The sequence below is a fragment of the Thermus thalpophilus genome, assembly GCF_022760915.1.
GTDB lineage: Bacteria > Deinococcota > Deinococci > Deinococcales > Thermaceae > Thermus > Thermus thalpophilus.
The window spans coordinates 1-54137 of record NZ_JAKTNS010000002.1; the positions used below are offsets into that span (position 1 = coordinate 1).

General features: G+C 66.3%; 54 protein-coding genes, 2 tRNA genes and 1 pseudogene (1 of these 57 running past the window's edge). 10 read left to right on the forward strand and 47 right to left on the reverse strand.

Annotated elements, in window-relative coordinates; genetic code table 11:
• Positions 1–71: 71 nt before the first annotated feature.
• A complete protein-coding gene (gene der, locus L0D17_RS00985) occupies positions 72–1373 on the reverse strand; it encodes a ribosome biogenesis GTPase Der (RefSeq protein WP_243093566.1) in 1302 nt (433 codons plus the stop codon).
• Between the two features lie 77 nt (positions 1374–1450).
• On the opposite strand from der, the gene L0D17_RS00990 reads away from it, so the two are divergent.
• Positions 1451–2023: a lysophospholipid acyltransferase family protein gene (locus L0D17_RS00990; protein WP_243093568.1), complete on the forward strand. Its 573-nt coding sequence runs from the start codon at positions 1451–1453 to the stop codon at positions 2021–2023.
• Here the strand turns inward: L0D17_RS00990 and acpS are convergent.
• The gene (gene acpS, locus L0D17_RS00995) at positions 2013–2378 is read right to left on the reverse strand and encodes a holo-ACP synthase (protein ID WP_243093570.1); all 366 of its coding nucleotides are present in this window, start codon (positions 2376–2378) and stop codon (positions 2013–2015) included. The genes L0D17_RS00990 and acpS overlap by 11 nt on opposite strands.
• A 53-nt stretch (positions 2379–2431) precedes the next feature.
• Between acpS and rsmF the strand changes: the two genes are divergently transcribed.
• Complete coding sequence (rsmF, locus tag L0D17_RS01000) at positions 2432–3799, forward strand: 16S rRNA (cytosine(1407)-C(5))-methyltransferase RsmF (RefSeq protein ID WP_243093572.1); 1368 nt, start codon at positions 2432–2434, stop codon at positions 3797–3799.
• On the opposite strand, the gene L0D17_RS01005 is transcribed toward rsmF, so the two are convergent.
• The 13 genes from L0D17_RS01005 to L0D17_RS01065 form a co-directional block, all read right to left on the reverse strand.
• Entirely contained in the window at positions 3773–4834 is a 1062-nt protein-coding gene (locus L0D17_RS01005; RefSeq protein ID WP_243093573.1) for a 3-dehydroquinate synthase, read from the reverse strand. The two genes, rsmF and L0D17_RS01005, sit on opposite strands and share 27 nt — an antisense overlap.
• Positions 4812–5366: a shikimate kinase gene (locus tag L0D17_RS01010; RefSeq protein WP_243093574.1), complete on the reverse strand. Its 555-nt coding sequence runs from the start codon at positions 5364–5366 to the stop codon at positions 4812–4814. The genes L0D17_RS01005 and L0D17_RS01010 overlap by 23 nt, the downstream gene beginning before the upstream one ends.
• 19 nt (positions 5367–5385) lie before the next feature.
• Complete coding sequence (gene aroC / locus L0D17_RS01015; protein WP_243093575.1) at positions 5386–6537, reverse strand: chorismate synthase; 1152 nt, start codon at positions 6535–6537, stop codon at positions 5386–5388.
• A 52-nt stretch (positions 6538–6589) separates the two neighbouring features.
• Complete coding sequence (locus tag L0D17_RS01020; protein ID WP_243093576.1) at positions 6590–8830, reverse strand: secretin N-terminal domain-containing protein; 2241 nt, start codon at positions 8828–8830, stop codon at positions 6590–6592.
• Between the two features lie 35 nt (positions 8831–8865).
• A complete protein-coding gene (locus tag L0D17_RS01025; protein WP_243093577.1) occupies positions 8866–9801 on the reverse strand; it encodes a competence protein in 936 nt (311 codons plus the stop codon).
• On the reverse strand, positions 9798–10400 hold the full coding sequence (locus tag L0D17_RS01030) for a type IV pilus inner membrane component PilO (protein WP_039455466.1): 603 nt from the start codon (positions 10398–10400) through the stop codon (positions 9798–9800). Before L0D17_RS01030 ends, L0D17_RS01025 begins: the two co-directional genes overlap by 4 nt.
• Entirely contained in the window at positions 10390–11013 is a 624-nt protein-coding gene (locus L0D17_RS01035) for a competence protein (protein ID WP_039455023.1), read from the reverse strand. Before L0D17_RS01035 ends, L0D17_RS01030 begins: the two co-directional genes overlap by 11 nt.
• Positions 11006–12139, reverse strand: coding sequence for a type IV pilus assembly protein PilM (pilM, locus tag L0D17_RS01040; protein WP_243093578.1), 1134 nt, complete (start codon positions 12137–12139; stop codon positions 11006–11008). The genes L0D17_RS01035 and pilM overlap by 8 nt, the downstream gene beginning before the upstream one ends.
• A 185-nt stretch (positions 12140–12324) precedes the next feature.
• Positions 12325–13329 carry a homoisocitrate dehydrogenase gene (locus L0D17_RS01045; protein ID WP_243093579.1) on the reverse strand — a complete coding sequence of 335 codons (1005 nt, stop codon included), beginning with the start codon at positions 13327–13329 and terminating at the stop codon, positions 12325–12327.
• Positions 13330–13398: 69 nt separating this feature from the next.
• On the reverse strand, positions 13399–13908 hold the full coding sequence (locus tag L0D17_RS01050) for a DUF5317 domain-containing protein (RefSeq protein WP_071677091.1): 510 nt from the start codon (positions 13906–13908) through the stop codon (positions 13399–13401).
• 35 nt (positions 13909–13943) lie between these two features.
• The gene (locus L0D17_RS01055) at positions 13944–15317 is read right to left on the reverse strand and encodes an HD-GYP domain-containing protein (RefSeq protein ID WP_420855815.1); all 1374 of its coding nucleotides are present in this window, start codon (positions 15315–15317) and stop codon (positions 13944–13946) included.
• A 692-nt stretch (positions 15318–16009) separates the two neighbouring features.
• Positions 16010–16085, reverse strand: a tRNA-Phe gene (locus L0D17_RS01060).
• 1 nt (position 16086) lies between these two features.
• A tRNA-Asp gene (locus L0D17_RS01065) sits at positions 16087–16163 on the reverse strand.
• A gap of 65 nt (positions 16164–16228) precedes the next feature.
• Between L0D17_RS01065 and L0D17_RS01070 the strand changes: the two genes are divergently transcribed.
• On the forward strand, positions 16229–16594 hold the full coding sequence (locus L0D17_RS01070) for an SRA domain-containing endonuclease (protein WP_071677093.1): 366 nt from the start codon (positions 16229–16231) through the stop codon (positions 16592–16594).
• On the opposite strand, the gene L0D17_RS01075 is transcribed toward L0D17_RS01070, so the two are convergent.
• On the reverse strand, positions 16557–17315 hold the full coding sequence (locus tag L0D17_RS01075; protein WP_243093580.1) for a type III pantothenate kinase: 759 nt from the start codon (positions 17313–17315) through the stop codon (positions 16557–16559). The genes L0D17_RS01070 and L0D17_RS01075 overlap by 38 nt on opposite strands.
• Positions 17316–17738, reverse strand: a complete 423-nt coding sequence (locus L0D17_RS01080) for an OsmC family protein (RefSeq protein WP_243093581.1) — start codon at positions 17736–17738, stop codon at positions 17316–17318. It lies immediately after the preceding gene.
• Positions 17739–17786: 48 nt separating this feature from the next.
• On the opposite strand from L0D17_RS01080, the gene L0D17_RS01085 reads away from it, so the two are divergent.
• Positions 17787–18884 carry an N-acetylmuramoyl-L-alanine amidase gene (locus L0D17_RS01085; protein WP_243093582.1) on the forward strand — a complete coding sequence of 366 codons (1098 nt, stop codon included), beginning with the start codon at positions 17787–17789 and terminating at the stop codon, positions 18882–18884.
• Here the strand turns inward: L0D17_RS01085 and L0D17_RS01090 are convergent.
• Positions 18881–19654 carry a serine/threonine-protein kinase gene (locus tag L0D17_RS01090; RefSeq protein ID WP_243093583.1) on the reverse strand — a complete coding sequence of 258 codons (774 nt, stop codon included), beginning with the start codon at positions 19652–19654 and terminating at the stop codon, positions 18881–18883. The two genes, L0D17_RS01085 and L0D17_RS01090, sit on opposite strands and share 4 nt — an antisense overlap.
• Before the next feature lie 49 nt (positions 19655–19703).
• On the opposite strand from L0D17_RS01090, the gene L0D17_RS01095 reads away from it, so the two are divergent.
• Together L0D17_RS01095 and lepB are read left to right on the forward strand one after the other, a co-directional pair.
• Positions 19704–20459, forward strand: coding sequence for a patatin-like phospholipase family protein (locus tag L0D17_RS01095; protein ID WP_243093584.1), 756 nt, complete (start codon positions 19704–19706; stop codon positions 20457–20459).
• Positions 20456–21262 carry a signal peptidase I gene (gene lepB, locus L0D17_RS01100; RefSeq protein ID WP_243093585.1) on the forward strand — a complete coding sequence of 269 codons (807 nt, stop codon included), beginning with the start codon at positions 20456–20458 and terminating at the stop codon, positions 21260–21262. Before L0D17_RS01095 ends, lepB begins: the two co-directional genes overlap by 4 nt.
• Here lepB and L0D17_RS01105 read toward each other — a convergent pair.
• From L0D17_RS01105 to L0D17_RS01150, 10 genes and pseudogenes are all read right to left on the reverse strand, one after another.
• Positions 21255–21818: a LutC/YkgG family protein gene (locus L0D17_RS01105; protein ID WP_243093586.1), complete on the reverse strand. Its 564-nt coding sequence runs from the start codon at positions 21816–21818 to the stop codon at positions 21255–21257. The two genes, lepB and L0D17_RS01105, sit on opposite strands and share 8 nt — an antisense overlap.
• Positions 21808–23202 (reverse strand): LutB/LldF family L-lactate oxidation iron-sulfur protein, encoded by a 1395-nt coding sequence (locus L0D17_RS01110; RefSeq protein ID WP_243093587.1) that lies wholly within the window; start codon positions 23200–23202, stop codon positions 21808–21810. Before L0D17_RS01110 ends, L0D17_RS01105 begins: the two co-directional genes overlap by 11 nt.
• Positions 23192–23902 (reverse strand): (Fe-S)-binding protein, encoded by a 711-nt coding sequence (locus L0D17_RS01115; RefSeq protein ID WP_243093588.1) that lies wholly within the window; start codon positions 23900–23902, stop codon positions 23192–23194. The genes L0D17_RS01110 and L0D17_RS01115 overlap by 11 nt, the downstream gene beginning before the upstream one ends.
• A 22-nt stretch (positions 23903–23924) precedes the next feature.
• On the reverse strand, positions 23925–26366 hold the full coding sequence (locus L0D17_RS01120) for a cation-translocating P-type ATPase (protein ID WP_243093589.1): 2442 nt from the start codon (positions 26364–26366) through the stop codon (positions 23925–23927).
• Between the two features lie 2 nt (positions 26367–26368).
• Positions 26369–27583, reverse strand: coding sequence for an aminotransferase class V-fold PLP-dependent enzyme (locus L0D17_RS01125; protein WP_243093590.1), 1215 nt, complete (start codon positions 27581–27583; stop codon positions 26369–26371).
• Between the two features lie 9 nt (positions 27584–27592).
• The gene (locus L0D17_RS01130) at positions 27593–29662 is read right to left on the reverse strand and encodes a heavy metal translocating P-type ATPase (protein ID WP_243093591.1); all 2070 of its coding nucleotides are present in this window, start codon (positions 29660–29662) and stop codon (positions 27593–27595) included.
• A gap of 262 nt (positions 29663–29924) precedes the next feature.
• Entirely contained in the window at positions 29925–31328 is a 1404-nt protein-coding gene (locus tag L0D17_RS01135) for a multicopper oxidase family protein (protein ID WP_243093592.1), read from the reverse strand.
• A 58-nt stretch (positions 31329–31386) separates the two neighbouring features.
• Positions 31387–31720: pseudogene (locus L0D17_RS01140) on the reverse strand (DUF302 domain-containing protein).
• A 139-nt stretch (positions 31721–31859) separates the two neighbouring features.
• Entirely contained in the window at positions 31860–32513 is a 654-nt protein-coding gene (locus L0D17_RS01145) for a hypothetical protein (protein WP_018111091.1), read from the reverse strand.
• Entirely contained in the window at positions 32510–32746 is a 237-nt protein-coding gene (locus tag L0D17_RS01150; RefSeq protein WP_243093594.1) for an SHOCT domain-containing protein, read from the reverse strand. Before L0D17_RS01150 ends, L0D17_RS01145 begins: the two co-directional genes overlap by 4 nt.
• Positions 32747–32839: 93 nt before the next feature.
• Between L0D17_RS01150 and L0D17_RS01155 the strand changes: the two genes are divergently transcribed.
• Positions 32840–33670, forward strand: a complete 831-nt coding sequence (locus tag L0D17_RS01155) for an urease accessory protein UreH domain-containing protein (RefSeq protein WP_014629035.1) — start codon at positions 32840–32842, stop codon at positions 33668–33670.
• A gap of 1 nt (position 33671) precedes the next feature.
• Positions 33672–34307, forward strand: a complete 636-nt coding sequence (locus L0D17_RS01160) for a class I SAM-dependent methyltransferase (protein ID WP_243093595.1) — start codon at positions 33672–33674, stop codon at positions 34305–34307.
• Positions 34308–34310: 3 nt separating this feature from the next.
• Here L0D17_RS01160 and L0D17_RS01165 read toward each other — a convergent pair whose 3' ends face one another.
• From L0D17_RS01165 to L0D17_RS01235, 15 genes are all read right to left on the reverse strand, one after another.
• Positions 34311–35066, reverse strand: coding sequence for a beta propeller repeat protein (locus L0D17_RS01165; protein ID WP_243093596.1), 756 nt, complete (start codon positions 35064–35066; stop codon positions 34311–34313).
• A gap of 6 nt (positions 35067–35072) precedes the next feature.
• The gene (locus tag L0D17_RS01170; protein WP_243093597.1) at positions 35073–35591 is read right to left on the reverse strand and encodes a CueP family metal-binding protein; all 519 of its coding nucleotides are present in this window, start codon (positions 35589–35591) and stop codon (positions 35073–35075) included.
• Positions 35592–35601: 10 nt separating this feature from the next.
• The gene (locus tag L0D17_RS01175) at positions 35602–36723 is read right to left on the reverse strand and encodes a sensor histidine kinase (protein ID WP_243093598.1); all 1122 of its coding nucleotides are present in this window, start codon (positions 36721–36723) and stop codon (positions 35602–35604) included.
• Positions 36707–37384, reverse strand: coding sequence for a response regulator transcription factor (locus tag L0D17_RS01180; RefSeq protein ID WP_008633472.1), 678 nt, complete (start codon positions 37382–37384; stop codon positions 36707–36709). Before L0D17_RS01180 ends, L0D17_RS01175 begins: the two co-directional genes overlap by 17 nt.
• Positions 37381–37593: an SHOCT domain-containing protein gene (locus tag L0D17_RS01185; protein ID WP_019551341.1), complete on the reverse strand. Its 213-nt coding sequence runs from the start codon at positions 37591–37593 to the stop codon at positions 37381–37383. The genes L0D17_RS01180 and L0D17_RS01185 overlap by 4 nt, the downstream gene beginning before the upstream one ends.
• Positions 37594–37630: 37 nt before the next feature.
• Positions 37631–40006 carry a heavy metal translocating P-type ATPase gene (locus L0D17_RS01190; protein WP_243093599.1) on the reverse strand — a complete coding sequence of 792 codons (2376 nt, stop codon included), beginning with the start codon at positions 40004–40006 and terminating at the stop codon, positions 37631–37633.
• Between the two features lie 86 nt (positions 40007–40092).
• Positions 40093–40377, reverse strand: a complete 285-nt coding sequence (locus tag L0D17_RS01195) for a metal-sensitive transcriptional regulator (protein ID WP_015716307.1) — start codon at positions 40375–40377, stop codon at positions 40093–40095.
• Between the two features lie 9 nt (positions 40378–40386).
• Positions 40387–40587, reverse strand: a complete 201-nt coding sequence (locus tag L0D17_RS01200; protein WP_008633461.1) for a CopZ family metallochaperone — start codon at positions 40585–40587, stop codon at positions 40387–40389.
• Between the two features lie 117 nt (positions 40588–40704).
• Positions 40705–41007, reverse strand: a complete 303-nt coding sequence (locus L0D17_RS01205; RefSeq protein ID WP_243093600.1) for a Rieske (2Fe-2S) protein — start codon at positions 41005–41007, stop codon at positions 40705–40707.
• Between the two features lie 3 nt (positions 41008–41010).
• Positions 41011–42306 (reverse strand): Fe-S cluster assembly protein SufD, encoded by a 1296-nt coding sequence (sufD, locus tag L0D17_RS01210; RefSeq protein WP_243093601.1) that lies wholly within the window; start codon positions 42304–42306, stop codon positions 41011–41013.
• 58 nt (positions 42307–42364) lie between these two features.
• Entirely contained in the window at positions 42365–43771 is a 1407-nt protein-coding gene (sufB, locus tag L0D17_RS01215; RefSeq protein WP_243093602.1) for a Fe-S cluster assembly protein SufB, read from the reverse strand.
• On the reverse strand, positions 43768–44520 hold the full coding sequence (gene sufC / locus L0D17_RS01220) for a Fe-S cluster assembly ATPase SufC (RefSeq protein ID WP_243093603.1): 753 nt from the start codon (positions 44518–44520) through the stop codon (positions 43768–43770). The genes sufB and sufC overlap by 4 nt, the downstream gene beginning before the upstream one ends.
• Positions 44521–44608: 88 nt before the next feature.
• Positions 44609–47371 (reverse strand): hypothetical protein, encoded by a 2763-nt coding sequence (locus L0D17_RS01225; RefSeq protein WP_243093604.1) that lies wholly within the window; start codon positions 47369–47371, stop codon positions 44609–44611.
• An 85-nt stretch (positions 47372–47456) separates the two neighbouring features.
• Positions 47457–48773, reverse strand: a complete 1317-nt coding sequence (gene aceA / locus L0D17_RS01230) for an isocitrate lyase (RefSeq protein WP_039455130.1) — start codon at positions 48771–48773, stop codon at positions 47457–47459.
• Between the two features lie 107 nt (positions 48774–48880).
• Positions 48881–50212, reverse strand: coding sequence for an FAD-dependent oxidoreductase (locus L0D17_RS01235; protein ID WP_243093605.1), 1332 nt, complete (start codon positions 50210–50212; stop codon positions 48881–48883).
• A gap of 70 nt (positions 50213–50282) precedes the next feature.
• On the opposite strand from L0D17_RS01235, the gene L0D17_RS01240 reads away from it, so the two are divergent.
• The gene (locus tag L0D17_RS01240) at positions 50283–50693 is read left to right on the forward strand and encodes a PD-(D/E)XK nuclease superfamily protein (RefSeq protein ID WP_243093606.1); all 411 of its coding nucleotides are present in this window, start codon (positions 50283–50285) and stop codon (positions 50691–50693) included.
• Positions 50690–51511, forward strand: coding sequence for a DNA adenine methylase (locus tag L0D17_RS01245; protein ID WP_243093607.1), 822 nt, complete (start codon positions 50690–50692; stop codon positions 51509–51511). Before L0D17_RS01240 ends, L0D17_RS01245 begins: the two co-directional genes overlap by 4 nt.
• Here L0D17_RS01245 and L0D17_RS01250 read toward each other — a convergent pair.
• The 4 genes in view from L0D17_RS01250 to L0D17_RS01265 are tightly spaced (at most 44 nt apart) and all read right to left on the reverse strand, a layout consistent with a single transcriptional unit that may run on beyond the window.
• On the reverse strand, positions 51491–52174 hold the full coding sequence (locus L0D17_RS01250) for an ABC transporter ATP-binding protein (RefSeq protein WP_243093608.1): 684 nt from the start codon (positions 52172–52174) through the stop codon (positions 51491–51493). The two genes, L0D17_RS01245 and L0D17_RS01250, sit on opposite strands and share 21 nt — an antisense overlap.
• Positions 52175–53317: an ABC transporter permease gene (locus tag L0D17_RS01255; RefSeq protein ID WP_243093609.1), complete on the reverse strand. Its 1143-nt coding sequence runs from the start codon at positions 53315–53317 to the stop codon at positions 52175–52177. It lies immediately after the preceding gene.
• A gap of 44 nt (positions 53318–53361) precedes the next feature.
• Positions 53362–53634, reverse strand: coding sequence for an NIPSNAP family containing protein (locus L0D17_RS01260; protein WP_243093610.1), 273 nt, complete (start codon positions 53632–53634; stop codon positions 53362–53364).
• Between the two features lie 9 nt (positions 53635–53643).
• Positions 53644–54137, reverse strand: the final stretch of a protein-coding gene (locus tag L0D17_RS01265; protein ID WP_243093611.1) for an FAD-binding oxidoreductase. It continues 856 nt past the right edge of the window; 494 of the gene's 1350 nt are visible here — the last part of the coding sequence; its start codon lies off the right edge, out of view; it ends in the stop codon at positions 53644–53646.

The window sequence follows — 54137 nt, forward strand, 5'->3', positions numbered from 1 at the left end:
CCCAGCTTTCAAGATCCCCCGCCGCCCACCAGGCAGCGCAAAGAAAAGAGTACCAAAGGCCAAAACGTGTGTCAAGGGGTCTCTTGCCGCCGACCGCGGAAGAGGAGGCGGAAGGGGATTTCCTTAAGCCCGAGGTCCTCGCCGATGCGGTTTTTTAGGTAGTTCTCAAAGGCGCGGGTGACGAACTCGGGATGGTTTACAAAGAAGACGAAGGTGGGGGGGGCGACTTCCGGCTGAGTGGCGTAGAGAATCTTTAGGGGCTTGCCCTTGAAGTTGGGCATCTGCACCTTGGTGGTCCAGACGCTGACGAAGCGGTTGAGCTCCGCCGTGGGGATACGGGTGTGGTTGAGTTCGTGAAGGCGCGCCGCCTCGCGGAAGATCTTGTCCAGGTTTTGCCGGGTGAAGGCGGAGGTGAAGACCCGGGGCAGGTGCTCCAGGTGGGCGAGCTTTTCCTTAAGCTCCCGGCGGACCTTGGGCGCATCCTCCTTGGTCACCAGGTCCCACTTGGTGATGACCAGAAGGGTGGGTTTGCCCTTTTCCATGGCGTGGTTGGCGAGCTTCAGCTCCCGGTCGCCCACCTGGAAGGGGTCAATCACCAAAAGGGCCACATCCGCCTCCTCAAGGGCCCGAAGGCTCCGCTGGATGGCGAGCTCCTCCACCAGGCTTTCCGGGCGCTTGCGGATGCCGGCGGTGTCCACCAGGATGAAGCGCTGGCCGCCGAAAAAGAACTCCACGTCTATGGCGTCCCGGGTGGTGCCGGGCTCCTCGGAAACGATCACCCGCTCTTCCCCCAGGATGGCGTTGAGCAGGCTACTCTTGCCGGCATTGGGGCGGCCCACGATGGCCAAGCGGATGGCCGCCACCTCGGGCTCGGTGTCAATCTGCTTTACGGGGAGTTTCTGCCAGATGGCTTCCAGAAGGTCGTCCAACCCCCGGGCGTGTTCGCTGGAGGTGGGGATGGGGTCGCCAAACCCCAGGGCATAAAGGGAGCCCAGGTAGGCCTCGTGCTTGGGGTCGTCCACCTTGGTGGCCACCAGGATCACGGGCTTTCCCTTTTTGCGCAGGTATTCCGCCACCTCGTAGTCCGCCGGGGTTAGCTCGGCGCGGCCGTCCACGGCGAAGAGGACCACCTCGGCGTCCTGAAGGGCTTTGTCCACTTTTTCTTGGATTTTTTTCTCCCACCGGTCTCCCGACCAAAGCCCCCCGGTGTCCACCAAGAGAAAGCGCCCTTTTTCCGTTTCCACCACGCCCTCTTTGAGGTCGCGGGTGACCCCGGGCACGTCGGCCACCACCGCGCTCCGCTTGCCCAGGAGGCGGTTGAAAAGGCTGGATTTGCCCACGTTGGGCCGGCCTACGATGACGACTTTGTGCATCTTTACCCCACGAAAGAGGGGTGGGAAGCCCCCACCCCGCCTTTTGGCAGTTTACCATAGGGGGTATACTTCTTGGGATGCAGAGGATAGCGGGTTGGGTACTCCGGCGGCTTGGGTGGCGCTACCACATGCCTCCGCCCCCAGAGGGAAGCTACGTGCTCATTGGGGCGCCGCACACCTCCAACTGGGACTTTTTCATCGGGATCCTGGCCCTTTGGGCCTTGGGGATCCGTGCCCGGTGGCTCGGCAAGAAGGAGCTTTTTCGCCCTCCCCTGGGGTGGTTTTTGCGTTTTCTGGGGGGCATACCCGTGGACCGATCCAAGCGGAGCAACCTGGTGGACCAGGTGGCGGAGATCCTGAAGCGGGAAAAGCTGGCCGTTCTCATCACCCCCGAGGGCACCCGGGGGGAGGCCCCTTACTGGCGCACGGGCTTTTACTATATGGCCCTAAAGGCGGGGGTGCCCATCGCCTTGGGGTACGCCGACTTCCGCCGGAAGGAGGTGGGCATCGGGGGGTATCTTTACCCCACGGGGGACTTGAGGCGGGATTTTGCGGAGATCCGCGCCTTTTACCAGGACAAGGTGGGCCTGAGGCCGGAGAAGCAGGGACCCATCCGCATCCGGGAAGAGGCGGGGGAACTCAGCGCCTGACCTCCAGGACCACCACTGCCAGGGCCATGCCCCGCTCGTGGCTGAGGGTGAGGTGGGCGCGGAGGCCCTCGTTCTGGAGTTCGGTCTGTAGCCCTGGCGCAAACCGTAGCACGGGCCGCTTTCCCTCTAGCCCCACCCAGACGTCCCGCCAGGAAAGAGGCCTGGGCCAACACTTCTGAAAGGCCTCCTTGGCGGCCAAGCGGGCGGCGAGGCTTGGGGCGGGGTCCCGGTGGGCCAGGGCGTAGGCTAGCTCTTCCTCGGTGAAGAGCCGCTTTAGGATCCTTTCCCCGTGGCGTTCCAGGAGCTTTCGCACCCGCGCGATTTCCACCAGATCGGCGCCCACGGCTTGGATCACGGGACCAGTCTACCGCCTTGAGGGGAAGGGCTTGCCCGTGCTAGGGTACACGGGTGTTGCCGAGGGCTTTCCTCTCCCGCATGGCCGAGCTTTTGGGGGAGGAGTTTCCCGCCTTCCTCCGGGCCCTCACCCAAGGGGAGAGGACCTACGGGCTTCGGGTGAACACGCTGAGGCTTTCCCCAGCGGACTTCCTAAGGATTTCCCCCTGGCCTTTGGCCCCCATTCCCTGGTGCCCCGAGGGGTTCTACTACCCCGAGGAGGCCCGGCCTGGCCCTCACCCTTTTTTCTACGCCGGGCTTTACTACATCCAGGAGCCGAGCGCCCAGGCGGTGGGGGTGCTCTTGGACCCGAAGCCGGGGGAGCGGGTCTTGGACCTGGCGGCAGCCCCGGGGGGGAAGACCACGCACCTGGCGGCGAGGATGCGGGGGGAGGGGCTTCTCCTGGCCAACGAGGTGGACGGGAAGCGGGTGTGGGGGCTCCTGGAAAACGTGGAGCGTTGGGGGGCACGCCTGGGGGTGACCCAGGCCCCACCACGGGCCCTGGCGGAGGCCTTCGGCGCTTACTTCCACCGGGTGCTTTTGGACGCCCCGTGCTCGGGGGAAGGCATGTTCCGCAAGGACCCAGAGGCCATCCGCTACTGGGGACCCTCCGCTCCCAAGCGGGCGAGCGAGGTGCAGAAGGCCCTTCTGGCCCAGGCTGCCCGGCTGGTGGGACCGGAGGGGGTCTTGGTTTACTCCACCTGCACCTTCGCCCCCGAGGAAAACGAGGGGGTGGTGGCCCACTTCCTGAGGGCGCATCCCGACTTCCTTCTGGAGGATGCCCGCTTCCATCCCCTTTTTTCCCCCGGGGTGCCGGACTGGGGGGACGGCAACCCCGGGCTGGCCAAGACCGCCCGGCTCTGGCCCCACCGCCTTCAGGGCGAGGGCCACTTCCTCGCCCGCTTCCGGCGGCGAGAAGGCGCTTGGGCCACCCCCAGGCTGGAGCGGGTTCCACCCCTTTCCCAAGAGGCCAAGCGGGTGCTTTCCGCTTTTTTGCAGGAGGCGGAGCTATCCCTGGAGGGGCCTATCCTGGAGCGGGCCGGGCACCTCTACCTCCTGCCCGAGGGGCTTCCATCCCTGGCGGGGCTTAAGGCCCCGGCCCCAGGGCTTTACCTGGGCCTGGCGCAAAAGGGGCGTTTCCGCCCCGCCAAGGCCCTGGCCCTGGCCTTCGGGGCCACCTTGCCTTGGCCGAGGCTTCCCCGGCTGGCCCTAGCGCCGGAAGATCCCAGGGCCCTTGCCTTCGCCACGGGGGAAGAGGTGGGGTGGGAGGGGGGAGACGTGGCCTTGGCCTTGGTGGTGCTGCGGACGGGGGTGGGGGAGTTCCCTTTGGACTTCGGCAAGGCCAAGGGAGGGGTGCTACGGCCCGTGGGGTTGGGGCTTTAATAACCCTTGCCCTTCCAGGGCTTCCTGCCAGGCCCCGTACGCTTCCCGGACCACCGCTTCCGGGACGGGCCGCACGGCGAGTTGGCCCAAGGCCATGGGCACCACCCAGTGGAGGCTTTCCGAGCGTTTTTTCTTGTCCCGTTCCAGGTAGGGGAGGAGAGCCTCCAGGGGGATGGGGGGCAGGGGAGGAGGGGAGAGCCAGCGGAGAAGGCGCAGGGTCAAGGGGGTGAGGTCCTCGCCCCCGAGGAGCCTGCCCAGAAAAGTGGCGAAGAGGAGGCCGTAGGCCACCGCCGCCCCGTGGGGTAGGGCGTGGCGGGTGTGGGCCTCGAGGGCGTGTCCCAGGGTGTGGCCCAGGTTCAAAAGCCTCCTCTCCCCCTTCTCCAAGGGGTCCTTTTCCGTGATGGCCACCTTCACCGCCACCGCCCGGGCTAAATAGCCCTCTAGGCGGGGGCTTTCCGGGGTTAAGTCCTCCACCGCAAAAAGGGCCTCATCCCCCTGAATGATCCCGTGCTTGAAGGCCTCCACCAGCCCTTCTTTGAAGGTGGCGGGAGGGAGGGTCCTGAGCGTTTTGAGCTCGGCGTAGACCCCCAAGGGGAAGTGGAAGGCCCCCACCAGGTTCTTCCCCTCGGGGAGGTTTAAGCCCGTCTTGCCCCCCACGCTGGCGTCCACCACCGCCAAGGTGGTGGTGGGAAAGGCCAGGTAGGGTATCCCCCTCAGGTAGGTGGCGGCCACGAACCCCCCCAGGTCCGTGAGGGTGCCCCCGCCCACCACCAGGAGGGTGGTGTTCCGGGGCAGGCCCCGCGCCGCCAGGAAGGAAAGGACCTCTCCGTAGACCGCAAGGGTCTTCGCCCCTTCCCCCCCTTCCAGGCCCAGGCGGTGGACCACGCCCAAAGCCTCCGCCACCTCCAGGGCGAAGGCCTCCACCTTGCGGTCGTAGAGGAGGGCCAGGGGGCCTTCCACCCGCACCTCGGCCAAGACGCCCTCCCCGATGAGGATGGGGTAGGGAACAGGATTACGCACGCTTAGCCCTTGCATACGCCCAAAGCTTCTCCACGATCTCCTCCACCACCTCTTCCACCTTGCGGTGGTCGGTGGACACGTGCACGTGGGCCTCTCGGTAGATGGGGGTGCGGGCCTCGAGGAGGGCGCGGATGCGCTCCAGAGGGTTTTCCACCTGCAGAAGGGGCCTTTCCCCCGGTTTTCTCGTGGCCCGCTCCAGAATGGTTTCCGGGCTGGCCCAGAGGGCCACCACCGGGCCCCGGGCGAGGAGGAGGGAGCGGCTTTCCGGGTCCACGAAGGTCCCCCCGCCCAAGGAGAGGACCAGGAAGTCCTTGGCCAAAAGCTCCCGCACCGCCTCCTTCTCCATGCGGCGGAAGGCCTCCTCTCCCAGGTGGCGGAAGATGTCGGGGATGGAAAGGCCGGTTCGCCGTTCAATGTAGCGGTCCAGGTCTATGAAGTGAAGCATTAGGGCGCGGGCCAACTCCCGCCCGATGCGGCTTTTCCCCACCCCCATGAAGCCGGTGAGGCTGATGAAGGTGGCGGGGCGGGGGACCTCGAGGCGGGCCATGGACCTATCCTACGCCCCGCTAGTATTGGAGAGCTCGCTCCCGGTAGCGGGCCACCCGCTCCTGGATCTCTTCCAGGGTGTCCCCGCCAAACTTCTCCAGGTAGGCCTGGGCCAAGACGATGGCGGAAAGGGCGCAAAGGATCACGCTGGCGGCGGGCACGGCGGTGGTGTCCGAGCGCTCCCGGGCGGCGTCCTTGGGCTCGTGGGTCACCACGTCCACCGTGGGCAGGGGGCGCATGAGGGTGGCGATGGGTTTGAGGGCGGCCCGCACCACCAGCTCCTCCCCCGTGGTCATGCCCCCTTCCAGCCCCCCAGCCCGGTTGGTCTTGCGGTAAAACCCCCGCTCCGGGCTCCAGTAGATGGCGTCGTGCACCTCCGAGCCCCGCTTCATGGCGTTCTCAAAGGCGGGGCCGATCTCCACCCCCTTGACCGCCGGGATGGAGAGGGCCATCTGGGCCAGGCGGCCGTCCAGCTTCCGGTCCCAGTGGACGTGGCTGCCGAGGCCGGGCACCAGGCCGCGGAAGCGGGCTTCAATGACCCCGCCCAGGGTGTCCCCTTCCGCCTTGGCCTGGTCAACGCGGCGGATCACCTCGGCCTCCGCCTCGGGGTCGGTCATGCGCACCGGGCTTTCCTCTATGCGGGGCACGAGCTCCCAGGCGAAGGGGACCTGGCTCCACACCCCCGCCATCCCCGCCACGTACCCCACCCCTTCCACCCCCAGGAGGGAGAGGAGCTTCATGGCCACCGCCCCCACCGCCACCCGCATGGCGGTTTCCCGGGCGCTGGCCCTTTCCAACACGTCCCGCAGGTCCTTGTGCCCGTACTTGATGCCCCCCGCCAGATCGGCGTGGCCGGGACGGGCGGCGGTGAGGGCCTTTTTGCGGGGCTCGTTGCCGGGGGCGGGGTCCATGATCTCCAGCCAGTTGCGGTGGTCGGCGTTCCGGATGGCCAAGGCCACGGGGGCCCCGGTGGTGCGCCCGGCCCGCACCCCGGCCCGGAACTCCACGCGGTCCGTTTCAATGGCCATGCGCCGCCCCCGGCCGTAGCCCTTTTGCCGCTTTTCCAGCCAGGGGTTGATGTCCGCCTCCGTGAGGGGTAGCCCGGCGGGAAGCCCCTCAATGATGGCCAAAAGCTCGGGGCCGTGGGACTCGCCTGCCGTGAGGAACCTCATGGGGACATTGTAAAGGGGGCGGGAACTTCCCGCCCCCTCGGCCAAGGGCCCTTCACCGGGTTTGCGCCGTTTCCTTAAGGATGTCGGCGGTGATGACCACCAAAAGTTCCCGGTCGGTGTTTTCCCCCGTGCGTTGCTTGAAGAGTTCCCCGATGAGGGGGATGTCCATGAGGAGGGGCACGCCCTGCTCCGTCTGGTTGGTTTCCTGGGAGGTGAGGCCCCCCAGGACCACGGTCTGCCCGTCCCGCACCCGGAGGGTGGTGGTCACCACCTGCTTGGTGAAGCGGTCCACGTCCCCGTCCACGGGGTTGCGCTGGACGTTGCCGGAAACCTCGGCCTTGATGTTCAGGAGGATCTGCCCGTCGGCGGTGATCTGGGGGGTGACCTCCACGATGATGCCGATGTCAAAGGGCACCCGCTCCACCCGGTCCCCCACCACCCGGCGGATGAGGAAGGTTTCCCCGGACTGCAGGCGGGCGGTCTGGTTGTTCAGGACGGTCTGGTTCACGTCCCTAAGGGCCCGGGAGAGGCCTTGGCGCTGGAGGGCCTCGAGGGTGGCGAGGATGTTCAAGGCGGCGAGGCTTCGGGTGGAGTCAAAGATGAGGGAAAGCCCAGAGTCCAGGATGCTGGCCACCACGTTCCCCCCGGCCACCGTGTTCCACTTGACGCCCAGGTTGCGGCTCAGGTTGGACTGCACCTCCTGGATGCGCACCCTAAGGTTCACCTGGGGCACCGCCTGGTCCAGCCGGGGGATGAGCCCCTCCACCAGGGCCAAGTCCTCCTGGGTCCCGGTGACGATGAGGGTGTTGGTGCGCTCGTCCGCCACCACCGTGGCCGGGCGGCGGGCGGGCTGGGCCGCTTGCTGGCCTTGCTCTTGGGGCTGCCTTGCCTGCAGCGCCTCCTGGAGGACCTTGGCCAGCTCGGCGGCCTTGGCGTTGGAAAGCTGGTAAGCCCGCTGGAAGACCGGGGGGCCCTGCTCGGGGGCCCGGTCAATCTGCGTGAGGAGGTTTTCCACCTCGCTGAGCTGCTTCTCCGTGCCCCGCACGGAGAGGACGGGCTGGCCCGGCACGGTCTGGACCACGATCCCCGGCACCTCCCGGGCCAGGAAGGGGGCCACCTTCTCGGCGTCGGCGAAGCGCAAGGGGTAGAGGCGCCTTACCGTGGCCTCTTGGGCGGGCGCGGGGACCTGTGCAGGCACGTCCGCCGCCTTGAGAAGTTCGGCGAAGAGGGCTTGGTCGGCCTCCGTGGCCTCCAGGAGGAGGGCCTTGGGGTTCCCGGGGATGCTCTCCAGGCGGGCCTGGGGGACCTCCTTCTCCAGGAGGGGCTTTAGGCGCTCTTGCGCTTCGGGGAAGGTGAGGTTTTGCAAGGTGTAGACACGGCGCACCTTGGCCGGGGGCTTGGGGACGTCGGCGGCCTTGAGGAGCTCGCTCAAGCGGGCGTGGTCCTCCTCTGTGGCCAGGACGAGGGCCCGCTTGGGGTTCGTGGGCACCACGCTGATTTGGGCCCCTGGCACCTGGCCTTGGAGGAAGGCGAGGAGTTCGGGGAAGGTGGCGTGTTCCAGGGTGTAAGCCCGCTCCAAGCGGGGCTTGGGCTGGGCCAGGGCTGGAAGGGGCCTAAAGTCAATCCCCGCCCGTTGCAGGATGTCGGAGAAGCGGGCGTGTTGCTCCGGGGTGGCCAGGACGGAGAGGATGGCCTTGAGGCGGCCCCCTTCCTCCACCACGATCCAGTTCACGTTGAGCCCGGCGGCTTCCCGGGAGAGGAAGGGGAGAAGGTCGTTCTGCACCCAGGTTTTGGCCCCGTCAATGTTGACCACGGTGCGCACCTGGCCCTGGGCGTCCACCTCGGTTCGTCGGTAGGCCACCTCGGGAATGCCCACCACGTAGGGCCTCCGCTCCGCCGCTCCGGCGCGGCTTGGGGCGTCCACCAAGGCGGTGATCACCTGGGTGGGGGCCACCACCACCACATCCGGGGGCAGGAAGAGGTAATCCAGGTTGAACTGGGCCCCGTAGGTGGCGAAGAGGAGGTCCCAGACCTCGCGGAAGGGCTTTCCTTGGAAGTCCAGCTTCACGTTGGGCAAGGGGGGTTGGGCCTTGGCCGGATCCCCCGAGGCGTCGTAAGCCCGGTAGATGAGGGGCTGAAGGCCCACGCTCTTGGCCAGGGCTTCCAGGACCACGTCCAGGGGCAAGGTGGCCCCAGCCCGCACCTGGCTTTCCGAAACCTTCAAGTCCACCTTGGCGGCGAAGCGGGGCTCGTCCGGAAGGCTTCCCGCCAGGGCCACGAGGCTTAAGGCCAAGGGAACTAGGGTAAATGCCTTAATAAGCGATTTTCTCACTGACCACCTCCCGCTTGCGTTTGTAAAATCGCCAGGTCTAACGTTTCTTCTTTTAAAGCCAAGGTGATGCGGTCGCCCTCTATGCGCCGCACCACCGCCTCGGTGCCGGGGATTTGGCTACCCACGGGCAACACCAGGTAGCCCTCCTTGCTTTCCAAAATGGCCACGCTCACCGGGCCCAAGAGGGTGCCGGAAAGCTTCAGGCCCTTTTCCGCCACCAGGGCCTCGAGGGGGGTCTTGGCCCCAGGAGTTTGCGGCGCTTCCCGGGTCCCTTGGGTGGCCTCCTCTTGGGCTAAGGGGGCTTCCACCAATGTTGCCGGCGGGGTCAAGGCCACGCCCGCTTCCACTTGGGCGGCCGGGACCGCCGCCTTGGGGGTGGGGGTGAGGACCTTGGGGGCGGGAAGGGCGCCCTGGGTGCCCGGAAGGGGCCTGGGAGCGGTGGCCACCTGGGGCGTGGGCAAGGGGGTGCCCTGGCTTACCCGCACCGGGGCCCCCGTGGGAACGGGCTGGGGCCGGATGGATGGGGTGGGCGTGGGCGAGGGAGCTGGGGGCGGGGCCTCCACCACCAGGGGCACGAAGGGGTTCGGGGGCGGGGCCTCCTGCTTGGCCTGGGGCAGCACCGGGAGGGGAGTGGCCTTGGCGGCCTCCGCCTGGGACGTGGGGGTTTGGGGGGCTGCGGCCTGGGAAGGAGCGGCGGGCCGGCTCGGGGTGGGCTCGGCGAGCGGGGGGATGGGGGGAGCCTCGAGGGTCTTGGGCGTTTCCCCCGTGGGGGCTTGGGGCGCTTCCACCGTCACCGGTGTTTGGGCCGGCAGGTAAAAGCCCACGTACCACAAGCTGATGGCGCTCACCAGGAGTAGCCCTGCGAGGAGGATTTTGGTGGACTGGGGCAGGTTCCGCCAGGCCTGGGCGAGGCGCGCGAGGGCTTCCTTCACCGCTCACCTCCTTGGCCTTGCTGGCCGGAAGGCGTGCCGGCGCTCTCCAGATCCTTGGCCAGCATGTAAAGGGTCAGGGTCAGGCTGGTGCTCAAGAGGGGGTTCAGGTCCTGGCCCTGGACGCTCAGGTTGATCCCGGAAAGGGAGCTAAAGCGGGAGAGGCTTTCCAGGCGCCTTAGGTAAGCGTAGGTTTCCGGGAAAGGCCCCTCCAGGGATAGGGCCAGGTTCACCGCCCGCACCTCGGGCACGGGGGCCGAGGTGGGGGAGCGGGTGAAGGACCGCACCGTCACCCCGCTGCGCAGGGCTTCGCCCAGGATCTCGTTCAGCACCTGGGCTAGCCGCTCCTCCCGGGGAAGCGCCCTGAGGAAGGCTTGGCGCTCCGCTTGGAGCTGGGCGATGGCTGCCCGGAGCTCGGGGAGGGCCCGTTGCGCCTGGCGGCCCCGGTCCCGCTCGGGGATGAGGGTTTGGATCTCCTGACGCACGGCCTCGGTTTCCTGCCGGAGGGGAACGATAAGGAGGAAGTACCAGAGGAGGGCCACCACCACCGTGAGGAAGATGGTGATGAGGGCCCACTCCCGCTGCCCCAGCCTAGCGAGCACCTTGCTCACCCCCCACCGCACCCACCCGGGCGCTAAAGGTGTAAATGCCCCGGTTCTGGTCCAAGGAAGCCCCCTGAAACTCTATGCCGAAGCGGGGCGAGGTTTCAAAGGCCTGGATGAAGCGCACCAAGGCGTTTTGGTTCAGGGCTTCCCCCTGGAGGGTGAACTCCACCCGCACCTTCTTGCCGTCAAAGGCCCCGTTTTGCGCTTGTTGCGCCGCTTCCTCCTCCGTGAGGGCCCGGGTGCCCACGGAGCGAAGCGCCACGGGGAAGCGCCCCCCTTCCCGGGGGATTTGGTTGATGAAGGCCGCCAGGTACTCGGACCAGGGGACGAAGTTCTTGCGCAAGCCCTCCCGGATGGAGAGGAGGGCCTCGAGGGCCTTCCTCTCCTGCTGCAGACGATTTTGCTCCTGGATGAAGGGCTTTAGCGCCTCCACCTCGGCCCTTAGGGCGTCCCGCTCCTCCTTGGCCAGGGAAAGCTCGGTGTAGGCGGTGTAGTGCAGGAAGCCCAGGGTGAGGAGGACCACCAGGGCGAATAGCGCCGCCGCCAGCCGCCACCAGCCGGGCTCCACCCGGCGGCGCAGGTTCTTGGGCAGGAGGTTTAGCCTAATCAAGGGGACTCACCCCCCTCAGGGCCAGGCCCATGGGCACCATGAGCTCGGGCCCCGCTTCCCGTAGCTTCTCCAGGTCAAAGCGCTTGGGGTCCACCTGGATGCTCGCCCAGGGGTCGGGCACCTGGAAGTTGACCCCCAGGGTGTCGGTGAGCAAGGTGGCGAGCCCTCTCAAGCGGCTTCCGCCCCCGTAGAGGTAGCCCACCTCGGGTTGGATGTCCCCGAGCTGGACTCGGAAGAACTCAAGGCTGCGGCGGATTTCCTGCGTCAAGTCTACGAGGATGGGCCGGATGGCGTCGTAGATGCGGGCGGGGCTATACCGTTCCCGCTCGGCGTCAAAGTCCAAGAGGAGCTCCTCGTCCTCGGTGGGGATGGTGGCGAGGCCGTAGGTGCGCTTGACGTCCTCGGCGGTGAGGAAGTCCAGGCCGAAGGTCTTGGCGATGGCCTCGGTGAAGTCCTTGCCCGAAAGGGTGAGGACGCGCACCGCCAGGGGGCGGTCCCCCCGGGTGAGGACCAGGCTGGTGCTTTCCGCCCCAATCTCCACCGCCACCGTGACCCGGTCCGGCTCCTTGGTGAGCTCTTCCTCCAAGGGGTAAAGCCCGGCGAAGGGCTTGACGTCCAGGACCACCGGGGTAAGCCCCGCCCCCCGCAGGGCCTCAATGAGGCCGGCCACGGCCTCCTGGCGGGCCGCCGCCACCATGACCTCCATCTGCTCCCCTTCCGCCACCTCGGCCAAGGGGTCCAGGGGGGCGAAGTCCAGGATGACCTCGTCTATGGGGAAGGGAATGTAGCGCTCCGCCTCCCAACGCACCGCCTCCTCCATCTCCTTGGGGGGCATCTTGGGCACTTGGAGGGTGCGTAGGATGACGGCGGGGTTGGGCACGGCGCTCACCACGTACCGCTTCTTCGTCCGGGCCTCGCCGAGAAGCTCGCGGATTTCCTGGGATAAGGCCCCGGGCTCCGTCACCATCCCGTCCACCACGGTGCCGGGAGGGAGGGGGCGGGTGGCGTAGGCCCGGAGGACGGGCGGGTGGCCGGAAAGCTCCACCAGCTTCAGGCTGGAGGCGCCCACCTCGAGGCCCAAGGCCTCCACCCTGGGTCTAAATAGCTTGCTCAAACCCGAGAACACGGCACCTCCTTATCAAGCTGCGTGGACAACCGAGTCCGAAGTCATAGGCGAACCTAGCTGTAGTGTATACCACTTAGGGCGGTTGGGAAAGGGGCCCTAAGGGTAGATGGTCTCAGTTTACCGAAGGAGCCTTAAAGGGCACTTAACCCTCCCCGTTCAGGCGGGGAGGGTCCTGGCGCCAGGGGTTAGAGGGTTTTGAGGGCTTCCACCACCGCTTGGGTGAAGGCTTCCGTGGTGGCGGTGCCTCCCAAATCGGGGGTGCGGGGGCCCTTTTCCAGGACGAGGTCCACCGCCCTTTCCACCTTTTTGGCCGCTTCCTTCTCCCCCAGGTAGTCCAGCATCATGGCGGCGGAAAGGATGGTGGCGGTGGGGTTGGCGATGCCTTTGCCGGCGATATCCGGGGCGGAGCCGTGGACAGGTTCAAACACCGCCGTGGTGTCCCCGATGTTGGCGGAAGGCGCAAGCCCCAGGCCGCCTACAAGCCCGGCGGTGAGGTCCGAGAGAATGTCCCCCAGGAGGTTGGTGGTGACGATGACATCAAAGCGCTCGGGGCGCATGACAAGCTGCATGGCGCAGTTGTCCACGATGATGTCCTGCACGTTGACCAAGGGGTAATCCTTAGCCACCTCCCGCACCGTGTCCAGGAAGAGGCCCTGGGTCACGGGCAGGACATTGGCCTTGTGGGCGATGTGGAGCGTCTTGCGGGGGCGGCTTTCCGCAAGCTTCAGGGCCACGCGCCCGATGCGCTCGCTGGCCTTCTTGGAAATCACGGCGTCGGCGATGGCCACGTCTAGGTAGCGCCGCTCCTGTTCCACGTAAAGGCCTTCCGTGTTCTCCCGCACGATGATGAGGTCCACCCCAGGGCGGCTTCCCGGGATGGGACGGCTCTTGGCGGGACGGACGTTGGCGTAAAGGTCCAGCCGCCGCCTCAGGTAGCGGATGGCCCCGAAGAAGCCCGGTACCTTGCGGGTGGGGCTGGTGGCGGCCCCGAAGAGGGTGGCGTGGCAAGAGAGGATCTTCTCTACGGTTTCCTCAGGGACGGAGGTCCCTCTTCGCTCAAAGGTTTCCCAGCCGGCTTCGGCCTCCACGAACTCCAACGGGAGCCCGGTGGCCTCTAGGACTTTCCTGGCGGCGGGCACTACCTCGTGCCCGATGCCGTCTCCTTCAATCAAGCAGATGCGGTACGCCATCTTGCCTCCCGGTTAGGGGTATCCCCCCTCCATATACACTACACTGCTTTCGGCAGAGGAGGGTGGGGCTTAGGCCCGCAGGGCCAAGAGAAGCCAAACAAGGGCCAGATACAGGAGAACCCGCAATGCTTGCTCCCGGCGGGTGAGGCGCGGGCGGCTAGACTTTAGGGCCCCTTCCACCACCACCCCCCCGATGCCCAACAGGATGAAGAGGTCCCCCGGGCTCACCACCTTGCGCAAAGGGGGTAGAGGAATCACGTCCCCCAGGAAGGGGAGGCGGGTGGTCTCGTCTAACAGGGCGTGCACGGCATCGCCCTTGGCCTGGACAACGGGCACGAAGTCCCCGAGGCCTACCCGTTCCAGGGCCTCGGCGCTCACGGGCATGTGCCCCCCGTTGGCGAAAATGACGGCGGTATTAAGAAGGAGCCCCACCAGGACCAGGTAAAGGCTTTTGAGATGGCGGTTTTGGTAGAGGCCGTAGCCCACCAAGAGGAGGACCACCAACTTGGCCAAAGGCCCCGCCCACTCCGGTTGGAAAAGACCCCGGTAGGTGCCGTAGGCGAGCCCTCCCTCCACCAAGGCGGCGAGGAGGAAGGCCCAAGGGGCCTTTAGGTCTATCCCTCCGAGGTCCTTGGGCCGGACTCCGAGGGCGAGGGCGAGTCCGAGGCCAAAGAGAGCTGCGGCGAGGTAGAGCGTAATAAGGATCCCTCCTTTGCTGCGAGGTAGGTTTCCCGGTCACGCCAGATGGGGTTTTGCTCCCAAAGTTGGGTGAAGAGGCGGACCAGGTCGGGGTCAAACTGGCGGCCGGAGTTCTCTTGAACCTCCTTTAGGGCTTCCTCGGGCGTGAGTGCCTTCCGGTAAGGGCGCCCGGCGGTCATGGCCTCGTAGGCGTCCGCCAGGCCCACGATGCGGGCCTCGTCTGGGATGTTGTGCCCGGCGAGGCCCTTGGGATAGCCCCGCCCATCCCAGCGCTCGTGATGGTGGAGGATAACCCGGTAGACCAGGTCGTCAAAAGCTACTTTCCGGGCTGGGGAGAGGAGTTCCACCCCCTTTTGCGGATGGCTTTGGATAAGGGCGTACTCCGCGTCCGTGAGGTTTCCGGGCTTCAAGAGCACTGCTTCCGGGATGGCGATTTTGCCAATGTCGTGAAGCCTCGCCGCCCGGTAGATGTCCTGGGCCTTGGCCTGGTCCTTGTAGAAGGCCAGGGCCAGGTCCCGGGAGATATCCGCCACGCGCTCGGAGTGGAAGCGGGTTTCCTGCTCTTTGGCCTCCAGGGCGTTCATCAGGACTTCCAGGGTGGTATCAAAGGCCTGTTCTAGCCTGACCTTCTCATCCCAGTAGAAGCGGCTGTAGTAGAGGGGGATGAGGAACATAAGGACAGTCCACCCCCCCCAGTTGCCGATAAGGGGCGTCTCGTAGGCCCGGGCCAGGAGGAGGGCGAGGGGGGAGAGGAGGATGTAGCTGAGGGCAAGCCAGTTAAAGTTTTTTCGCCAGACTTCTGTAAAAGGGGTACCACTATCTAGGTGGATTATGTACGTTACCGATCCGATATTCGCGACAAAAAAAGCCAGGGAAGCCAGAACAATGCCAAAAGCTGCGCTCAGATTCCAGCTCCCTAGCCAGAGGGGGTTTTCCTGAAAAAAGGTCCACACCAGGGCAGCGAAAGCCGTGGCAAGCCCATCTTGCGAGCGGTTGAAAAGTTCTTTGTACCAGACGCTTCCCCCCCATTGCGCCAAAAAAGCGACCAAAGGAGCCACCCAGGGTGGGGTAAGGATAAGTAGCGCGAGCGCGAAGAGAAAGAGTTGGCTCATGCCCGCACTCAGAGGTAAACGAACTTCTACCCTGACACTCCAAAAAACCAATCCGGCCCAGAAAATTAGGTCCCAAATGTTTAACTGGAGGGGCTTGTCTTTGTATTGCCAAAAGAGGTAAGCTTCTAAGGCCGCAAAGGCTGCGAAGCAACCGAGAACAAAGAGAAGGATGCGCAAGGGTGGTACATCTACGCCTTTGCTTTGCAATAACCTCTTTAAGCTTGGGAGTGCCACGCTATGAGGATAGCATGCTCTGAGGAAAAAGGAAAACTGGCCAGAAACCTGGCCAGTTCTTTTACCTCCAGTGAGCGCTAGCCCCAGCTGCAAGCCCGAGAGCGATCAGAGAGCCGATGAGCGTCAGAGCCTTAGCGATGAGCTTCTTCATCTTCATCCCTCCTTTTCCTCAGCTTCCGGGGGGTCGGCCCCGTTTGCTTGTCTTTCACTTTAGGGGGGGTCTGTCAATACTGTCAAGAGGGGAAGAATAGATATCTACACGATAAAAACTGCCATTACCGCCACATAAACTTGGAACGACGAAGATTTACACTACCCAGCCTAGCACAAGGCCTGCCAGCTGGGTAGAGGTCCTGGTTTGGGGGGGAACCTTCCGGGTTGGGGGAATACGAGGAACAACAAAGAGGCCCGTGGGGCTAACTACCCCACGTGGCCCCAATGGCCCGCTTTAAATGCAACCCCAGAATACACCGGCAATACCCAAAAAATGCGAATCCGCCGAAAATTTACTGCCCCAAATGCACACCCGGAATTAGGGAATTTTGCCGCAGGTTCCCACCCCCTTCAGGTTTAGTTTAGCAAGAAGGGGGACCGGGGCAAGGGCAAAAAAGAACCGCCCCATTGGGGGCGGTGGTTGGTGCCGAGGGGCGGAATCGAACCGCCGACACTGCGATTTTCAGTCGCATGCTCTACCAACTGAGCTACCTCGGCCTGGCGGCCCCGACGGGACTCGAACCCGCGATCTCCCACGTGACAGGCGGGTGTGTTAACCAACTACACCACGGGGCCTAGAGGTTTTGCCGGGTCGGGGGCGTCCGACCGGGCACTTAGGATGATAGCCGGGGGAAAGGGAAGTGTCAAGGTTAACCTGGACCGAGGTCTTCGCCTTTCACCGCACCCGGAGGGGGATTGGCCGGCAGAGCTTGTTGGTGGACCGGGGGGAGTCGGGGTACCGGAACGTCTTCCTTCCGGATGGCCGCATCCTCTACATGGGGGAAGGGAAACGGGGAAACCAGGAGCCCTTGGGGGGCAACTTGAGGCTTCTCCTGGCCCACCAGGAGGGGACCCCTTTTCGGGTTTTCCTCCGGGAAGGGCCCGGGGTTTGGCGGGTGCTCGGGTGCTACCGGGTGGAGGGGTGGCGCTACGCTCTTCTGGAAGAGGAGGGGCGGTACGTGTACTGGTTTACCCTTGCGCCTTGTAGATGCGAAGGAGGCCCTTGAGGGTTAGGTCCTCGTCCACCACGTCAAAGGAGGGGCAGAGGTCCTTGAGGGTGCCGGCGAAGCCTCCGGTGGCGATGACCAAGGCCTCCCCTGCCTCCTCCTTGAAGCGGCGCACCATGCCCTCCACCAAGGCGGCGTAGCCCAGGACGAGCCCCGAGCGCAAGGCGTCCAAGGTGTTCTTGCCCACCACGCCCTTAGGGGGCACCAGGTCTATGCGGGGCAGTTTGGCGGTGCGGGCGGCGAGGGCGTCGGCGGCGGTCTGGGGGCCGATGGTGATGGCCCCGCCCAGGTAGCGGTTGGGGGCTTCTACCAAGTCAAAGGTGGTGGCGGTGCCGAAGTCCACCACGATGTAGCGGCCCGTGGGGCTTGGGTAGCCCAGGGCCCCCACGGCGTTCACCAGGCGGTCCGCCCCCGCCTCCTTTGGGTTGTCTATGAGGACCTGAAGGCCCGTGCTTTCGGCGTCCACCACCTGGGCCCGGATGCCGAAGAGTTTTTCTATGGCCTCCTTCATCTCCCGCTCCACCGGGGGGACCACGCTGGAGAGGAGGGCGGCCTTGGGGGGCGGGAGGCCGTCCAGCGAAAAGAGGTTTTTGAGGAGGACCCGGTACTCGCTTTCCATCCGCATCCGGTCGGTGTGGATGCGGAAGTGGGCCACGAGGTCTTCGCCGGCGAAGACCCCGAGGGCGGTGGAGGTGTTGCCGATGTCCACAGCGAGGAGCATCTAGCCTTCCTCTCCCCCTTCCCAGGGTTCCAGGACCACCCGGGTGGTGATCTCGGCGTTGAGGCTAGCGGAAACGGAGCAGTACTTGGTGTGGGAGAGGTGGACGGCCCGTTCCAGGGCCTCGAGGGTCACGTTGGGCCCCGAGGCGATGTGGGTCACGGTGATGTGGGTGTAGCGCCGGGGGTGGGTTTCCGCCCGCGCCCCCTCCACCTCCACCCGGTAGCGGGCGACGGGCTGCTTCTTCTTGCGCATGATGTCCACCACATCGTAGGCGGTGCAGGCCCCTAGGGCCATGAGGAGGAGTTCCATGGGGCGGGGCCCGGTGGCGGGCTGGTCCCCGTCAATCATCACCTTGTCCCCCTGCTCGTTCACCCCCAGGAAGCGGTGCCCCGTGAGGTTGTAAACCACCACCTTCTTCGTCATGAGGCAAATTTTACCAAGCCCTCAGCTTTGCCGCTAGAATAGGCGTGAATGCGGGTTCTTGCCTGGGTTCTGGCCTTATGGAGTTTGGCCTACGCTTTCCCTCGCGTGGGGGCGCACGAGGGCTTCACGCGCTTGGTCTTTGACCTGCCGGGCAAGGAGGTGGCCTACACCCTTTCCCAAGAAGAAAACCTCTTGGTCTTGGTCCTCACCGGGCTGAGCGCCGAGGCGAAGGACCAAGTGGTGAACTCCAAGGAAGTGGCCTCGGTGCAGACGGTGCCCGAGGCGGGGCGGGTGCGGGTCCTGGTGCGCCTAAAGGGGCCAGTGGAGGTGGAAACCCGCCGCTACAGCGACCCCGAGCGCCTGGTGGTGGACATAAGCCTCAAGGCTTCCGCCACCCCTTCCCCCAAGCCGAAGCCCGAGGCGCCCCCCAGCGCCAAGGCGCCCAAGCCCCCGAGGCCCGTGGTCCTCCTGGACCCCGGCCACGGGGGGGTGGACCCGGGCATGGTGGGGTACGTGGTGGAGAAGGAGGCGGTGCTGGACGTGGCCCTTCGCCTGAAGCGCCTTCTTGAGCGGGAGGGGATTGAGGTGCGCCTCACCCGGGATAGGGACATGCATCTTTCCCCGGACAAGCGGGAGGACCTTTCCCGCCGGGCGGCCCTAGCGGATAGCTCCCAGGTGAACCTCTTCATCTCCATTCACGTGAACGCCACCCCCACCCGCACCGCCCAGGGGGTGGAGGTCTTCTACTTCGGCCGGGCCCAGGACCCCCGGGTTCTCGCCCAGGTCATCCGGGAAAACGGGGGTGGGGACTTGGGGCAAAGGCTCACCCGGGAGGCCCAGGGCGTGGCCGAGCGGATCCTCACCGACATCGTGGCCCAGGCCAACCAACGCTACAGCCAGCGCTTGGCGGAGACCCTGGGGCGGAAGCTCTCCCAGGCCACGGGGAGCCCTTACCGGGGTAGTTTCCCCGGCGACCTCTTCGTCCTCCGCTACGCCAAGGTGCCGGCGGTTTTGGTGGAGATCGGCTTCGGCGACCATCCGGTGGAGGGGCGGCGGCTGGCCGACCCCGCGTACCGGGACAAGGTGGCGCAAGGGCTTTTGGCGGGGGTCCTCACCTTCTTGGCCAACGGGGCCTTCGCCCGCTAGAAGGGGAGGGCTTCCAGGGCTTCCTTGGCGGTGGGGAAACGCTCCGCCGGGCTTTTGGCCAGGAGGCGTTCCAGAAAGGCTTGTTGCTCCGCCTCGAGGCCAGGGACGGCGGGGATGGGGCCTTGAAGGTGCCCCCAAAGCACCTCCTCCGGCGCCCCCACAAAGGGGTGCTCCCCGGCCAGGATCCAGTAGAGGATGACCCCGGCGGCGTAGACGTCCGCCTCGGGGCCGGGGCTTTGCCCCAGGACCTGCTCCGGGGCCAGGTAGGGGAGGGTGCCCACCCTGAGGGGTTTTTTGAAGGCCTCGAGGGCGGGCCCCGAAAGGTCAAAGTCCACCAGCCTGGCCTCGTCCGTGCCCGCCACGATGATGTTTTCCGGCTTCACGTCCCGGTGGACTAGGCCTTGCTCGTGCATGTGGGCCAGGGCGGAAAGGAGCTGGCGGAAGACAAAGAGGGCCCTTTTGCGTTCAGGGCGGCGGAGCATCCAGCGGCCCATCTCCTCCCCGGGGGCGTAGGCCAGGAGGAGGGCGGGGCCTTCTTCTAGGTCCAGGGGCTCGAGGACGGGGTTGAGGTTGGGGTGGGAAAGCCTTTTCCCCACCCATAGCTCCCGGTCCCTTCGGGCCTTGGCCCCTTGGGGGAAGACCTTGAGGGCGTAAGGGGTACCGAAGCGGTCAAAGGCCAGGAAGACGCTGGCCAGGGCCCCTTGGCCTAAGAGCCGCACCACCCGATACCTTTGCAGGAGCACCTTCCCGGTGAGGCTCACCGCCCTCACTATACCCGCCCCTCACCTCTTTCACCCATAGGCCCTTTAGGATTTTCCCGTGCGCGGGCTTGCGCTTTCCGGCGGTGGGGCCAGGGGCCTCGCCCACATCGGGGCTTTGGAGGTTTTCTTGGAGGCGGGGCTAGCCTTCCAGGTGGTGGCGGGGACCAGCATGGGGGCCATCGTGGGGGCCTTTTTCGCCGCCGGGCTTGCCCCCGGGGAGATCCTGGCCATCGCCCGGAAGACCCCGTGGCTTGGCCTGTTGGGCCTTTCCCCTCGGGAAGGGCTTTTTTCCCGGCGGAAGCTCAAGGACTTCCTGGCGGAGTACCTCCCTCCCACCTTCGCCGAGCTTAAGCGCCCCCTGGCGGTGACCGCGGTGGACGTGCGCTCGGGAAGGCTCCTTTTCCTCACCCAAGGCGATCTGCCCAGCGCCGTCTTGGCCTCCGCCGCCTACCCGGGCCTCCTCGCCCCGGTGGAGCGGGAAGGGCGGCTTCTCTTTGACGGGGGCGTTTTGGACAACCTGCCCGTGGACGCCGCCCGGCTCCTGGGGGCCACGGAGGTTTACGCCGTGGACGTGACCCCAGAGCGCTCCCTGAAGGAAGGTCCCCGGGGGCTTCTCGCCCTGGCCCGGCGAGCGGTGGACCTGATGCAGTCCCACCTCACCTCCGTGCGCTTAAGCCTTTACGCCCCTGAGGTTTACGTGCGGCCTTTCCTTCCCGAGGTGGGCGTAGAGGACTTCCGCCGCCTCGAGGAGATCGTGGCGGCGGGGCGCGAGGCGGCCAGGCGCGCCCTTGAGGGTAGAGTAGGAGGGGTATGAAGGCCTTTTGGGAATACCTTTTCAAGGAGTGGTTTCGCCAGGTGGGGGAGGCCCTCCTGGTGGCCTTTTTGGTCACCACCTTCGTCTTCACCACCGTGGGGGTGGTGGGGCAGAGCATGTTCCCCACCTTGAAAAACGGCGAAAGGGTCCTGGTGCCCAAGTGGGAGACTTGGCTCGTGCGCTTTGGCCTTCGGGAGTGGCGCCGGGGGGAGATCGCCATCCTCAAACCCCCGGAGGGCACCCCCTACGCCACCGCCCGCTTCCCTGTCCTGGGCTTTTCCTTCCGCGCCTTCTTCATTAAGCGCATCGTGGCGGTGCCGGGGGACGAGGTGTACGTGGAGCGGGGGGTGGTCTACGTGAACGGAACCCCCCTGGACGAGCGGCACATCACCGACCACCTCTCCCCCTGGCCCGACTCCTTCCCCGGGGTGTGTTACAAGGACGGTCGCATGACCCGGATCATCACCCAACAGGGGGATTTTCCCGTGGAGCTCCTTCCCGCCTACTTGAAGCCCCTTAGGGAGATGCTCCTTCCCCCTTCCGAGGAGGTCTTAGCCCGCAGCCGCCTTACCGAGGCCTGCGAGGTGGGGAAGATTAAGCTGAGGAAAGGCTACTACTTCGTCATGGGGGACAACCGCACCCTGGGGGGCAGCGAGGACTCCCGCACCTTTGGCCCCGTGCCGGTGGAGGCCATCGCCGGGCGGGCGAGCTTCGTGTGGTGGCCCCTTGTCGTGCGGGAGGAGGGGGGGGTGCGCCTGAACCTCAGGCCCCTTTCCCCGCCTCCCGTCTACGGGCTCAAGTGAGGACGGCCACGATGAGCCTCCCGGGCCCGTGGACCCCCTTCACCATCACCTGGCCGATGTCCGCGCTCTTGGAGGGGCCGGAGTGGAGGCCGAGGGCGCTGGGGAGCTCCTTTAGGTCCTGGAAGGCCTGGAGGAGGGTGGGGTAGACCCTTTCCCTTTCCACCAGGACCAGGTGGGTGGGGGGGAGGAGCTGGGCCCGGCGCCCGTCGGCGCTGGAAAGGGCCAGGGTGCCCGTTTCCGCCACGGCGAAAAGCGCCCAGGAAACCCCCAGAGGGGCCTCCTCGGGGGGGAGGGGGTTGAGGCCTTCGCGGAAGGGGGTAGGGACCCCCTGGCCGAAGGCCACCCCGGGAAGCCCCTGGGCCAGTTCCCTCAGGAGGGCCTGGGCCCCTTCAGGGGAAAGGAGGTGGGGTTCGGCCCCGTTTTCCGCCAGGCGCGCCAGGAGGAGGGGTATGGGGTCCTCGGGGAAGGGCGGGTGGGGGTGTTCGGGAAGAAGGGCCTTGGGGCGGCCCTCCAGGGCCCGCCGGATGCGGTTTAGGATGCGGGTCCTAGCGTCCATGGCCTTCCTCCATCTCCCGCCAGAGCTGGTGGAAGGGCTTGGGGCTGGGCTTTAGGGGGCCTCTTCCCTCCGTCCAGGCCCTGAGGAGGGGGAGGAGGTCCTGGGGGAGGGGCAGGCCCCTGAGGGCCTTGGAGAAGAGGCGGTAGAGGGCGGGGCTTTCCATGACCCTGCGGTAGGCGGCGAGCGTGGCCCGTTCCCAGGCGGGGCTTAGGCCCTCCGCCACCGCCCGGTGGCGCCAGGTGAGGAGGAGCTTGGGGATGGGGATCTTGACGGGGCAGGCCTCGAGGCAGGCCCCGCAGAGGGTGGAGGCGTAGGGGAGGGGGTACGCCTCCTCCAGGGAGAGGAGCCCGGGGTCCAGGACCGCCCCGATGGGGCCGGAGTAGACGTAGCCGTAGGGGTGGCCCCCGGTTTGGCGGTAGACGGGGCAGGCGTTGAGGCAGGCCCCGCAGCGGAGGCACCTTAGGGTCTCCCAGGCCTCGGGGTCGGCGAGGAGGGCGGTGCGGCCGTGGTCCACCAGGACCACGTGCACCTCCTCGGGGCCCTCCTCCCCCTTTCGGGCGGGGCCTTGGATGAGGGAGACGAAGGTGGAAAGGCGCTGCCCCGTGGCCGCCCGGGCGGTGAGGGGGAGGAAGAGGGCCAGGTCCTGGAAGCGGGGGAGGAGCTTCTCAATCCCCACGAAGGCCACGTGGACCTTGGGCAAGGAGGTGGAGAGGCGGATGTTCCCCTCGTTCTCCATGAGGGCCAGGGTGCCCGTTTCCGCCACCAGGAAGTTGGCCCCGCTAATCCCCAGTTCGGCGGTGAGGAAGGCCTCCCGGAGCACCTTGCGGGCCACCTGGGCCAGGGCCTCGGGGGAGGCGTCCAGGGGGGTGCCGAAGCGCTCGTGGAAAAGCGTTTGGATCTCCTTAAGGGAAAGGTGGATGGCCGGGCCCACGATGTGGCTTGGGGGTTCCCCCAGGAGCTGGATCAGGTACTCCCCCAGGTCGGTCTCGTAGACCTCCACCCCCAAGGAGGCCAGGAGGGGGTTTACCCCGAGCTCCTCCGTGAGCATGCTCTTGGCCTTCACCGCCCGCTTCACCCCGCGCCGCTCTACGATCTCCCTTAGGAGGCGGTGGGCGTCCTCCGGCTCCTCAGCGTAGTGGACCTGGACCCCGTTTTCCTTTAGCCGCTTTTCCGCCAGCTCCAGGTACTGGTCCAGGTGGCTCAGCGCGTGGTCCTTGATGGCCTTGGCCCGCTCCCGCCACTCGGCGATGGGCACCTCGGCGTAGGCCTTGAGGCGGTTCCTATCAAAGTGCAGGGTGGCCCCTGTTACCGCCTCCCGCACCCCAGGTTTTTCCCGGAGGAGCCTCGCCGCCTCCTTGGGGTAAAGCTTGGCCTTAGCCCGCATACGCCTCCCAAAGCAAGGTGGCGAGGGGCGCCACCTTTAGGCCCACCCCCTTCTTGGCCAGGCGCCCCGCCAGGTGCAGGAGGCAGCCCGCGTCCGTGGAGGTGAAGACCTCCGCCTGGGGCAAGGTGGCGACCTTGCGGTCCGCCATGGCCAAGGAGACCTCGGGGAGCTTCACCGAGAAAAGCCCCCCAAAGCCGCAGCACTCCTCCGCCGCCTCCCAGGGCACGAGCTCCGCCCCGGCCCCCTTTAGGAGAAGGAGGGGCTCCTCCCGCACCCCAAGCTCCCTCAGGGCGTGGCAGCCGTGGTGGTAGGCGATCCGCTTTCCCTTAAGCCCTTCCCCCAGCTTTTCCACCCCCAGGACCCCCACCAGGAAAGCGGAAAGCTCATAGGTCCTCTCGGCGAGGTCCAGGGCCTTTTGGCTTCCAGGAAGGAGCTCGGGGTAGTGGTTTTTCACCATGCTGGCGCAGCTTCCCGAGGGCAGGACCACGTAGTCCGCTTCCCGGAAGACCTCGAGGGTCCTTCGGGCCAAGGGCCTCGCCTCCTCCCAGTAGCCGGCGTTGAAGGCGGGCTGGCCGCAACAGGTCTGGCCCTCGGGGAAGTCCACCTCCACCCCCAAGGCCCTTAGAAGCCGTACCGCCGCCACCCCGGCCTCGGCGAAGAACTGGTCCGCCAGGCAGGTGATGAAGAGGGCTACCCGCATTTGCGCCCCAGTATACCTCCGCTCACGCGCCCTTCTGCTTCCGCCAAGCCGCCTTAAGAAGGGCGTCTCCCAGGGCCACCAGGGGGAAGGCTAGGACCGAGAGGCCAAGCCAAGGACCCGGGTAGGCGTGGTGGAAGGCCTGGGCCAAGGGGGAGGTGTAGGCGAGGAAGAGGAGAGCAAGGCTCGCCAAAAGGGCCCAGGCCATAAAAGGGTTGGTTTTGAGGGACAGGCGCCAAAGGGGATGAACGTCGCTCCGGCTCGCTAGGGCGTTGGCCGCTTGGCCGAAGACCACGGCGGCGAAGGCGCTTCCCGAGGCCGCCGCCGCATGGTTCCCCAGGAAGAGGACGAGGAGGAAGGTGGCCATGGTCCAAAGGGCCTCGAGGGGGCCGAGGACCCCCAGGGCCCTCAGGAGCACCTCCCGGGTCACTAGGCCACTTTTGGGCGGGGGGGTTCGCATCACCGCCGCCTCGGGGGGTTCGGTGCCCAGGGCCAAGGAAGGGAGGGCGTCGGTGCCCAGGTCCAAGGCGAGGACGTGGAGCACGTTCAACGCCAAGGGGATCCGCCCCCCGGTGAAGGCCCAGGCCAAGAAGGGGAAGAGCTCGGCCACGTTGTCCGTGAGGTGGTAGGCGAGGAGGCGGCGCAGGTTGGTGTAGGTGGCCCGGCCTTGGCGGATGGCCTCGAGGATGGTGGCGAAGTGGTCGTCCAAAAGGATGATGTCCGCCGCTTCCCGGGCCACGTCCGTGCCCCTTAGACCCATGGCCACCCCCACGTGGGCCGTCCGCAGGGCGGGGGCGTCGTTCACCCCATCCCCGGTCATGGCCACCACGTGCCCCCGCGCCTGGAGCGCCTGGGTGATGCGGAGCTTGTCCTCCGGGGTGGAGCGGGCGATGACCACCTCGTCCCGGTCCACCAGGGCCCCTAAGAGGGCAAGGTCTTGGGGAAGTTCGGAGCCCAGGAGCAGCGTGGGGTTTTCCCGAACCAACCCCACTTTTCGGGCCACGGCCAGCGCCGTGGCCGGGTGGTCCCCGGTGACCATGAGGACCCGGATCCCCGCTTCCTGGGCCAGGCGCACCGCCTCCGCCGCTTCGGGGCGGATGGGGTCTTCCAGGGCCACCAGGGCGAGGAAGCGAAGCTCCCTTTCCGCCTCCTCGGCGGTGGCGGGGGGCGGGCCGGAAAGCTCCCGGTAGGCCAAGGCCACCACCCGATACCCTTCCTCTGCCCAGGCCTCCGCCTGGGCCAGGAGGGTTTCGCCCTGGGGCACTAAGGGGGCGATGGCTTCGGGGGCGCCTTGGACCACCAAAACGTTCCCGGCCACAAAGCCGGAGCGGCGCCGCCTAGGGTCAAAGGGGTAGCGGTGGACCACCGGGCCCAGGGGCTTCCCGCCCAAGGTCGCCCCCAGGCGCCTTAGGGCCTCCTCCAGGGGGTCTAACCCGGAGAGCTCCTCGGTGGCCAGGATGTCCGCGAGCACCTTGAGGTGGAAGGGGAGGGGGCCTTGGACCGCTTCGGGCCGCACCACGCCTTGGGGAGTGAGGAGGAGGCGGGCCTCGAGGCGGTTTTCGGTAAGGGTCCCCGTTTTGTCGGTGCAAATCACCGTGGTAAGCCCGAGGTTTTCCACCGCCTCCAGGCTCCGCACCAAGGCCTTCCGCGCTGCCATCCGCTGGGCGGCCACGGCCAGGGAAAGGGTGAGGGTGGGCACCAACCCCTCGGGTACCAAGGCCACCGTGACGCCAAGGGTGAAGACAAAAGCCTTGTAAAGGTCCAGCCCGGCCACCAAGAAGAGGACGAAGAAGGCCGCGCCAGCGCCCAAGGCCACCCAGGCGATGGTCTGCACCAGGCGCCGAAGCTCCTTTTCCAAAGGCGTGGCCTCCCGGGGAGGCGTCTGGCTGAGGCGGGCGATCTCCGCCAGGCGCGTGCGCCTTCCCGTTGCCACCACCTCCCCAAGTCCCTCCCCTCGGACCACCAGGGTGCCGGCCAAGACCAGGTCCCCGGGTCCAGGCGTTTCCGGCAGGCTTTCCCCGGTGAAGGCGGAGGCGTCCACCGCCAAGTCTTCGCTTTCCAAAAGGCGGATGTCCGCCGGGACGCGGTTGCCCAGGGTGAGCTTCACCACATCCCCGGGCACCAGCTCCCGGGCATCCAGGAGGCGGAAGCGCCCATCCCGCAGGACCATCACCCGCTGGGGCACGAGCTTGAGGAGCTCTTCCGCGGTGCGCTCGGCCCGGTACTCCTGCCAAAAGGAAAAAAGCCCGTTCACCCCGATGACCGCCAGGATGGCCACCGCCAGCTCGGGGGTGCCCGCCAGGTAGGCGAGCCCTGCGGCGGCCCAAAGAAGGAGGGCCAGGAGGTGGACGAACTGGCGCAGCAAAAGGACCCAGGGGCTAACTTTACGCCCCCGGGGGATCTCGTTGGGGCCGTAAACCTTTAGGCGTTCTTGGGCCGCGGCTTCGCTGAGTCCTAAAACGGCCATGGCTAAACCCAGGCGGCCATCTCTTTGCGGATCTTGAGGAGGGCTTCCACCAGGCGGTCCACCTCCTCCTGCGTGTTGTAGAGGTAGAAGCTGGCCCGGGCGGTGGCGGCCAGGCCCAGCTTGCGGTGCAGGGGCTGGGCGCAGTGGTGCCCGGCCCGCACGGCGATGCCCTCCCCGTCCAGGAAGGTGGCCAGGTCGTGGGCGTGGAGGCGGCCCAGGGTGAAGGGGATCACCGCCCCCCGGTCTGGCCCCTGGGGCCCGTAGACCTTGAGGTCCGGCACCTCCGCCAGGCGCTTTAGGGCGTAGTCCAGGAGGGCCCGGTCGTGGGCCATGACCCGCTCCATGCCCACCTCCATCAGGTACTGGGCCGCCTCCCCCAGGGCGATGGCCTCGGCGATGGGGGGAGTGCCCGCCTCAAAGCGCTGGGGCGGGGGGGCGTAGGTGGAGCGGTCCACGTGGACCTCCCGGATCATCTCCCCGCCTCCCAGGAAGGGCCCCATCTCCTCCAGCACCGGGTAGCGGCCCCAAAGCACCCCGGCCCCCGTGGGCCCCAGCATCTTGTGCCCGGAGAGGGCGAAGAAGTCGGCCCCCAGGGCCTTCACGTCCACGGGGAGGTGGGGGGCGGACTGGGCCCCGTCCACCACCACCAGGGCCCCCACCGCTTTGGCTCGCCGGGCGATCTCCGCCACCGGGTTGATGGTCCCGAGGACGTTGGACATGTGCACCAGGGAGACCACCTTGGTCCTCTCGGTGAGGAGGCGGTCCAGGGCACTCAGGTCCAACCTTCCCTCCTCCGTGAGGGGGATGGCCTTCACCTTCGCCCCGGTGAGGCCCGCCACCAGGTGCCAGGGGACGAGGCCCGCATGGTGCTCCATCTCGGTGACCAGGACCTCGTCCCCCTCCCGCAGGTGCCGTAGGCCCCAGGCGTAGGCCACCAGGTTCATGGCCTCGGTGGTGTTGCGCACAAAGACGATCTCCTGGGGGTTTGCGTTCAGGAAGCGGGCAAGCCTTTTGCGGGCCTCCTCGTAGGCCTCGGTGGCCTCGGCGGAAAGCCGGTAGGCCCCCCGGTGGACGTTGGCGTTCAGGGTCTCGTAGAAGCGCTTCAGGGACTCAATGACGCGCCTTGGCTTTTGGCTCGTGGCGGCGGAGTCCAGATAGACGAGGTCGGGCCGCCCGGCGATCAGGGGGAAGTCCACCCTTAGGGTGCTTAGGTCCATGCCCTCAGTCTAGTCCAGGCGCACCCGCCTGAGGAGCATGGCGTTTAGGGCCACGATCACCGTGGAGAGGCTCATGAAAAGCGCTCCCACCGCCGGAGAAAGGACGATCCCAAAGGGGTAGGCCACCCCGGCGGCCAGGGGCAGGGCGATGGCGTTGTAGCCCGTGGCCCAGAAGAGGTTCTGCACCATCTTGGCGTAGGTGGCCCGGGCGAGGAGGAGGGCGCGGACCACGTCCAGGGGGTCGCTTTCCACCAGAACAAGATCCGCCGACTCGATGGCCACGTTGGTCCCCGCCCCGATGGCGATGCCCAGGTCGGCCTCGAGGAGAGCGGGGGCGTCGTTAATGCCGTCGCCGACGAAGGCGGTGGGGCCTTGGGTCTTGAGCTCGCGTACGATCCGGGCTTTGTCCTGGGGTAGGACCCGGGCGTGGTACCGCTGAATTCCCAGCTCCTGGGCCACGGTTTTGGCCACGGCCTCGGCGTCCCCCGTGATCATCACGGGGGTGAGGCCCATGGCCTTCAGCCGTTGGACGGCTTCCTTGGCGGAGGGACGGATGCGGTCGGCCAAAGCGAAGTAGGCCAAAACCCGCTCCTCGTCCATGAGGGCAACGACGCTTTCCCCCCGGCCTTCGGCCTCCCGGAGGCCTCGCTTTAGGGCCTCGGACACCCTTAGCCCAAGCTCCTCCGCCCACTCGGGCCGGCCCACCCGGTAGCGTTTACCCTCGAGGGTGCCCTCCACGCCTTTGCCGGGGACTGCTTGGAAGTCCCGGACCTCAGGGCGGGGAAGCCCCCTGCCTTCCGCCGCTTCCACGATGGCCTGGGCCAAGGGGTGTTCCGAGAAAGCCTCGAGGGCCGCAGCTAGGGAAAGCACCTCTTCCTCGGAAAACTCCTCAGTGTATATTGCCCGAACGGCGAAGCGCCCCTCGGTGAGGGTCCCGGTCTTGTCCAAGGCCACGAAGCGGATCTCCCGGGCGCGTTCAAAGGCTTCCCGGTTCCGGACCAGGATGCCGTGCCGGGCAGCCAGGGCCGTGGCGTTCACCATGACCAGGGGGATGGCGAGGCCTAGGGCGTGGGGGCAGGCGATGACCACCACGGTTACTGCCAGGGAGAGGGCGAAGTTGAAGTCCCGTCCCAGGGCGAGCCAGACGAGGAAGGTGAGGGTGCCGAGGGTAAGGGCGATGTAGAAGAGCCACCCCGCAACCCGGTCTGCCAGGGCCTGGAAGCGGCTCCGGGAGGCTTGGGCTTCCTGTACCAGTCGCAGGATCTGGCTTAGGGTGGTGGCCTCCCCGGTGCGGGTGACCCGGACCTTGAGGGCGCCCTCCCCGTTCACCGCCCCGGCTATCACCTCGTCTCCCGGTTCTTTGGGCACGGGCCGGGACTCCCCGGTGAGGAAGGCCTCGTTCATCGTGGAAGCGCCCTCCACCACCACCCCGTCCGCCGGCACCTGCTCCCCGGGGCGGATAAGGATCAGGTCCCCCTCTTTGAGGGCGGAGACGGGTATGTCTTCTATGCGGTCGCCCACGATCCGGTGGGCGGTGGTGGGCATGAGCTTGGAGAGTTCCTCCAGGGCCCGGCTTGCTGCCTGCACCGAGGCCATCTCCAGCCAGTGCCCGAGGAGCATCACGTCAATGAGCGTGGCCAGCTCCCAGTAAAAGGGCATTCCCGGAAGGCCCAAGGAGACGGCCAGGCTGTAGCCGTAGGCCGCGGTGATCCCCAGGGCGATGAGGGTCATCATCCCGGGGGTGCGCGCCCGAAGCTCGCGAAGCGCCCCCTTTAGGAAGACCAGGCCGCCGTAGAAGTAGAGGATCGTCCCCAAGACGGGGTTCACCCAGGCGCTTCCCGGGAACTGGGCTGCCCGGTAGCCGAACCAATCTTGGAGATGTTCGGAGAAGTAGAGGATGGGGAGGGTGAGAAGGAGGCTTACGAAAAAGCGGTCCCGAAACATCTCCGGGGTGTGCCCGGCGTGCTTGTCGTGGCCCGTGTGGGAAGCGTGTTCCCCGGAGGGGTGGGCGTGCTTGGGTTCGGAAGGAGAGGGGTGGTGATGGTGCTCGTGCGCGTGGTGGGTGCGATTGTCCTTCATCTGGGCACCTCCTTCTTAAGGAGATTTTACACCCCTCCCCCTGAGGGGAGGGGTGGAGGAAAAAGCGAGAATGGGTCTTTAGAGCCGGGAAAGGGCGCGGGAGAGCCTGGTCCGGGCCTCCTCGGCCACGGGGGCCAGGGCCCTTTGGGTGGCCTCGGGGAGAACCCGGAACATGGCCTCGGGGTCTTGTCTTGGATGAGGCCCGCATGCCGGTTCTGGACCTGGGAGGGAGGGGCGTGGGGAGGATGGCGGTGGGGATGCACTAGCCCACCTCCAGCACCCCCATCATGCCCCGGTCTTCGTGCTCCACGATGTGGCAGTGGAAGACGGTCTTCCCGGGCAGATCCTTTAGGGGAACCAGGAGGCGCACCACTTCCTGGGCCTTTAGGTTCACCACGTCCTTAAGGGCGCGGTAAGGGAAGGCCTTGCCGTTCACGGAGAGGACCTGGAAGGGATGGGTGTGGAGGTGGAAGGGATGGTCCATGTTCCCTTGGTTTTCCACTTCCCAGACCTCGAGGTCGCCCACCCGCCCGCGGAAGTCCACCCGACGGTGGTCAAAGGTCTTGCCGTTGATGAAGAAGCGCCCGGCCATCATGTCCTCCGTGAAGGTGATGCGCCGGGTCACCCTGGCCAGGTTGGGGTTGGGAGCGGGTAGCTTGGCCAGGGCCTTAGGCAAGGGAAGGGGTTTGGGCCGTAAGGGGGCCACCAGGGTGAGGAGGGTTTGGGGCCTTTGGCTTGTTCCCATGGCCATTCCTCCGTGGCCCATGTGCTCCATCCCGCCCATCATGTGGACCCCCCGGTCGTAGGGCAGGGCGAGGAGGCGGAAAGCCCCTTCCTTCTGGAAGCGCACCAGGACCTCTGCCCGTTCCCCGGGGGCCAGGAGGAGTTCGGGGACCTCATAGGGTTCCTCCAGGAAGCCCCCGTCGCTGGCGATGAGGTAAAGGGGATGCCCTTCCAACTGGAGCCGGTAGTAGCGGGCGTTGCTGGCGTTCAGGAGGCGGAGGCGTAAAGTGGCCTTGCCGGCCCGCAAGGTGGGGCGGGAGGCCCCGTTCACCAGGACCAGGCTGCCCTCTTTGCCGTTGATCCAGTCCATGGGGGTGTGGGCGGCGGGGCGGCCTGATGCGAGTTCCAGGTCCTTGAGGACCAAAAGGTGCTCCTCGGCTTCCCGGAGTTCAGGAATCCCGTCCACGGGGCTTTCCACCACCAGGGCCCCAGCTAAGCCGGCAAAGAGCTGGGGGGCCACCCGCCCGTGCAAGTGGGGATGGTACCAGAAGGTTCCCGCCAGGTCCTGGGGGACGGTGAAAACATAGCTCCAGGTTTCCCTGGGCGGGATTTCCAAAAAGGGGTCGTCCACCTTGGGGGAGATGGGAAGCCCGTGCCAGTGCAGGTTGGTGGATTCGGGGAGGAGGTTTTCCAGCCCGAGGCGAACCGTATCCCCGGGGCGTACCCGAAGGGTGGGCCCCGGGAAGCTACCCCCATAGGTCCAAAGCCGAGCTTCCCGCCCGGCCACGGTAACGGGAGTGGGGGCCACCTTCAACCGCACCTGTAATAGCCCTTCCCGGCTTTTGAGCACCGGGGGCTCGGGAAAGGGGGCCTGCCCCCTGGCCAGGGGGGAGAGGAGGAGGCCTGCGGTGAGCTTTAAAAGGGTTCGGCGGTCCGCATTCATACCTCCATGAGGGTAAGGGAGGTTTGTAAAGGAAGTATAAAGGTCCCTTTGGAACCCTTTAAAGTTTAGCCAAGGCTTTCTCCAACCGGCTTCTGGCTTCCTCCACCACGGGCTTGAGCGTCTCCTGCTTTTCCGGAGGGAGGACCTGGAACATGCCCTTGGGATCCTGAAGGAGGATTTCCACCCCCTCCTCGCCCTCCCTTAGCGGCCAGGTTCGGGTTGCAGGCCCCCAGGATCAGGTAAGGGGGCCTTTCCAGGCCCAGGCGGGCTTTTAGGGTGGCGGCCACATCGATCTCCGTGAGGATGCCGAAGCCCTCTTCCTTTAGAGCGGCCTCCAGCCGGGCCCGGGCCTCGGCCAGGCTGGCTTTTAGGGTTTTCCTTAGGTCCGTCACGATACCCTCCTTACCTAAAGTGTAGCGGAACCTGAGGGAAAAGGCCTTTCGTGAAAGTTGTGTTGAGGGGTTTTGGGGGGTATAGGAAAGGCCCGGGCCCCGCCCAGGGCAGCTGCCCCGGGCAAGGGCCCTACCGGGATCACTCTCCCAGGAAGAAGCCGTGCCAGGTGTGGACCCAGACCTCCCCTGTGTAGGCGTTCACGGAAAGCATGCCCTCCACCTCCTTACGCCCGAAGTCAAAGGTGTAGTACCCGGGGAAAGCCCCGGCTTCCAGGACCCGGGCACCCGGGAGGTAGCCTTTCAGGAAGGTTTCGGCCAGCTTCCTGGCTTCCTCCACAGAGAAGCGGACAGGAGTCTGCACGGGCCCGCCCATCATGCTGTAGCGGGTGTTCCACATCATGTTGGGGCCAGGTTCCGGGGAGACTACCCCGGTGTAGCGGTCGGCGATGAGCTCAAAAAGCCCCTGCCCCTTCTCGTCCACCACCTGGGCATAGTAGTTTTGGCTGAAGACCATGAAGTCCTTAAGGCGTGCCCCCGGGTAGATGCGCTTGGCGTAGGCTTCCATCCGAGCCTTGGCCTCTTTCTGGGGGATGGGCTGGGCCTCCGGGGGGTAGACCGCCATCATGCCCATCATCCCGTGGCCGCCCATCATCCCGTAGCCCATCATCCCCGGGCCGTACTGGGGGCCGTAGCCCATCATCCCCGGGCCAAAGCCCCCCATCATGCCCTGGGTGAGGGCAAGGCCTAAAAGCGCGAGGGCCAGAACTCCTAAAGTTAAACCGTAGCGTTTCATGCTGCACCTCCCTTTTCCAGTTCCTTCCGCAACCTTTTGTAGGTTTCCTCGTCCAGCTCGCCCCTGGCGTACCGGAGGCGCAGGGCCTCCAGGGCCTCATCCTTTTTGGGCCCGCCGCCTCCCCCCCAGGCCCGAAGCCCCAGGTAAAAGAGGCCAGCCAAGAGGGCCAGGATGAGGAGCATGTTGAGAAGCCCGAGGAACCACCCGAAACCCATGCCGCCCCAACCCATCATGCCCACGATCCACCTCCACCTGTACCCTAGGCCAGTATTGTTAAGCTGGCATAAAGGGGCTTTACCGGCACTTAACGTTTGGCCCTTAAGCTGATGGGCATGCGAGGAGGGCTGCTGGTGCTGGGTCTTGCCGTCCTGGGCCTGGTGGGGTTGGCCCTGGGAAGCGGGCTACTGGAGGAGGTTTCCCGAAGCCTTTACCGAACGGCCAACACTCTTTACGCTCTCCTGGCCCCCTGGGTGGATGGGCTGAGGCGGGAAGTGGGGGTTCCTTGGCTTTCGGCTTTCCTTGTTGGGGTCTTGGCGGCCTTTGCTCCCTGCCAGATCACCACCGGGGCCAGCGCCCTGGCCTATCTGGCTCCTTCCGCTATTCAGGGAAGGGTCTGGCCCAGGTTTCTGGCCTTTCTCCTGGGGAAGGCCCTCACCTACCTGGTGCTTGCCGGAGTGGTCCTCTTCTTGCTGGGCGGGTCCCTGGACAACCCCGGGGCCATCTTCCGCCCGGTGCGGCTGGCCCTTGGGCCCTTCATGATCCTGGTGGGCTTGGGCCTCTTGGGGGTGGTGCGCTGGCCCCTGGCCTGGGCGGCATCGGAGGGCTGGGTGGCCCGGGTGGAGGCGTGGGGTGGACTTCTTGGGCCCTTAGCTTTGGGCGGGGTTTACGGCTTGGCCTTCTGCCCTACCCTCTTCTGGCTTTTCTTCGGGCTTCTACTTCCCTTGGCCCTGGCCTCTCCCTTTGGGTTTCTCTTTCCCCTTCTCTTCGCCCTGGGGACGGGCTTTCCCCTGGGTTTCCTGCTCTTCCTTTTCGCCCGCATGAGCCGGGGCCAGGCCTTGAGGGGGATGCGCCTTGCGGGAAGCGTCCTTCTAAGGGGCGCAGGGGTGGTCTTCGTGGCCCTGGGGCTTTTGGACACGGTGCTTTACTGGAACCTCTAGCATGGGAAGCATGGGGGCTAAGGGGGGCTTAAGGGCTCGGTTCTTCGCCGCACTGCTACCCACCCTTTCCCAGGGGCACGCCCACGTAAGCGAGCCTTGGCGGAGGAGGCTTTTGGGAGACCTGGCGGGCACGGTGTTGGAGATCGGCCCGGGAACGGGGGTCAACCTGGCCTACCTGCCGGATGGGGTCTACTGGATTGGCCTCGAGCCCAATCCCCACCTGCACCCCTGGTTGGAAACGGCCTTGCGGCAGAGGGGAGTCTTGGGCGAGGTGCTGCTGGGCCAGGCGGAGGAGATTCCCCTGCCGCAGGAAAGCGTGGATGCCGTGGTGGCCACCTTGGTCCTGTGCTCGGTGGAGGATCCCAGGCGGGCGTTGGCGGAGATCCTCAGGGTGTTGAAGCCCGGGGGGCGTTTCGTCTTTTTGGAACATGTGGCCGCTCCCCGGGGTTCCGGCCTGCGCTGGGCCCAGGACCTCCTCTGCCCCCTATGGGCCTTCTTGGGGGATGGCTGCCACCCCAACCGGGAAACCCTGGCCCTTATCCGGGAGGCCGGGTTTGCCCGGGTGGAGGCAGCGTCCTTCGCTTTGCCCCTTTCCCTGGTGGCCCCCCATGTGGCCGGGGTGGCCTGGAAGGAATAGCCCTTAGCGCCCCCTCCAGAGGGTGCCCCTTCCGTCCACCCAGGCCAGCAGGCCCTCCTCCTGGGGGTGGGCGGCCAGGGCCAGGACCGTCCCCTGCCAGAGCCTGCGCCACCCTGCCTCCGTCTGCCGCCAGAGGCCGAGCTTTCCTCCCAGGTGCAGGGTGCCGGAGGGGGAGAGGGCCAAGGGTCCCGGGGCAGGGTCTGGGGAGGGGAGGGGGCGGAAGCTTTGGCCCCCGTCCTCGCTCAGGAAGAGCCCTCTTTCCATAAGGGAGGCCCAGAGGCGCCCTTTTTGGTCCACCAGTAAAAAGGCCATCCCCGCCTTGGGCAGGCCCTGGGCAGGCAACTTCGTCCAGGTCTGCCCTCCATCCTGGCTCTGGAAGTAGCCGTAGGTGGCCTCGAGGGCGTAGTGGACCTGGGGCTTTCTGGGGTCGATGGTGTAAGCGTGGAGGTCTAACGCAGGAAGGCCCTTGGGCTTTAGGTCGCGGAAGCGCTTGAGATCCCGGCTTTCCGCATAGATCCAGTGCCCGGCTACCAGGAGGCGCTCACCGTCCCAGGCCAGGTTCATGGCGTCCCAGTCCCGCCGCCGCACCAGGTCCTGGGGGGTGCTGTTATTCCAGAGAACAATGCCGTCGTGGTGGCCCAGGAGCAAGGCTCCCGAGGGGTGCCATAAAAGGGCGTGGACGTCCCGGGTAGGCACCGGGCCCAAGGAGGTTTGGGCCAGGGCAAGGCCCAGGGTGAGAAGGAGGGCGAGAGGGCGCATGGCGTTCTACCGCGAGGCAAGGCGGAAGCCGGTCAGGCAGGTGGGGCTTTGGCTGAAGGTGGCCACGGGCCCTGTGGCCACCAGATTTCCAAAGCGGATCTCCAGAGTGTAGCGGCGGTTCCGGGGCAACCAAAGCTCAAAGAAGCCGTCCTTTCCTGTCTTGACCTGGGTCTTGAGCACCTCCTTTTCCCCCTCCAGCACCCGGACCTCAAAGACCTCCTCCTGGAGTTCCCCCGTGCAGCTGGAGAAGTAGTGGACCTGGCAGGGATGGGTACGGCTCACGTAGGGGGCTATCGCCAGAAGGAAGCGGTCCTTGAGGGCCACCTGGGCTTTGCGACCGTCCGGGAACTCGAAGAAGAAGGCCTCGGGGGTCACGTAGCTCACCACCCTTTGCCCTTCCTCCCGCCACCGCTTGGCCAGGGCCAGGGCCTCTTCGGGCTTCAGGCCCTTGAGGGCCTCAGGGCTAGGGGCCTGGGCCAGTCCCAAGGCCAACGCCACGCCTAGGAACGCCAACGTCTTTCTCATGCCCTTTACCCTAGCCTTGGGATGTTAAGCCCTTGTAAAGGGGAAGGGTGAAGGTGAAACGACTTCCCTGGCCCACTTGGCTTTCCACGAAGATCCTTCCCCCCATGGCCTCCACCAGGCCCTTGGCGACGGTGAGCCCCACCCCGCTTCCTCCCTCCTTGCGGCTGCGGGCCTTGTCCACCCGGTAGAAGCGCTCAAAGATGTGGGGCAGGTGCTCCGGGGGGATGCCGGGTCCGGTGTCCTCCACCTGGAAGGCCACAGCCTCCCCCTGGCGGAAGGCCCCAAGGCACACCTCGCCGCCTGGGGGCGTGTGGCGGAGGGCGTTGGTGAGGAGGTTGGCCAGCACCTGGAGGACCCTTTCCTCATCGGCCCACACCGGGGAAAGCCCCTCCGGCGCCTCCAGGCGAAGCGCCACCCCCTTGGCCTGGAAGGCGCTTTGGAAGCGGGTGAAGGCCTCTTCAAGCAGGCCTTTGGGGTCCAAGGGCCTGGGGCGGATCTCCACCGCCTTCGCCTCCACCCGGGAGACGAGGGAGAGGTCCTCCACCAGGCGCCCCAGGGCCTTGACCTCCCGCAGGATCCCTTCGGCCGCCTTTTCTTTGGAGAGGACCCCGTCCATAAGCCCCTCGGCGTAGCCTTGGAGGGCGGCCAAGGGGGTCCTGAGCTCGTGGGCCACGGTGCCGATGAGCTCGGCCCGGGTTCGCTCCACCTTCTCCAAGGCCTCGGCCAGGCGGTTGAAGTGGAGGGCAAGCTCCCCGAGCTCGTCCCGCTCCAAGAGGGGAAGCCGGATTCCGTACTCCCCCTGGGCCATGCGCCGGCTCCCCTCGGCGAGAAGCCTTGCGGTGCGATAAAGGCGGAGGCTGGCGAAAAGGGCGGTGAGAAGGGCCCCCAAGGCGGAAAGGGGGAGGGCGGAGAGGAGGGCGGCGGTGAGGGTGGAGCGCAGGCCCTTTTCCAGGTCCTGCCTTAGGGCCTCGGCTATCATGCCCCCGCCCATCATGGCCAGGGCGTGGTACATGCGCTCCACGTGCCCCCGGTAGAAGGCGGGGGCGAAGGCCTCGGCCAGGAGCAGGAGAAGCCCAAGGGCGAGCAGGGCCACCAGAAGGTGGCTCAGAAAGAGCTTAAGGAAGAGGCGCATCCAGGTCCTTGAAGCGGTAGCCCACGCCCCGCACCGTCTCCAGGAAGCGGGGGTTTTCCGGGTCGTCCCCGAGCTTTTTTCGGAGAGAGGCAATGTGCACGTCCACCACCCGGTCCACGCCCGGAAAGTCCGGTCCCCAGACCTTCTCCAAAAGCCTTTCCCGGCTGAAGACCATCCCCGGGTGCTGGGCGAGGGTCAAAAGGAGGTCAAACTCCAGCCGGGAAAGGGAGAGGGGTCTGCCCTCCAGGTAGGCCTGGCGGGCCTTGGGGAGGATGCGTAAGGGGCCGTAAACGAGCTCTTCCTTAAGCCCGGCTCGGCGCAACAGGGCCTTGACCCGGGCCACCACCTCCTTGGGGCTAAAGGGCTTGACCACGTAGTCGTCGGCCCCGAGCTCCAGGCCTAGGACGCGGTCCTCCTCCTCCCCCTTGGCGGTGAGGATGAGGAGGGGAAGCTCGGGGCGCTCCCTTCGCAGGATGCGGGCCACCTCCAAGCCCCCCACCTTGGGGAGCATCAGGTCCAGGATGACGAGATCGGCGGTGGGGAAGAGCTCCAGGGCTTTCTCCCCGTCCTCCGCCACGAGGACCTCAAACCCGGCCCCCTCGAGGTAGGCCCCGAGGACCTCGAGGAGGGCCGGGTCGTCGTCCACCAGGAGGACCTTCATGCCAGGTCCCGCTTCATCCGCTCAAAGGTTTCCTTGTCGATCTCCCCCCTGGCGTAGCGCTCCCTTAGCACCTCTAAGGCCCGGTCCCGCCGCTCAGGGGCTAAGGTCCTGACGATCCAGTAGACCAAGAGGCCTAGGAGGGCGAACCAAAGGAGGCTTAAGAGGGGCCCCCACCAGCCCAGGTACCCACCGTGGTCGCACCACCACATACCTTTCACCTCCTAGTTCCAGCTTAGCCTCGGCAGATTAAGCTACGGTAAAGCTCCTTGGCTGGAACCCTTTTAGCCTCAAGGAGTTGCTGAGCACGAAGAGGCTGGAGAGGGTCATGGCACCGGCCGCCAGCATGGGGTTCAGAAGAAGCCCCGTGAAGGGGTAAAGAGCCCCGGCCGCCACGGGGATGAGGAGGATGTTGTAGGCGTAGGCCCAGAAGAAGTTGAGGTAGATGGTCCGAAGGGTACGCCGTGCCAGAAGGATGGCGTCCACCAAGCTTTCCAGGCTCGGAGAAAGCAGGATGACATCCCCTGCCTCCACGGCGATGTCCGTGCCCGTGGCCAGGGCGATGCCCGCATCGGCCTGGGCCAAGGCGGCGGCGTCGTTGATGCCGTCCCCCACAAAGATCACCTTCCGCCCCTGGGCCTGGAGGTGCCGTATGGCCTCCACCTTACCCTCAGGGCGCACCCCGGCCAGCACCTCCTCTATGCCCAAGGCCTCGGCCACCCGTCGGGCTGGAACGGGGTGGTCTCCGGTGAGGAGGACGGGTTTGAGGCCCAGGGCCTTTAAAGCGGCCACCACCCTTCGCGCCTCGGGCTTGGGGGGGTCAAAGACCCCGAAGGCGGCCAAAAGCCTCTCCCCATCCGCCAGGTAAAGGGGAGTGTAGCCCTTTTCGGATAGCTCCCAGGCCTCCTTGGGAAGCGCCACCCCAAGCCTCTCCATCAGGGCTGGACCCCCCAGGTAAAGCTTCTTCCCCTCCACCACTCCCTCGATCCCCTCCCCGGGAAGAGCCCGCACCGCCTGGGCCTCGGGCAGGCTGAGATCCCTGGCTGCCTCCAGAACCGCCTTGGCGATGGGGTGTTCGCTTCCCCGCTCCAAGGCGGCGGCGAGGCGCAAGGCCTCCTCAGGGCTTAGGGCAAACCCCAGGCGTTCCGTGAGGGTGGGCTTCCCTTGGGTCAGGGTCCCGGTCTTGTCCAGGACCACGGTATCCGCCCGGGCCAGGGCCTCGAGGGCCGTCCCCTTGCGGAAGAGGAGGCCGAGCTGGGCCGCCCGCCCCGTGGCCACGGCGATGGCCGCCGGGGTGGCGAGGCCCATGGCGCAAGGGCAGGCGATGAGGAGAACGGAAAGGAGGGCCACGAAGGCGTAGGAGAGGCCGGGGCCATAGAGAATCCAAAGGGTAAAGGTGATAAGGGCGATGATGAGCACGATGGGCACGAAGACGCTGGCGATGCGGTCCGCCACCTCCTGCACCCGGGGCTTGTAGGCCTGGGCTTCCTCCACCAGGCGGGCCATCTGGGCCAGGACCGTGGCCTCCCCCACCCGGCTTACCCGGATGAGGAGGGGACCTTCCCCGTTCACCGTACCCCCCACCACCTCATCCCCGGGCTTTTTGGCCTTGGGGATGGGCTCCCCGGTGAGCATGGCCTCGTCCACGTGGCTAAAGCCCTCCACCACCACCCCGTCGGCGGGGATGCGCTCGCCGGGAAGGACCCGCACCAGGTCGCCAGGGATGAGGGCTTCGGCGGGGATCTCCTTTTCCTCCCCTTCCTGCACCACCCGGGCGGTCTTGGGCCTCAAGGCCAGGAGCTTGCGGATGGCCTCCGAGGCCTTCCCCTTGGCCTTTTCCTCCAGGTGCTTGCCCAAGAGGATCAGGGCCAGGATCACCGCTCCTGCTTCCAGATAAAGATGGCGGGCCTCCTCGGGGAACAGGGTGGGGAAGAGGAGGACCAAAAAGGAGTAGAGGTAGGCGCTTCCCGCCCCCAGGGCCACCAGGGTGCTCATGCCCAGGGAGCGGTGCCGGATCTCCGCCAGGGCCTGGCGGAAGAAGCGCCGGCCGGCGTAGAGGACGGGGAGGGCGGTGAGGACCTGGAAGAGAGGAGGAAGGTGGGGAAGGGGAAGAAGCATGGGCCCCATGGCTAGGAGAAGGGTGAGGAAGGCAAAGGGCAGGGCGATGAGGAGGTCCAAGGGATAAGCGGGGGCCCGTTTTTCCTCCTGGACCACCTCCAGGGGCTCGTACCCTGCATCCCGGATGGCCTGGCGCAGGCGGGGCAGGGTCACGGTGTCCGGGAGGTACTCCACGAAGGCCTTCTCCGTGGCCAGGTTCACGTGGGCGGAAAGCACCCCGGGTAGCTTCTTCAAGGCCCTTTCCACCCGGGCCACGCAGGCGGCGCAGGTCATGCCCTTTACGGGGATCTCCACCCGGGCCACCACGGGTTCGTAACCTGCCTCCTCCACCTGCTTCAGGACCTCCTTGAGGTCTATGCCTTCCTGGAGGCGCAAAAAGGCTTCCTCGGTGGTGAGGTTGACCCGGGCTTCCTCCACGCCCGGGGCCCTCTTTAAGGCCCTTTCCACCCGCGCCACGCATGAGGCGCAGGTCATTCCCTTTACCCCTACCTTCACTTCCAATGCCATAGCTTCATACCCCCTAGCGGAAACCCCTTTGCTTTCCCCGGGCTGGTGTGCCCTTGGGCTTCTGCCCCGCCCTGGACCGGGTGGGATCAACGGTACTTGAGGGCCTCCATCAGTTCCTCCACGATTTCCTCCACGTCCCCCCGCTCGTGGGCGGTGGCCACGTGGTCCCGGAGGTGGGCCCTTAGGACCATCTCCCCCACCCGGTCCAGGGCACCCTCCACCGCCTTGAGTTGCTTCAGCACGTCCACGCAGTAGACGTGGGGATCCTCCAGCATGCGCAGGATGCCCTCGAGGTGGCCCTTGGCGGAGAGGAGGCGCCTTTTGGCCTCTTCCCGCACCTTGGGGTCCAGGTGGAGGGGGTGGCGGGGCACAGGGCCTCCTTAGCCCGCCAGGGCGGCCCGGTAGCCTTCCTCTTCCACGGCCCGGATCAAGGCCTCAGGGTCCGCCTTGCCCTCCACCAGGGCCTCGGCCCGTTCCAGGCTCACCTCGACCTTCTCCACCCCGGGTACCTTAAGAAGCGCCTTTTTCACCGACATCACGCAGTGGTTGCAGGTCATGCCTTCTACCTTGAGCTTCAGCATCCCTTACCTCCCCCCACCCCAGGTGGGGTGGGTATTCTCACCCTAGCGCTTCTTCCGCCCGCCGTCAAGGACAAAGGCCCCAAGTCCTCCTTGGGGCCTTGCGGACGGGATGGGCGTCTATAGGTCCAGGAGGATGGTATCCCCCTCCAGCTTGGCGGGGAAGACCTTGACGGGCCTGGGGGCGGGAAGGGTCTGTCGGCCTGTTTTCAGGTCGAAGCGGGCCCCGTGCCGGGGGCAGACGATCTGGCCGTCTTCCACATCCCCCTCGTGGAGGGGGCCGTCGTCGTGGGTGCAGATGTCCTCCAGGGCGAAGACCTCCTCCCCGGTGTAGAGGAGGAGGATGGGCTTCCGGTGCTCGGGCCTTTTGACCACCAGCCTGCCGTTTTCCAGCTCGCTCAGCCGGGCCACCGGGGTCCACATGGCTTAGATGCGCACCTTTTCCTCGATGACCGCCTCGAGGTGGGCCCTTAAGGCCTTTAGAGGAATGCGGTTAAGGACGTCCGCCAGGTGGGCCTTCACCAGGAGCTCCTGGGCCAAGGTGCGGGGCAGGCCCCGGGACTGGAGGTAGAAGAGCTGCGCCTCGTCCACGGGGGCGGTGGTGCTCCCGTGGGTGCAGCGCACGTCGTTGGCCCCGATTTCCAGCTGGGGAATGGAGTCCACCCGGGCCGTGGGGGAGAGGAGGAGGTTGCGGTTGGCCTGGTAGGCGTCCGTCTTCTGCGCCCCCCGTTCCAGCTTGATGAGGCCGGAGAAGACCGCCCTGGCCTCGTCCTTCACCGCACCCTTGTAGAGGAGGTCGCTTCGGGTGTGGTGCTCCACGTGGTGCTGCAGGGTGTAGTGGTCAAAGTGCTGCTGCCCATGGCCGAAGTAAAGGCCCAGCATCTCGCTTTCGCCGCCGGGGCCGAGAAGCTCGGAAGCCACCTCGCTCCGGGCGTAAGCGCCCCCCAGGTTCACCACCAGGTCGTTTAGCCCGGCGTCCCGCTCCAGGAGGGCCCGCTGGCGGTGGAAGTGCCACACCCCCTGGCCAAAGGTCTGGATGTGGGCGTGGCGGAGCCTGGCCCCGGGGCGGAGCACCATCTCCGTGGCGGAGAGGTGCAGGGTGGGGGGGAGGTCAGGGGAGAGGTACTCCTCAATGTAGGCGGCCTTGGCGTTGTCCTCCAGGAAGAGGAGGCTCCGCCCGGCGGAGGCCTTTTCCCCTTCCAAGAGCACCTTGAAGACCCCAAGGGGCTTTTCCACCTCCAGCCCCGCCGGGACGTAGAGGAAGGCCCCGTGGGTGAAGAAGGCGCTGTTCTGCGCGGCGAACTTGTCCTCGGTGTAGACCCCTTGGAAGAGGGCGCTTTCCACCTGGGCCGGGTGGGTTTTCAGGGCCTCGGTCAATGAGGTGAAGACGAGGCCCTTGGCCGAAAGCTCCTCAGGTACCTCGGCGTGGACCAGATCGGGCCCCACGAAGACCAGGAAGCCGGAAACGTCCGTCTTCTCCAAGCGGCGCCGCACCAGCTCGGGAAGCTCGTCCCGGGAAAGCCGTAGGCCCTTGGGGGCTTCCACCTCCTGTTCCAAGGGGGCCTCGGAGAGGTCGGTGTAGCGCCAGTTCTCGTCCTTCTTGCTGGGGTAGGGGAGTTTGGCGAAGGCCTCGAGGGCCTTAAGCCTCTTCTCCAGAAGCCAGGCGGGCTCGCCTAGAGCCTGGGAGATGGCCTCTACCCGCGTCTTGTCCAGTACCTGCATCCTGCCTCCTCGCAAAAGGGGAAGAGGCCTTTAGGCCCCTTCCCGCGCCATAGGGCCTTTAGCCGACCGAGCCCTCCATCTCCAGCTCAATGAGCCGGTTGAGCTCCACGGCGTACTCCAAGGGAAGCTCCTTGGCGATGGGCTCAATAAAGCCCCGGACGATGAGGGCCGCCGCTTCGTCTTCCTTGAGGCCCCGGGACTGGAGGTAGAAGATCTGCTCGTCGTTGATCTTGGACACCGTGGCCTCGTGCCCCACGTGGGCGGAGTCCTCCTCAATCTCAATGTAGGGGTAGGTGTCCGTGCGGCTTTCCGGGTCAATGAGGAGGGCGTCGCACTCCACGTTGGCCTTGGCGTGCTTGGCCCCGTCCAGGACCTTCACCAACCCGCGGTAGCTGGCCCGACCCTCGCCCTTGGAGATGCTCTTGGAGACGATGGTGCCCGAGGTGTGGGGGGCACCCAGGATGATCTTGGCCCCGGTGTCCTGGTGCTGCCCCGTCTTGGCAAAGGCGATGGAGAGGATCTCCGTGCGGGCCCCCGGCTCCAGGAGGTAGCTGGAGGGGTACTTCATGGTGACCTTGGAGCCCAGGTTGCCGTCCAGCCACTCGTGGAAGGCGTCCCCGTAGACCAAGGCCCGCTGGGTCACCAGGTTGTACATGTTGGTGGACCAGTTCTGAATGGTGGTGTAGCGGCTCCGCGCCCCCCGCTTCACCACGATCTCAATGACCCCGGTGTGGAGGCTTTCCGTGGAGTACATGGGGGCGGTGCAGCCCTCAATGTAGTGCACCTCCGCCCCCTCGTCCACGATGATGAGGGTGCGCTCAAACTGGCCGAACTCGGGGGTGTTCACCCGGAAGTAGGCCTGCAAGGGGAGCTCCACCTTGACCCCTGGGGGCACGTAGACGAAGGAGCCTCCAGACCAGGCGGCGGAGTTCAGGGCGGCGAACTTGTTGTCCTCGGGGGGGACCACCTTGGCGAAGTACTCCCTGAAGAGGTCCTCGTACTTTTTCAGGCCCTCCTCAATGGCCACGAAGATGACCCCCTGCCGCTCCAGCTCCTCCCTGACCCGGTGGTAGACCATCTCCGAGTCGTACTGGGCCCCCACCCCGGCCAGCACCTTGCGCTCCGCCTCGGGGATGCCCAGGCGCTCGTAGGTCTTGCGGATCTCCTCCGGGACCTCTTCCCAGCTCTTGGCGTCCCGCACCTCGGCGGGCTTCACGTAGTAGACGAGGTTGTCCAGGTCCAGGCCCGAGAGGTCGGGGCCCCAGGTGGGCATGGGCTTCTTCTGGAAGATCTCCAAAGCCCGCAGGCGGAACTTCAGCATCCACTCGGGCTCCCCCTTGTGGTAGCTGATGGCCTCGATCACCCTCCGGGTGAGGCCCCGCTCGGCCACGAAGACCGGCTTGACCTCGTCCACGAAGTGGTACTTGTACTCTTCGCCCAGTGCCCTCAGATCGGCCTCGCTCATGCTTCCTCCTTCACCCTTTCCCGGAGCCACTCGTAACCCTTGGCCTCCAGCTCCAGGGCCAGCTCGGGGCCGCCCTCCGCCACGATGCGCCCGTCCATCATCACGTGCACCCGGTCGGGGACGATGTAGTTCAGAAGGCGCTGGTAGTGGGTGATGACCAGGGCGCCGAAGTTTGGCCCCCGCATGGCGTTCACCCCCCGGGCCACCACCTTGAGGGCATCGATGTCCAGCCCGGAGTCGGTCTCGTCCAAGACGGCGTAGGCGGGTTCCAGGACCAGAAGCTGGAGGATTTCGTTCCGCTTCTTCTCCCCGCCCGAGAAGCCCTCGTTGAGGTAGCGGGAGAGGTAGCTTTCGTCCCAGTCCAGGATCTCCAGGGCCTTCTTCACCTTGGCCCAGAACTCCGCCACCCCCACCTCCCGGCCCAGCTTGGCCTGCAGGGCCAGGCGCAGGAAGTTGGCGATGGTGACCCCTGGCACCTCCACCGGGTACTGGAAGGCCAGGAAAAGCCCCTTGCGGGCCCGCTCGTCCGGGGAAAGCTCCAGGATGCTCTCCCCGTCCAAGAGGATGTCCCCCTTCTCCACCACGTACTCGGGGTCGCCGGCCAGGATCTTGCCCAGGGTGCTCTTGCCCGCCCCGTTGGGGCCCATGAGGGCGTGCACCTCCCCCTTGGGGACCACCAGGTTCACGCCCTTGAGGATGGTCTCGCCGTCAATGGAAGCCCAGAGGTCGCGGATTTCCAGCTGGTTCATGCTTCTGCCTCCTAAGGCCGGGCCGCACCCTTACTGCGACCCGTTCGCAGTAAGAGTATAGCCCCTCCGCCTCCAAAAGTATAGTGGTTTAGTCGGGATTTGCCAGGTGGAAGCCCAAGGCCTCGGGGAGGGCCAAGGGGCCGGGAGCGAGGCGGGCCTCCAGCTCTGGGCAGAAGCGGCCCAGGGCGCGGCCAAGTTGGAAGCGGAAGGGTTCGGGCAGGCTTCCTTGGCGGGCCTCGGAGAGCTTGTGCCAGGCGGCCTCCCGTTCCCCAAGCCCCAAAAGGGAGAGCACCTCCACCGCCCGGGCCTGGGCCAAAAGGCCGGGGTCTTCCAAGGGGGGGAGGGCCACGATCTGGGCCAGGGCCTCGCCGAAGCTCCTTTCCCGGGCCAAGGCCTCGGCGTAGCCCAGGCGGGCCTGGGCCCTTAGGTAGGGGTTCTCCAGGCCCAGGAGGGGTTTGAGCAGGGCTCGGCCTTCCTCCGGGGGGAGGAGGAGGGCGAGGAGGCTTGCCGTATCCAGGCGCAAGGCGGTGTAGCGGTCCGTGGCCTCTTCGGGGATTTCCCGAAGGAGGTCCCGGAGGAGGCGAAAGGCGGTGGGGGCGGAAAGCCCTCCCAGGAACGGGGCCCGGTAGGGCTGGCCCGCCTCCAGGAGGAGGTAGGCGGCCCCCAAGCGGAAAAGGGTGCGCAGGTGGCGGTAGCGGGCCTCCTTGGGGCGCTCGGGGGTGGTGCGGAAGTAGGCCTCGGCCCGCCGGAGGTAGCCCAAGGCCTCAAAGGCCCGGCCTCGGGCGGCCTCGAGGATCCCCGCCTCGCTTTCCACCCGGGCCCGGGTGAAGGGGTCTTCCGCCTCGGCCAGGGCCTTTTGGATGGCGGCCTCCGCTTCGCCGTAGCGGCCGAGGCGCCGAAGAAGGGTGGCGTAGCGGGCCCGGACCCGGGCCACCTCGTCCTTGGGGGCCCCGGCTTCCTCCAAAAACCTTAGGCCCTCCGCCATGCGGGTTTCCGCCTCCAAGCGGCCTAGGCGCATGAGGAGGTCCCCCATCTGGTAGCGGGCCCGGCCTAGAAGCAGGGGATCGTGCCCCACCTGGGCCAAGGCGGCCAGGGCCTCCTCGTAGCGGCCCAGGTCCTTGGCCACCAGGCCCCGCCAAAGCTGCACCCGGTCCCGCAGGAAGGGGGCCACGGGCAGGGCTTCCGCCTCCTGCACCAGCTTGGCCGCCTTCTCGTAATCCCCCTTCCAGCGCTCCACCGCCGCCATGACCAAAAGGCCTTCCGCCTGGGCGGTCTCGTCCAGGTGGAGGAGGTCCTCCTTGGGGGGGAGAAGGTCCTCCGCCTCCCGATAAAGGGCGGCGTCCGCCTTGGCCTCCGCCCCCTTGATGCGGGCCCAGGTGCGCAAAGAGGGGTCTTCCGCCTGGGAGAGGACCTTTAGGGCCTCTTCCGCCTCCGGGTGGGCGTACTGGCCCAGGACCGCCCGGTAGCGCACCACCACCGCTGCCAGGGTTTTTAGGTCCTCCTTGGGCCAGGTCTGGGCCTCCGGCCAAAGGCCCGGGAGGAGGGCCAGGCGGGCGGGGTCTTCTTGTAAGAGTTCAAGAAGTATTTTCCGCTCCCCCGCTTTGTGGGCGTGGTAGAGCTTGCGGAAGAGGTTTTCCTTGGGGAAGTACGCCAGGGCCAGGCGGTGGAGCTCCTGGGGAGCCTCCTCGGGGAGGAAGGTGCGCAACGAGGGGCGCACCAAGCCTTCCCCCACCCAGTCCAGAAGGGCCCGCTCCGCCTGGGAAAGCTTTTCCAGGGGGCGGCCCAGGGCCTTTTCCAGAAGCTCCAAGGGAAAGGCGGGGTCGGCCTCGGGGCTAAAGGCGGCGAGGGCCTGGAGGAGGGGGCGTAGGGTGGGGTCGTCCTGGAGGGGGGTCTTGGGGTCGTGCTTGGCCGCCTCCAGGAGGACGAGGCGGGAAAGCTCCCCGAAGTTGCGGCCCGCCTGGTTCACCAGGGCCTCGAGGCGCTCGGGGGGCAGGTGGGGAAGCCTCTCCCGCACGAAACGCCTCGCCTCTTCCCGGCTCGGCGGGGAGAGGGGTTGGTAGGGAAGGGTGGGGGGTGGCTCGGAAAGGGCGGCCAGGTAAGGCACCTGCAGGGCCTTTAGGAAGGGTTCAAGCCAGGCCGCTAGGCTCCGTTTGCTCCCGTCCGGCCCCCGCAAGGGGAGGCCCTCTAGGGTTCCCTCCGCCTCGGCCCGAAGCAAGAGGGGGCGGCCCCGCCCGTTCAGGGCCCGGGCCAAAAGGGTCAGGACCTCTTGCGCCAGGGCCCCTTGCAGGATGTAGGGCTGGGTGGGGGAAAGCTGGGCCAAAAGCCCCCGCGCCTCCTCCCCCACCCCCAGGGTTTCCGCCAAGGGCACCAGGGCCTGGGCCAGCTCCCCCCCCAGGTTGAGGAGCACGGGCTCCCGCCCCGGCAGGGCGGAAAGGGCCCGGGCCAGGGCGGAAAGGAGGACGCCTTTCCCCGTGGCCGGACCCCCCACCACCACCATCTGGGGCCGACCCCCCGCCTCCAGCTCCTTGAGGAAGCGGCGGAAGATGCGGCGCTTGTCCCGGCCCAAGGCCTTGCGGGCGCTTTCCAAGAAAAGCTCCGCTGGCGGGGGTGGAGGGGTGAGGCCCGCCTCCCGGTAGAGGTCGGCGATGACCTCGTAAAGGCGCTCCTTCTCCTCGGGGCTTCCCAGGTCCTTGTAGAGGATGTTGCGCACGGTGCCGGCCCGGCCTCCCCGCTCGGTCATGAGGGCCTCGAGCCAGCGCAAGGAACCCCGCTTACCCCGGTGGTCCCGGCCCCGGAGGTGGGGCCTTAGCTCCTCCAGGTAGCGGAGCCAGGGTGTAGGTGCTTCGGCCATAGTACTTACACCATCCTAACTTGGTGTTGGCGTTTTTTACAAGCAAAAGCCGCCCCACCCAGGGGGCGGCCGGGAAGGGGTTTCCTTAGTGGACGGGCTCGTTGAACTGAGCCTCCTCGGTGGAGCCCTTCAGGGCCAGGGTGGAGGCCTGCCCTTGGGTCAGGGCCAGGACCACCTCGTCAAAGTAGCCCGCCCCCACCTCCCGCTGGTGCTTCACGGCGGTGAAGCCCTGGGCCTGGGCCAGGAACTCCTTCTGCTGGAGCTCCACGAAGGCGGGCATACCCCGGGCCTTGTACCCCTTGGCCAGCTCCCAGGTGTAGTAGTTCAGGGTGTGCCAGCCCGCCAGGGTGATGAACTGGAACTTGTAGCCCATCTCCCCCAGCTCCCGGTTGAACTTGGCGATGGTCTCGTCGTCCAGGAACTTCTTCCAGTTGAAGGAAGGAGAGAGGTTGTAGGCGAGGAGCTTGTCCGGGAACTCCCGCTTCACCGCCTCGGCGAACTTGCGGGCCTCCTCGAGGTCGGGCTTGGAGGTCTCCATCCAGATGACGTCGGCGTAAGGGGCGTAGGCCAACGCCCGGGCGATGCCCGCTTCAATCCCGTTCTTCACTCGGTAGAAGCCCTCGGGGGTGCGCTCATCCTTGAGGATGAAGGGGCGGTCGCGCTCGTCAATGTCGCTGGTGATGAGGGTGGCGGCCTCGGCGTCGGTGCGGGCGATGATCACCGTGGGCACCCCCATAACGTCCGCCGCCAAGCGCGCCGCCTGCAGGGTGCGGATGTGCTGGGAGGTGGGCACCAGGACCTTGCCCCCCAGGTGGCCGCACTTCTTCTCCGAGGCCAGCTGGTCCTCGTAGTGGATGCCGGCGGCTCCCGCCTCAATCATGGCCTTGGTGAGCTCAAAGACGTTGAGCGCCCCGCCGAAGCCCGCCTCGGCGTCGGCCACGATGGGCACGTACCAGTCCCTGGTCACCTTGCCTTCGGAGCGCTCAATCTGGTCGGCCCGCATGAGGGCGTTGTTGATGCGCTTCACGATCTGGGGCACGGAGTTATAGGGGTAGAGGGACTGGTCGGGGTAGGTTTGCCAGGCCAGGTTGGCGTCCGCCGCCACCTGCCAGCCGGAGAGGTAAATGGCCTCGAGGCCCGCCCGCACCATCTGCACCGCCATGGCTCCGGTGTAGGCCCCGAAGGTGTGGACGTAGGGGCGCTCGTGGAGGAGCCGCCAGAGCTTCTCCGCCCCCCGTTTGGCCAGGGTGTACTCTATGGGGATACTGGGCCTGAGGCGCACCACGTCCTCGGGCCGGTAATCCCGCTTCACGCCCTTCCACCGGGGGTTCGTTTCCCACTCCCGCCTGAGGGCCTCCGCCTCTTCCCGCATTTCCGGGGTCAGCATGCTGAGGGGTTCCACGCTTCCACCTCCGAGGACCAGTCTGGAGTCTGGAAGCAGTTTGGTGTAGTGTGTAAGGTCCGAAGGCCCACACGGGCCTTTGGTGTGAACGGGAATTTTCTACACCGCTAGCGGGCCTGCTGGGCGGCGATGAGGAGGGGGTCCCAGACGGGGCTATAGGGAGGGGCGTAGGCCAGGTCCAGGGCCAAGAGGTCCTCCAGGGTGCCCCCTCGGTGGAGAAGGGCGGCCAGGACGTCCACCCGGAGCGCCCCGTGGCCGTGGGCCACCACCGCTCCCCCCAAGAGCCTTCCTGTGCCCTCCTCGTACACCAACTCCACCCATAGGGGGGCGCTTCCCGGGTAGTAGTGGGCCCCGTCCCGGCTTTGGATGAAGACTTTCTTGGCCCGGTACCCCTCCTTGAGGGCGGCCTCTAGGGGGAGCCCGGTGGTGGCCACCGCCAGGCCGAAGGCCTTGAAGATGGCCGTGCCCACCACCCCGTGGAAGAGGGCCTCCTTGCCGGCGATGACGCTTCCCGCCGTGCGGCCGTGCTTGTTGGCCACGTCCCCCAGGGGAAGCCAGTAGGGGCGCCCAAGCACCCGGTGGAAGCTTTCCGCCACGTCCCCGGCGGCGAAGACCCCTTCCAGGTTGGTGCGCATCTCCTGGTCGGTGGCGATGGCCCCCGTGGGGCCCAAGGCCACCCCCATGGCCTGGGCCAGTTCGGTGTTGGGCCGCACCCCCGTGGCCACCAGGACCAGATCCGCCGGCACCACCCCTTCCGAGGTTTCCACCGCCTCCACCCGGCCTGCGCCCCCTATGGCCAGGACCCGCACCCCGGTCCAGACCTCCACCCCGTGGCGCTCCAGCTCCCCCTTGAGGAGGGTTCCCACCTCCTCGTCCCAGTGGGGCAGGGGGCGCTCCTTGGCCTCCAGGAGGGTGACCTCGAGGCCCCGCTTGCGGAAGGCCTCCGCCACCTCGAGCCCGATGTACCCCCCTCCCAGGATGGCGGCCCGCCGGGCCCCTTCCAGGGCCTTCAGGAGCCTTTCCCCGTCCTCCATGCTCCTAAGGGTGTAGACCCCCGCCTGCTCCGTGCCCGGAATGGGGGGGATGGCGGGCCTCGCCCCCGTGGCCAGGACCAGGTAATCGTAGCGGTCCTGGAAGGTGCGCCCCTCCCGGTGGTCAAACACCGTGAGGACCCGCTCGTGGGGGTTTATGTCCACCACCTCGTGGCGGGTGTGGACGAGGACCCCCTGTTTGCGGAACTCCTCCGGGGTGCGGGCCACGAGCTTGGCGAGGCTTGGGATCTCCCCTGAAAGCACGTACGGCAGGCCGCAGGCCCCGTAGGAGACCCATCCCGACTTCTCGTAAACCACCACCTCCAGCTCGGGGTTTTCCCGCTTGGCCTTGGCGGCGGCGGAGGCACCCCCCGCTACCCCGCCCACCACCACCATGCGCTTGCCCATGGGGGGTATTTTGCCACAAGGAGGTTGGGCTAAGTGTCCCAGGCTAATAGACTTAAGATGAGGTAAGGCCATGGGGAATCGCTTTCGCGATCGAGTCAAAGGGTTGGTTGAAAAAGTTATTCGTGAAATGGGGCTTAGCCAGCGGTACCGTGTGGAAATAGAGTATCCCTCGCCCCATGGGAGCGCGATTCGGGAGCAGGGTCGCAAAGTAGATGTAGCTGTGTTGGTTCTTTCAGAAGAAGGCAAGTTTCAACCTTATCTTTTCCTGGAGTGTAAGTGGCAAGCGAGTCGGGGCACAGCCGAGGACAAAATCTTTCGCGCCGCAGAAGAGGCAAGGCGGGATCGTCTGTTGGGGGTTCACTCAGTCGTGGTGTTAGGAGGCAAGGGGTTTGGCTCAAAGATGCGCCGATGGGCTTTGACAGAAGGTTTTGTCCACGAGGCTTTTCTTGAGGTCTGGTTAAGGGAGTTTTTCGGCCAATGATCCAACCTTTGCTTGATCTTCCAGAGGCTTCTTCAGACCAAAGGTCCTTGTCCCCACCCCTCAAGTGGGCCGGGGGTAAGCGCTGGCTTGTTCCCTACCTTTCGTCCCTTTATGAGCCGCATCGTCGCCGCCGTTGGGTAGATCTTTTTGCTGGGGGGTTAGCTCTTCCTTTAGGACTGAAACCGGATAAGGCTCTGCTTAACGACATCAATCCTCATTTGATTAACTTCTACAAGTGGATTCAGAAGGGGTTGGAAATAACCATCCCGCTCGTCTACGACAGGGAGGTATATTACGCCTATCGTAGGCGATTTAATGACTTGATCCAACAAGGTTTGTGGCAAACCAAAGAAGCAGCTGAACTCTTCTACTACTTGAATCGCACCGGGTACAATGGCCTTTGTCGCTTCAACCAAAAGGGAGAGTTTAATGTCCCCTTTGGTAAGTATAAAAAGGTTAACTATCAGAGAAGATTTGCTGATTACCAAGAAATCTTCCAAAAATGGGAGTTTTCTTCACTAGATTTCCGCCATGTACCGCTCCAAACAGACGACTTTGTCTATGCCGATCCACCCTACGACGTTGAGTTTACAAAATATAGTCCCGAAGGATTTGGTTGGCGGGATCAGGTAGACCTCGCAAAGCTTCTCGCTCAACATCCAGGTCCGGTTGTGATCTCTAACCAAGCGACGGAACGGATACTGAGGCTTTACAGAGAGCTGGGTTATGAGTTGCACCTTCTTCCAGCACCTAGGCGCATCAGTTGCAATGGCGACAGGCAAAAAGCCTTGGAGGTCTTAGCTGTGCGTAACCTTTAGAACCTCTTCCCTTACCAAGCTTCCTCCTTTGAGGTATAGGGCGCGTTCCGCCCGGGCGGCCAGCTCCAGATCGTGGGTCACCAGGATGAGGGTGCGCTCCTTTCCCGCCTGGAAGAGAAGGGCCGCCACCTGCTCCTTGGACTCGGCATCCAGGTTGCCCGTGGGTTCGTCGGCGAAGAGGATGGGGGGGTCCAGGGCCAGGGCCCGGGCCAGGGCCACCCGTTGTTGCTCCCCGCCGGAAAGGCGGTTCGGGAGGTGGTGGGCCCTCTGGGAAAGCCCCACCCCTTCCAAAAGCGCCAGGGCCCGGGCGCGCCTTTTGGCGGGGGGCCAGCCCGCAAGGAGGAGGGGGAAGGCCACGTTTTCCCAGGCGGTGAGGGTGGGGATGAGGTTCCACTGCTGGAAGACGAAGCCCATGTGCTTTAGGCGCGCCTCCGACCGCTCGTCCTCGGAAAGGCGGTGGAGGGGGATTTCCCCCAGGTAGACCCCGCCCTCCGTGGGCAGGTCCAGCCCGGCGAGGAGGTTTAGGAGGGTGGTCTTGCCGCTTCCCGAAGGCCCCACGATGGCGGTGGCCCCTCGGGGGAAGGTGTAGGTGAAGCCCTCGAGGGCCACCACTTCCTTCTCCCCTTGCCGGTAGCGCTTGGTCAGGTTCTCGGCCCGGAGCATCTAGACCCTCCCCAAGGCTTCCACCACGGGGATGCGGCTCGCGTGGTGGGCGGGAAGGAGCCCGGCCAAAAGCCCCAGGCTCAAGGCCACCAGGAGGGCGAAGAGGGAAAGCCTGGGCGTCACCGCGGAGAGGGCCAGGCCCACCTCGCTTTGGGTGTAGAGGTTAATGGCCTGGGATGCCACACCCCCCAGGGCGAGCCCGCCCACCCCGCCCAGGAGGGCGAGGAAGAGGGCTTCCAGCACCACGAGGCGGAAGATGAAGCCCCGTTTAGCCCCCAAGGCCCGCATGACCCCGAATTCCCGCGTGCGTTCGTAGACGGACATCATCACCGTGTTGGCCACCAGGAGGCCGCCCACCGCCAGGGCCACCAGGCTGATGCCGAAGCGCACCAGGTCGCTGATCCTGAGGGCCCGCTCGGCGAAGCGCATCACCTCCCCCGTGGTCTGGGCCTTGAGGCCGGGAACCGCCCTTTCCAGGGCCCGGGCCGCCTCCTCCGCCTTCTTGTCGGGGCTTAGGGCCACCAGGACGGCGCCAACGTTTTCCGTGCCCAAAACCCTTTGCAGGGCCTTGAGGGGGGCGAAGATGAGGTTGTCGGCGAGGCCCCCGCTCTCCTCCAGGATTCCCTCCACCTTCAGGGTCACCTGGGGGGAAAGGCGCAAGGGGCTTCCCACCGCCAGCCCAGCCCGCTCCGCCAGCTTGGCCCCCACCACCGCCCCGCCCTCCGAGGGAAGGAGGCGGCCTTCCTTAGCCCGAAGCCCGGGGTAGAGGAGGTCCGGGCTCACCCCTGGGGGAAGCCCTTGGAAGAAAAAGCTATTTTGCGGGTCAAGGCCGCCCCGGGCCAGGAAGAGGGTGGGAATCACCGCCTGCGCCCCCAGGGCTTCGGCGGCCCGCTTGAGGGCTTCCACCTGGGCGGGGGTGATCTCCGGGTAGGCGCTGAAGGCCAGGCCCTCGCTCCCTTCGGGCACCACCTGGATGGCGGGGCCCACCCGGGAGAGCTCCTGGAATAGGGCGCGCCGAAGCCCCTCCCCAAAGGAAAGGAAAAGGACCATGCTGGCGGTGGCGATGAGGACTCCGAGGAGGGTGAGGAGGCTCCGCACGGGCCGGGCCAGGAGGTTGCGCAGGACCAGGTAGAAGACCTCCATCCCCCTAAGCCTACCCAAAGGAGGCGGAAGGGGGGTGGCGGGGGCTACAGGAGGCGCTCCACAAACTGGGTTTCCACCTCTTCCAGGAAGGCCCGGGGGTTCACCTTTTGCCTTTCCGGGTGGTTGTAGTAGGCCTCCTCCGCCCGGGCGAAGTCCTCGTGGGCCACGAACCAGAGGAAGTCCCGGTCGGAAAGCCAGTAGGCCCCGAGGATCTCAAAGCCCAGGGCCTTTCGCAAGGGGACGATGGTTTCCAGAAAGACCTTTTGGAACTCCTCCTTGGCCCCCTCCTTCAGGCGGTAGCGGCGCATCTGGACCATAGCGGAAGTCTAAACCACCTTGCCCGGGTTCAGAAGGCCCTCGGGGTCCAGAAGGGCCTTTAGCCGCCGCATCCAGTCCAGGGCGGGGCCGTGCTCCAGGGGAAGGTACTTTTTCTTCCGCAGGCCCACCCCGTGCTCCGCGGTGCAGGTGCCCCCGAGTTCCAGGGCCTTTTTTACCAGTTTTTCCGCGTAGGCCTCCGCCTTTTGGTACTCCCCGGGCAAGACGGGGACCAAGGTGTGGAAGTTGCCGTCTCCCACGTGGCCCAGGATGTTCCCGGTGAGGCCCATCTCCCTCAAAAGCCCTTGGGCGTAGCGCACCGCCTCGGGGAGGCGGGAAAGCGGCACGGCGGTGTCCGTGATCATGAAGCGGTGGCCGGGAAACAGGTGGACCAAGGCCCAGTAGGCTTGGTGCCGGGCCTCCCACTGCTTCTTGCGCTCCTCCTCCGTCTTGGCCGCCTCCACCGCCATGGCCCCCGCCTCCCGCATGAGCTCCAGGGCCAAGG

Excerpts from the sequence above, each read along its gene's own strand:
- der (WP_243093566.1), bottom strand. The coding sequence starts at position 1,373 with ATGCACAAAGTCGTCATCGTAGGCCGGCCCAACGTGGGCAAATCCAGC.
- L0D17_RS00990 (WP_243093568.1), top strand. The coding sequence starts at position 1,451 with ATGCAGAGGATAGCGGGTTGGGTACTCCGGCGGCTTGGGTGGCGCTAC.
- L0D17_RS01005 (WP_243093573.1), bottom strand. The coding sequence starts at position 4,834 with ATGCAAGGGCTAAGCGTGCGTAATCCTGTTCCCTACCCCATCCTCATC.
- L0D17_RS01010 (WP_243093574.1), bottom strand. The coding sequence starts at position 5,366 with ATGGCCCGCCTCGAGGTCCCCCGCCCCGCCACCTTCATCAGCCTCACC.
- aroC (WP_243093575.1), bottom strand. The coding sequence starts at position 6,537 with ATGAGGTTCCTCACGGCAGGCGAGTCCCACGGCCCCGAGCTTTTGGCC.
- L0D17_RS01045 (WP_243093579.1), bottom strand. The coding sequence starts at position 13,329 with ATGGCGTACCGCATCTGCTTGATTGAAGGAGACGGCATCGGGCACGAG.
- L0D17_RS01075 (WP_243093580.1), bottom strand. The coding sequence starts at position 17,315 with ATGCTCCTCGCTGTGGACATCGGCAACACCTCCACCGCCCTCGGGGTC.
- L0D17_RS01080 (WP_243093581.1), bottom strand. The coding sequence starts at position 17,738 with ATGACGAAGAAGGTGGTGGTTTACAACCTCACGGGGCACCGCTTCCTG.
- L0D17_RS01085 (WP_243093582.1), top strand. The coding sequence starts at position 17,787 with ATGCGGGTTCTTGCCTGGGTTCTGGCCTTATGGAGTTTGGCCTACGCT.
- lepB (WP_243093585.1), top strand. The coding sequence starts at position 20,456 with ATGAAGGCCTTTTGGGAATACCTTTTCAAGGAGTGGTTTCGCCAGGTG.
- L0D17_RS01105 (WP_243093586.1), bottom strand. The coding sequence starts at position 21,818 with ATGGACGCTAGGACCCGCATCCTAAACCGCATCCGGCGGGCCCTGGAG.
- L0D17_RS01110 (WP_243093587.1), bottom strand. The coding sequence starts at position 23,202 with ATGCGGGCTAAGGCCAAGCTTTACCCCAAGGAGGCGGCGAGGCTCCTC.
- L0D17_RS01115 (WP_243093588.1), bottom strand. The coding sequence starts at position 23,902 with ATGCGGGTAGCCCTCTTCATCACCTGCCTGGCGGACCAGTTCTTCGCC.
- L0D17_RS01120 (WP_243093589.1), bottom strand. The coding sequence starts at position 26,366 with ATGGCCGTTTTAGGACTCAGCGAAGCCGCGGCCCAAGAACGCCTAAAG.
- L0D17_RS01125 (WP_243093590.1), bottom strand. The coding sequence starts at position 27,583 with ATGGACCTAAGCACCCTAAGGGTGGACTTCCCCCTGATCGCCGGGCGG.
- L0D17_RS01130 (WP_243093591.1), bottom strand. The coding sequence starts at position 29,662 with ATGAAGGACAATCGCACCCACCACGCGCACGAGCACCATCACCACCCC.
- L0D17_RS01135 (WP_243093592.1), bottom strand. The coding sequence starts at position 31,328 with ATGAATGCGGACCGCCGAACCCTTTTAAAGCTCACCGCAGGCCTCCTC.
- L0D17_RS01145 (WP_018111091.1), bottom strand. The coding sequence starts at position 32,513 with ATGAAACGCTACGGTTTAACTTTAGGAGTTCTGGCCCTCGCGCTTTTA.
- L0D17_RS01150 (WP_243093594.1), bottom strand. The coding sequence starts at position 32,746 with ATGATGGGTTGGGGCGGCATGGGTTTCGGGTGGTTCCTCGGGCTTCTC.
- L0D17_RS01155 (WP_014629035.1), top strand. The coding sequence starts at position 32,840 with ATGGGCATGCGAGGAGGGCTGCTGGTGCTGGGTCTTGCCGTCCTGGGC.
- L0D17_RS01160 (WP_243093595.1), top strand. The coding sequence starts at position 33,672 with ATGGGAAGCATGGGGGCTAAGGGGGGCTTAAGGGCTCGGTTCTTCGCC.
- L0D17_RS01165 (WP_243093596.1), bottom strand. The coding sequence starts at position 35,066 with ATGCGCCCTCTCGCCCTCCTTCTCACCCTGGGCCTTGCCCTGGCCCAA.
- L0D17_RS01170 (WP_243093597.1), bottom strand. The coding sequence starts at position 35,591 with ATGAGAAAGACGTTGGCGTTCCTAGGCGTGGCGTTGGCCTTGGGACTG.
- L0D17_RS01175 (WP_243093598.1), bottom strand. The coding sequence starts at position 36,723 with ATGCGCCTCTTCCTTAAGCTCTTTCTGAGCCACCTTCTGGTGGCCCTG.
- L0D17_RS01180 (WP_008633472.1), bottom strand. The coding sequence starts at position 37,384 with ATGAAGGTCCTCCTGGTGGACGACGACCCGGCCCTCCTCGAGGTCCTC.
- L0D17_RS01185 (WP_019551341.1), bottom strand. The coding sequence starts at position 37,593 with ATGTGGTGGTGCGACCACGGTGGGTACCTGGGCTGGTGGGGGCCCCTC.
- L0D17_RS01190 (WP_243093599.1), bottom strand. The coding sequence starts at position 40,006 with ATGGCATTGGAAGTGAAGGTAGGGGTAAAGGGAATGACCTGCGCCTCA.
- L0D17_RS01200 (WP_008633461.1), bottom strand. The coding sequence starts at position 40,587 with ATGCTGAAGCTCAAGGTAGAAGGCATGACCTGCAACCACTGCGTGATG.
- L0D17_RS01205 (WP_243093600.1), bottom strand. The coding sequence starts at position 41,007 with ATGTGGACCCCGGTGGCCCGGCTGAGCGAGCTGGAAAACGGCAGGCTG.
- sufD (WP_243093601.1), bottom strand. The coding sequence starts at position 42,306 with ATGCAGGTACTGGACAAGACGCGGGTAGAGGCCATCTCCCAGGCTCTA.
- sufB (WP_243093602.1), bottom strand. The coding sequence starts at position 43,771 with ATGAGCGAGGCCGATCTGAGGGCACTGGGCGAAGAGTACAAGTACCAC.
- sufC (WP_243093603.1), bottom strand. The coding sequence starts at position 44,520 with ATGAACCAGCTGGAAATCCGCGACCTCTGGGCTTCCATTGACGGCGAG.
- L0D17_RS01225 (WP_243093604.1), bottom strand. The coding sequence starts at position 47,371 with ATGGCCGAAGCACCTACACCCTGGCTCCGCTACCTGGAGGAGCTAAGG.
- L0D17_RS01235 (WP_243093605.1), bottom strand. The coding sequence starts at position 50,212 with ATGGGCAAGCGCATGGTGGTGGTGGGCGGGGTAGCGGGGGGTGCCTCC.
- L0D17_RS01240 (WP_243093606.1), top strand. The coding sequence starts at position 50,283 with ATGGGGAATCGCTTTCGCGATCGAGTCAAAGGGTTGGTTGAAAAAGTT.
- L0D17_RS01245 (WP_243093607.1), top strand. The coding sequence starts at position 50,690 with ATGATCCAACCTTTGCTTGATCTTCCAGAGGCTTCTTCAGACCAAAGG.
- L0D17_RS01250 (WP_243093608.1), bottom strand. The coding sequence starts at position 52,174 with ATGCTCCGGGCCGAGAACCTGACCAAGCGCTACCGGCAAGGGGAGAAG.
- L0D17_RS01255 (WP_243093609.1), bottom strand. The coding sequence starts at position 53,317 with ATGGAGGTCTTCTACCTGGTCCTGCGCAACCTCCTGGCCCGGCCCGTG.
- L0D17_RS01260 (WP_243093610.1), bottom strand. The coding sequence starts at position 53,634 with ATGGTCCAGATGCGCCGCTACCGCCTGAAGGAGGGGGCCAAGGAGGAG.